The 52,929-nt window shown below is 61.6% G+C and carries 49 protein-coding genes, 2 tRNA genes and 3 pseudogenes; 45 read left to right on the plus strand and 9 right to left on the minus strand.

The features are described 5' to 3' along the window. Window positions 1–204: 204 nt before the first annotated feature. On the minus strand, window positions 205–669 hold the full coding sequence (locus tag NE850_RS37210) for a hypothetical protein (RefSeq protein ID WP_035516424.1): 465 nt from the start codon (window positions 667–669) through the stop codon (window positions 205–207). A 437-nt stretch (window positions 670–1,106) separates the two neighbouring features. Further along, window positions 1,107–1,952 (minus strand): FadR/GntR family transcriptional regulator, encoded by an 846-nt coding sequence (locus tag NE850_RS37215; RefSeq protein WP_007176155.1) that lies wholly within the window; start codon window positions 1,950–1,952, stop codon window positions 1,107–1,109. A gap of 274 nt (window positions 1,953–2,226) precedes the next feature. Here NE850_RS37215 and NE850_RS37220 point away from each other — a divergent pair, with 274 nt between their 5' ends. From NE850_RS37220 to dhaL, 9 genes are all read left to right on the plus strand, one after another. After that, window positions 2,227–3,435: an ABC transporter substrate-binding protein gene (locus NE850_RS37220; protein ID WP_007176156.1), complete on the plus strand. Its 1,209-nt coding sequence runs from the start codon at window positions 2,227–2,229 to the stop codon at window positions 3,433–3,435. Window positions 3,436–3,545: 110 nt separating this feature from the next. Further along, entirely contained in the window at window positions 3,546–4,406 is an 861-nt protein-coding gene (locus NE850_RS37225; RefSeq protein WP_007176157.1) for a branched-chain amino acid ABC transporter permease, read from the plus strand. Continuing rightward, a complete protein-coding gene (locus NE850_RS37230) occupies window positions 4,403–5,458 on the plus strand; it encodes a branched-chain amino acid ABC transporter permease (protein WP_165187787.1) in 1,056 nt (351 codons plus the stop codon). Before NE850_RS37225 ends, NE850_RS37230 begins: the two co-directional genes overlap by 4 nt. Beyond that, the gene (locus NE850_RS37235; RefSeq protein ID WP_011490798.1) at window positions 5,455–6,222 is read left to right on the plus strand and encodes an ABC transporter ATP-binding protein; all 768 of its coding nucleotides are present in this window, start codon (window positions 5,455–5,457) and stop codon (window positions 6,220–6,222) included. Before NE850_RS37230 ends, NE850_RS37235 begins: the two co-directional genes overlap by 4 nt. After that, window positions 6,219–6,920 carry an ABC transporter ATP-binding protein gene (locus NE850_RS37240; protein WP_165187789.1) on the plus strand — a complete coding sequence of 234 codons (702 nt, stop codon included), beginning with the start codon at window positions 6,219–6,221 and terminating at the stop codon, window positions 6,918–6,920. The genes NE850_RS37235 and NE850_RS37240 overlap by 4 nt, the downstream gene beginning before the upstream one ends. Before the next feature lie 33 nt (window positions 6,921–6,953). Further along, the gene (locus NE850_RS37245) at window positions 6,954–8,234 is read left to right on the plus strand and encodes a Zn-dependent hydrolase (RefSeq protein WP_310700236.1); all 1,281 of its coding nucleotides are present in this window, start codon (window positions 6,954–6,956) and stop codon (window positions 8,232–8,234) included. Next, window positions 8,231–9,721, plus strand: a complete 1,491-nt coding sequence (locus NE850_RS37250) for a M81 family metallopeptidase (RefSeq protein ID WP_165187793.1) — start codon at window positions 8,231–8,233, stop codon at window positions 9,719–9,721. Before NE850_RS37245 ends, NE850_RS37250 begins: the two co-directional genes overlap by 4 nt. 79 nt (window positions 9,722–9,800) lie before the next feature. Further along, window positions 9,801–9,877 (plus strand) — tRNA-Val (locus NE850_RS37255). Between the two features lie 305 nt (window positions 9,878–10,182). Continuing rightward, a complete protein-coding gene (dhaL, locus tag NE850_RS37260; protein ID WP_007176163.1) occupies window positions 10,183–11,886 on the plus strand; it encodes a dihydroxyacetone kinase subunit DhaL in 1,704 nt (567 codons plus the stop codon). 70 nt (window positions 11,887–11,956) lie between these two features. Here the strand turns inward: dhaL and NE850_RS37265 are convergent, their stop codons facing one another. The 4 genes from NE850_RS37265 to selD all read right to left on the minus strand — a co-directional run bounded on the left by NE850_RS37265 (window position 11,957) and on the right by selD (window position 15,437). Continuing rightward, on the minus strand, window positions 11,957–12,091 hold the full coding sequence (locus tag NE850_RS37265) for a hypothetical protein (RefSeq protein ID WP_011490803.1): 135 nt from the start codon (window positions 12,089–12,091) through the stop codon (window positions 11,957–11,959). A 3-nt stretch (window positions 12,092–12,094) separates the two neighbouring features. Then, window positions 12,095–13,150, minus strand: coding sequence for a permease (locus tag NE850_RS37270; protein WP_007176164.1), 1,056 nt, complete (start codon window positions 13,148–13,150; stop codon window positions 12,095–12,097). Window positions 13,151–13,174: 24 nt separating this feature from the next. Further along, window positions 13,175–14,242 (minus strand): tRNA 2-selenouridine(34) synthase MnmH, encoded by a 1,068-nt coding sequence (gene mnmH, locus NE850_RS37275; RefSeq protein ID WP_007176165.1) that lies wholly within the window; start codon window positions 14,240–14,242, stop codon window positions 13,175–13,177. A gap of 130 nt (window positions 14,243–14,372) precedes the next feature. Continuing rightward, window positions 14,373–15,437: a selenide, water dikinase SelD gene (selD, locus tag NE850_RS37280; protein WP_165187795.1), complete on the minus strand. Its 1,065-nt coding sequence runs from the start codon at window positions 15,435–15,437 to the stop codon at window positions 14,373–14,375. A 39-nt stretch (window positions 15,438–15,476) separates the two neighbouring features. On the opposite strand from selD, the gene NE850_RS37285 reads away from it, so the two are divergent. After that, a complete protein-coding gene (locus NE850_RS37285) occupies window positions 15,477–15,641 on the plus strand; it encodes a hypothetical protein (protein ID WP_232064299.1) in 165 nt (54 codons plus the stop codon). On the opposite strand, the gene NE850_RS37290 is transcribed toward NE850_RS37285, so the two are convergent. Then, a complete protein-coding gene (locus tag NE850_RS37290) occupies window positions 15,631–15,888 on the minus strand; it encodes a hypothetical protein (protein ID WP_007176167.1) in 258 nt (85 codons plus the stop codon). The genes NE850_RS37285 and NE850_RS37290 overlap by 11 nt on opposite strands. Window positions 15,889–16,183: 295 nt before the next feature. Here NE850_RS37290 and fdnG point away from each other — a divergent pair, with 295 nt between their 5' ends. The 18 genes and pseudogenes from fdnG (at window position 16,184) to NE850_RS37380 (ending at window position 36,091) form a co-directional block, all read left to right on the plus strand. Beyond that, window positions 16,184–19,252, plus strand: a complete 3,069-nt coding sequence (gene fdnG / locus NE850_RS37295; protein ID WP_007176168.1) for a formate dehydrogenase-N subunit alpha — start codon at window positions 16,184–16,186, stop codon at window positions 19,250–19,252. Window positions 19,253–19,261: 9 nt separating this feature from the next. Further along, entirely contained in the window at window positions 19,262–20,194 is a 933-nt protein-coding gene (fdxH, locus tag NE850_RS37300; RefSeq protein WP_007176169.1) for a formate dehydrogenase subunit beta, read from the plus strand. Then, window positions 20,181–20,837 carry a formate dehydrogenase subunit gamma gene (locus NE850_RS37305; RefSeq protein ID WP_165187798.1) on the plus strand — a complete coding sequence of 219 codons (657 nt, stop codon included), beginning with the start codon at window positions 20,181–20,183 and terminating at the stop codon, window positions 20,835–20,837. Before fdxH ends, NE850_RS37305 begins: the two co-directional genes overlap by 14 nt. A gap of 109 nt (window positions 20,838–20,946) precedes the next feature. Then, the gene (gene fdhE / locus NE850_RS37310) at window positions 20,947–21,942 is read left to right on the plus strand and encodes a formate dehydrogenase accessory protein FdhE (protein ID WP_310700237.1); all 996 of its coding nucleotides are present in this window, start codon (window positions 20,947–20,949) and stop codon (window positions 21,940–21,942) included. Window positions 21,943–21,985: 43 nt separating this feature from the next. Next, on the plus strand, window positions 21,986–23,416 hold the full coding sequence (gene selA / locus NE850_RS37315) for an L-seryl-tRNA(Sec) selenium transferase (RefSeq protein ID WP_007176172.1): 1,431 nt from the start codon (window positions 21,986–21,988) through the stop codon (window positions 23,414–23,416). Then, window positions 23,413–25,326, plus strand: coding sequence for a selenocysteine-specific translation elongation factor (gene selB / locus NE850_RS37320; protein WP_007176173.1), 1,914 nt, complete (start codon window positions 23,413–23,415; stop codon window positions 25,324–25,326). The genes selA and selB overlap by 4 nt, the downstream gene beginning before the upstream one ends. Window positions 25,327–25,353: 27 nt before the next feature. After that, a tRNA-Sec gene (locus NE850_RS37325) sits at window positions 25,354–25,449 on the plus strand. Between the two features lie 112 nt (window positions 25,450–25,561). Next, window positions 25,562–25,804 (plus strand): annotated as a pseudogene (locus NE850_RS37330) (Arm DNA-binding domain-containing protein); the annotation flags it as partial. Between the two features lie 359 nt (window positions 25,805–26,163). Beyond that, a complete protein-coding gene (locus NE850_RS37335) occupies window positions 26,164–27,399 on the plus strand; it encodes an urea ABC transporter substrate-binding protein (RefSeq protein WP_007176231.1) in 1,236 nt (411 codons plus the stop codon). A 66-nt stretch (window positions 27,400–27,465) separates the two neighbouring features. Continuing rightward, complete coding sequence (locus tag NE850_RS37340; protein WP_007176232.1) at window positions 27,466–28,335, plus strand: ABC transporter permease subunit; 870 nt, start codon at window positions 27,466–27,468, stop codon at window positions 28,333–28,335. Window positions 28,336–28,353: 18 nt separating this feature from the next. Continuing rightward, complete coding sequence (locus NE850_RS37345; RefSeq protein ID WP_063721752.1) at window positions 28,354–29,415, plus strand: ABC transporter permease subunit; 1,062 nt, start codon at window positions 28,354–28,356, stop codon at window positions 29,413–29,415. Next, the gene (locus NE850_RS37350; protein ID WP_007176234.1) at window positions 29,412–30,122 is read left to right on the plus strand and encodes an ATP-binding cassette domain-containing protein; all 711 of its coding nucleotides are present in this window, start codon (window positions 29,412–29,414) and stop codon (window positions 30,120–30,122) included. Before NE850_RS37345 ends, NE850_RS37350 begins: the two co-directional genes overlap by 4 nt. Beyond that, the gene (locus tag NE850_RS37355) at window positions 30,119–30,826 is read left to right on the plus strand and encodes an ABC transporter ATP-binding protein (RefSeq protein ID WP_007176235.1); all 708 of its coding nucleotides are present in this window, start codon (window positions 30,119–30,121) and stop codon (window positions 30,824–30,826) included. Before NE850_RS37350 ends, NE850_RS37355 begins: the two co-directional genes overlap by 4 nt. Before the next feature lie 13 nt (window positions 30,827–30,839). Continuing rightward, entirely contained in the window at window positions 30,840–31,826 is a 987-nt protein-coding gene (locus tag NE850_RS37360; protein ID WP_007176236.1) for an acetamidase/formamidase family protein, read from the plus strand. A gap of 80 nt (window positions 31,827–31,906) precedes the next feature. Beyond that, window positions 31,907–33,061 (plus strand): transporter substrate-binding domain-containing protein, encoded by a 1,155-nt coding sequence (locus tag NE850_RS37365; RefSeq protein ID WP_007176237.1) that lies wholly within the window; start codon window positions 31,907–31,909, stop codon window positions 33,059–33,061. Window position 33,062: 1 nt separating this feature from the next. After that, the gene (locus NE850_RS37370) at window positions 33,063–33,713 is read left to right on the plus strand and encodes an ANTAR domain-containing response regulator (protein ID WP_007176238.1); all 651 of its coding nucleotides are present in this window, start codon (window positions 33,063–33,065) and stop codon (window positions 33,711–33,713) included. 58 nt (window positions 33,714–33,771) lie between these two features. Continuing rightward, the gene (locus NE850_RS37375; protein ID WP_007176239.1) at window positions 33,772–34,536 is read left to right on the plus strand and encodes an SDR family NAD(P)-dependent oxidoreductase; all 765 of its coding nucleotides are present in this window, start codon (window positions 33,772–33,774) and stop codon (window positions 34,534–34,536) included. Window positions 34,537–34,564: 28 nt separating this feature from the next. Then, a complete protein-coding gene (locus NE850_RS37380) occupies window positions 34,565–36,091 on the plus strand; it encodes an amidase (RefSeq protein ID WP_007176240.1) in 1,527 nt (508 codons plus the stop codon). Here NE850_RS37380 and NE850_RS37385 read toward each other — a convergent pair. Further along, window positions 36,088–36,276, minus strand: a pseudogene (locus NE850_RS37385) (hypothetical protein); the annotation flags it as partial. The gene NE850_RS37380 and the pseudogene NE850_RS37385 overlap by 4 nt on opposite strands. Here NE850_RS37385 and NE850_RS37390 point away from each other — a divergent pair. The 3 genes and pseudogenes from NE850_RS37390 (at window position 36,218) to NE850_RS37400 (ending at window position 38,541) form a co-directional block, all read left to right on the plus strand. Beyond that, window positions 36,218–36,517: a methyl-accepting chemotaxis protein gene (locus tag NE850_RS37390; RefSeq protein WP_197740267.1), complete on the plus strand. Its 300-nt coding sequence runs from the start codon at window positions 36,218–36,220 to the stop codon at window positions 36,515–36,517. The pseudogene NE850_RS37385 and the gene NE850_RS37390 overlap by 59 nt on opposite strands. Before the next feature lie 553 nt (window positions 36,518–37,070). Further along, window positions 37,071–37,612: pseudogene (locus NE850_RS37395) on the plus strand (amino acid ABC transporter ATP-binding protein); the annotation flags it as partial. A 98-nt stretch (window positions 37,613–37,710) separates the two neighbouring features. Next, window positions 37,711–38,541 (plus strand): fumarylacetoacetate hydrolase family protein, encoded by an 831-nt coding sequence (locus tag NE850_RS37400; RefSeq protein WP_007176241.1) that lies wholly within the window; start codon window positions 37,711–37,713, stop codon window positions 38,539–38,541. A 199-nt stretch (window positions 38,542–38,740) separates the two neighbouring features. Here the strand turns inward: NE850_RS37400 and NE850_RS37405 are convergent, their stop codons facing one another. After that, window positions 38,741–39,634 (minus strand): SDR family oxidoreductase, encoded by an 894-nt coding sequence (locus NE850_RS37405; RefSeq protein WP_165187806.1) that lies wholly within the window; start codon window positions 39,632–39,634, stop codon window positions 38,741–38,743. Between the two features lie 80 nt (window positions 39,635–39,714). Between NE850_RS37405 and NE850_RS37410 the strand changes: the two genes are divergently transcribed. From NE850_RS37410 to NE850_RS37470, 14 genes are all read left to right on the plus strand, one after another. After that, complete coding sequence (locus NE850_RS37410) at window positions 39,715–40,281, plus strand: TetR family transcriptional regulator (RefSeq protein WP_007176242.1); 567 nt, start codon at window positions 39,715–39,717, stop codon at window positions 40,279–40,281. 35 nt (window positions 40,282–40,316) lie between these two features. Next, window positions 40,317–40,694, plus strand: coding sequence for a lipase family protein (locus NE850_RS37415; protein ID WP_165187808.1), 378 nt, complete (start codon window positions 40,317–40,319; stop codon window positions 40,692–40,694). Then, window positions 40,661–41,032, plus strand: coding sequence for an alpha/beta fold hydrolase (locus NE850_RS37420; protein WP_165187810.1), 372 nt, complete (start codon window positions 40,661–40,663; stop codon window positions 41,030–41,032). Before NE850_RS37415 ends, NE850_RS37420 begins: the two co-directional genes overlap by 34 nt. Before the next feature lie 54 nt (window positions 41,033–41,086). Next, complete coding sequence (locus tag NE850_RS39600; RefSeq protein ID WP_405044926.1) at window positions 41,087–41,248, plus strand: imidazolonepropionase-like domain-containing protein; 162 nt, start codon at window positions 41,087–41,089, stop codon at window positions 41,246–41,248. Continuing rightward, window positions 41,236–41,796, plus strand: coding sequence for an amidohydrolase family protein (locus NE850_RS37425; RefSeq protein WP_232064301.1), 561 nt, complete (start codon window positions 41,236–41,238; stop codon window positions 41,794–41,796). The genes NE850_RS39600 and NE850_RS37425 overlap by 13 nt, the downstream gene beginning before the upstream one ends. Then, window positions 41,793–42,122, plus strand: a complete 330-nt coding sequence (locus tag NE850_RS37430) for a DUF4387 domain-containing protein (RefSeq protein ID WP_007176268.1) — start codon at window positions 41,793–41,795, stop codon at window positions 42,120–42,122. Before NE850_RS37425 ends, NE850_RS37430 begins: the two co-directional genes overlap by 4 nt. 301 nt (window positions 42,123–42,423) lie before the next feature. Further along, entirely contained in the window at window positions 42,424–43,167 is a 744-nt protein-coding gene (locus NE850_RS37435) for a glycine zipper family protein (RefSeq protein WP_007176269.1), read from the plus strand. A 4-nt stretch (window positions 43,168–43,171) separates the two neighbouring features. Next, complete coding sequence (locus NE850_RS37440; RefSeq protein ID WP_165187812.1) at window positions 43,172–44,623, plus strand: caspase family protein; 1,452 nt, start codon at window positions 43,172–43,174, stop codon at window positions 44,621–44,623. 49 nt (window positions 44,624–44,672) lie between these two features. Beyond that, a complete protein-coding gene (locus tag NE850_RS37445; RefSeq protein WP_007176271.1) occupies window positions 44,673–45,602 on the plus strand; it encodes a DUF4384 domain-containing protein in 930 nt (309 codons plus the stop codon). A gap of 55 nt (window positions 45,603–45,657) precedes the next feature. Beyond that, window positions 45,658–48,666, plus strand: a complete 3,009-nt coding sequence (locus NE850_RS37450; protein WP_310700238.1) for a tubulin-like doman-containing protein — start codon at window positions 45,658–45,660, stop codon at window positions 48,664–48,666. A gap of 295 nt (window positions 48,667–48,961) precedes the next feature. Next, a complete protein-coding gene (locus tag NE850_RS37455) occupies window positions 48,962–49,456 on the plus strand; it encodes a M48 family metallopeptidase (RefSeq protein ID WP_232064302.1) in 495 nt (164 codons plus the stop codon). A gap of 20 nt (window positions 49,457–49,476) precedes the next feature. Continuing rightward, window positions 49,477–50,190, plus strand: a complete 714-nt coding sequence (locus NE850_RS37460; RefSeq protein ID WP_232064303.1) for a TPR end-of-group domain-containing protein — start codon at window positions 49,477–49,479, stop codon at window positions 50,188–50,190. A 177-nt stretch (window positions 50,191–50,367) separates the two neighbouring features. Then, window positions 50,368–50,805, plus strand: a complete 438-nt coding sequence (locus NE850_RS37465; RefSeq protein ID WP_405044925.1) for a sugar 3,4-ketoisomerase — start codon at window positions 50,368–50,370, stop codon at window positions 50,803–50,805. A gap of 4 nt (window positions 50,806–50,809) precedes the next feature. After that, window positions 50,810–52,384 carry a hypothetical protein gene (locus tag NE850_RS37470; RefSeq protein ID WP_310700239.1) on the plus strand — a complete coding sequence of 525 codons (1,575 nt, stop codon included), beginning with the start codon at window positions 50,810–50,812 and terminating at the stop codon, window positions 52,382–52,384. Window positions 52,385–52,929 lie beyond the last annotated feature (545 nt).

Here is a 52,929-nt window from a genome sequence, read left to right on the forward strand (position 1 = left end):
CGTCCAGCAACCGCTACGGCGCAATTCACCCGCGGCATTCCGCTCTCCGCCCACTCCGCGCCGCTGCCGTACTCACGCACAGCCAGCGGCGCCCAGCATCAGATCTGCCCCATGACTTACTGCGCCGCGATATCCGCGCGGCGCCTTCCCAGTACACCGCACCCGTCGACTGGCATGCATCGACAGATCCGCCCGCCGATCGGCCTAAGCCCGCTTGCGCACGGGAGTCTGATGCGACATGCCAGCGGTAAATCGATCAAGCCGCTCGCTCGCGTCTGTGACTGCCCAAAGGGGCGCACTATGCAACTGCTGATCGTAGTTCGTCGCGATCGTCGCAAAAAGCGAGAATCCCGCCTCGTCCAGACTCCACTTGCCGGTCTCACGGCCGATATCGAACACGGACGACACAGTGCATTCTGCCGTACTCAATTGTTCGGCGGTGGCTGAGCCGAAGCCCGACTCAGCCAAGAAGCCGGTCAACAGCATGATTTGTGTGAGTATTTGTGCGTCGGTCATGCTGCCGGCGCCGCGGCGCAAGGCGTCGAGCGCCAGATGGACCCGAAGCGCGAGGTCGTCGGCGGTCCGCCGGGCGATCGGCAACAGCATGGCCTTGGCATGCCGAGCACGTGCAATGCCTGTATTGCGAGATAACGGGATAGGTTGTGCCATGAAGGTCCAATGTTTGCGCCTGTGCAGATGCAATAACGGCGCGGCCCGAAAAAGATTGAGCCCTCGCTATGCATTCAATCGGCGGACCGATTGGACCTCCGTTTGATGGCTGCCTTCGCCACGGTTCTCCCTCGCGAGGACCGGTGCGCTCGTTCCCTCTGCTCGAGTGCGCGATGCCTTTCGCTATTTCCACATGCTGTCGTGCGTCTCATAGACCTGAACCTCGCGTTGTCTGTACGTCGCACCGATGCGGCGAGCAAGCCGCGCGCCCTAATACTGCACCTAAGGCTGTATGCCAGATGCATCGAACGATTCACACATCCATTCGGTAGAGAAAAAACCGCGATCCGCACAAGCAACATCCCAGCCATCCGACGGAACTGCCTCGACATGCAATGCGCAACCCACAACGCCTGCGGCCGCCATCAAATCCCGCCTCACTCGTCATCACCCTTCTCCGTTGGCGAGACGCTTCGCGCCCGCACCCGTCGACGAATCTCCGAATCCAGGATCAGGCGTCCACGCAGTTTTCCCTTCATCCGCTTCACATAGCGCGGCGCTTCGGTCATGTGGATCACCATCAACTCGCGCACTTTCTCCGCGTTGCGCTCACGCGCTGCTTTCGTAATCGCTTTGTGAATCTTGACGTTTGCCTGACCGAACCGCTCATGTTCGGCTTGCGGCGTATCGTTACGAAACTCGATGAGCTGCCGGATCATTTCGTTGATCAACTCGCAACTGAAGCGCAGGAACGGGTTCGGATTCGCTGCCGCGAGGATGTCGTGGAAATTCACGTCTTCCTGACGTTGCCGCACGATGTCCTGCCCGCCATGTGACGAAGCCGGCCGATCGCAACATGCAATGCTCGCGTCGAGCGCCTCGAAGTCCTGCTCCGTCAGATACGGTACGGCCCCGGCCGCGAGTTCCGGCTCCAGCAGTTTGCGCACGGTGTAGATGTCGTCGATCGATACGTCCTTGAAGAATAGATAGTTCTGCAGAAGTTGCAAGGTGCGATCGAGCGGCACCTCCACCACCATGCCGCCGCCGCTCGGGCCGGTGGTCACTTTGATGAGCCCTTGCACTTCGAGCGATTTCAGCGCCTCGCGGATCGTGCTTTTGCTCACCGAAAAGAGTTGCTGCAACTCCACCTCGCGCGGCAGGCGGTCGCCTGGCTTCAGGTCTTTCTCGGTGATGAGCCGCTTGATTTCCTCCGCGACCAGATCGCCGCGTTTCTGCTGCTTGATCTCAATCGCGGCGCCAGCCTTGGCGCGGTCCATGGCCATATTCGATGCTCCCAGTTTGTCCTGCACGATCTTCGTTTGATCCGCCGGCGCCTTCGCAGCACAGAAGGCCGCCTCATGCTGCCAGGAATTTTGCCTTATTGACACTCGAATTTATTGTACCTACGATCGAGTCCAACCTATTTATCATGATAAATAGAACAAAGCCTGTGAGGTGGAAAACTTCACGGCGGCCAGCAAGCTCGAGTACTCGTTCGCGCAGTGTGCGCAGTTTCGTAGTCGGTCAGTGCGTGTCTCTTTCCTAAGGAGCGTCATTTTGAATCGCCGAAATATGTTGAAGCTGGCCGCGTTGTCGGCCGTTCCGGGGGCGTTGGGTTCGCTGGTCGCGCGAAGCGCGTTCGCGCAGGCCGGCACCTTGCAGTTCGCCTGTCCGGTGCCGATGTCCGGTCCGTTCGCGGCAAACGGCAAATACGCCGACCTCGGCATGAAGCTCGCTATCGAGCAGTACGGCAAGGTGTTGGGTCAACCGCTCGCATACACGGTACTCGACACGGAAGGCAAGCCGGCAACCGCAGTGCGCCGTGTGCAGGAAATCGCGCAGCAGAAGAATGCACGCTTCTTTGCGGGCGGTATTCTGTCTTCCGAAGCATTGGCAATGGGCAAGGAAGTGCAGAAAGCCGGCGGCATTTTCATCACCACGGCAGGCGCGGATGAAATCACAGGCAAGGACTGCAACGACGCCACATTCCGCTGGTCGGTGCCGACCTACGGCGCGATCGAGCAGACGGTGCGTCCGCTGATCCAGACGCTGCCCAAGGCAAAGCGCTGGTACACCATCACACCGCAATACGTGTTCGGCGACGGCTTGTTGTCGGCCGCCAAGGCGATCTTCAAAGAGAAGGGTATCGAGCACGTGGGTAACAGCTACCACTCGCTCAATGAGAAAGAGTTCAGCGGCTATCTGACGAACGCAGTTGCCGCAAAGCCCGACGTTCTGCTGATTCTGAACTTTGGCTCGCAGTCGTCCGACACGTTGCGCCAGGCCGTGAGCTTCGGCATGAAGAACAACTGCACGATTCTGATGGCGTGGGCGTCCGGACTCGAGCAATTCGAATCGCTTGGCGCGGACCTTTGCGAAGGCGTGTATTTCGGCGCGCAGTATTGGCACGACATCGATTCGCCGCTCAACCGCGATCTTGTCAAACGCACGAACGCCGCATTCAAGGCGAATCCCAACTACAGCCTCGCGGGCTCCTATATTTGCACGAAGATCCTGCTGGACGGCATTGTGAAAGCGGGCAATGTCGATCCGAAGAAGGTGATCGCAGCACTTGAAGGCATGAAATACGACGGTTTGACTGGCCCGGAGGAGGTCCGCAAAGGGGACCACCAGGTACTGAAGAACTATTATCTGTTGAAGGGCAAGGCGAAGAACAAGATGAAAAACGCCGACGATTACGCGGATATCGTGAGTTCCGGCCAATCGTTCCTGCCGCTCGACAAGACCGGCTGCAAGATGGCTTGACGTCTGCATGCCGCACGCGAGCGCGGCCTGCACATCGCGCACGCACAACGCACACGCCCACGCGGCACTGCAGCGCGATGCTCCTTCGCACCACCCTTTAGACGGACGCCATGAACGTTTATCTTCTGCAGATCGTCAACGGCATCGGAGTGGGGATGCTGTATTTCCTGCTTGCGGTCGGGTTGTCGATCGTGTTCGGCTTGCTGCGCTTCGTGAATTTCGCGCACGGTGCGTTCTATCTGCTCGGCGCGTATTTCTGCTATCAGGCGATGCAATGGTCGATGAGTTTCTGGACCGCGCTCGTGGTAGTGCCGATTGTCGTGGGCGCGCTTGCGTGGGTTGTCGAGAAACTGATTCTGCGGCACGTCTACGCGCAGCAGCATGAGTTCCATATTCTCGTGACCGTCGGTCTCGCGCTTGTGGTGCAGGAATGCGCGATCCTGATCTGGGGGCCGCTAGGCGATAACGTAGCGGTGCCCGACATGCTGAACGGCGTGGTGATCTGGGGCAGCTTCGTGTATCCGAAGTATCGTCTCTTCGTGATCGGCTTCACGGCGGTATTGGCAGCGCTCTTGTGGTGGGTGCTGGAAGGCACGCGGCTAGGCAGCGCGGTGCGCGCGGGCAGTGAATCGACGGAGATGGTCTCGCTGCTCGGTATCAACGTATTGCGTGTTTTCAGCCTCGTATTCGCACTCGGCGCTGCAACGGCCGCGTTGGCGGGCGTGCTTGCCGCGCCGATTCGCGGTGTCGATCCTTTCATGGGCATCGAAGCGCTCAGCGTCGCATTCGTCGTGGTGGTGGTCGGTGGCATGGGTAATTTCCTCGGTGCACTGGTCGGCGGACTGCTGGTGGGGATCGTGCAAAGCGTAATGAGTACCTTGTGGCCGGAAGGCGCGCGACTCATGATCTACGTCGCGATGGCGGCTGTTCTGTTGCTGCGGCCGAACGGTTTGCTCGGGAGGGCGGCATGATCGACACCTCGAAGCCCATCGTGCAAAGCGCTTCTTCTGTAAGGGCCCAGCCGGGCCTGAAGCATTCGCTGCATCGCTATCGCTTCCTGCTGCTTGCGCTGCTAGTGGTGTGCGTATTGCCGCTGACGCTGCGCTCCGGATCGCTGGCCACGGAAGTGTTAGTGTTCGCGCTCGCCGCACTCGGCTGCAATCTGCTGCTCGGCTACACAGGGCTGCTTTCATTCGGGCAGGGCATTTTCTTCGGGCTAGGAAGCTATTGCGCGGGACTGGTTCTCACCAGGACGGCGCTGCCGGTGCCGGCGGCGTTGCTTGCAGCGGCCGTAATCGGCGCGGCGGCTGCGGCGCTCGTCGGCTGGTTTTCGATTCGTCAGCGTGGCACGTACTTCGTCATGCTGACACTCGCGTTCGGGCAACTGTTCTATTTCCTCGCATACACCACGCCCGATCTGACCGGCGGCGACAACGGTTTGCTCGACATTCCGCGCCCGGCGCTTGGACTGTTCGGCAAGACGATCGTGCCCTTGACCTCGCCGTGGCAATACTACGGCTTCGTCGCCGTGCTGTTTCTCGTGGTGTTCTGGCTGCTGATGCGCGTATCGCACTCCGTATTCGGCCGTACGTTGCTGGCGATTCGCGACAACGAGGCACGCGCGGCCGCGGTCGGCTACGACGTCAAACGCTTCAAACTGATGGCGTTCGTGATCTCCGGCGCGGTCACGGGGCTGGCGGGGGCGCTGCATGCGCTGATGACGGGCATCGCGCCGCTCTCCAACATCGACTATCACACGAGCGAGATGATCCTCGTGATGACCGTGATCGGCGGCACAGGCAATCTGTTCGCATCCGTACTGGGCGCCGCGTTCTACGTGCTGTTCGCCGACTGGCTCTCCACGTTGTGGCCGCGCTGGCTGTTGCTGCTCGGCATCGTGCTGATCGCCGTGAGCCTGTTCATGCAGCGCGGGCTGTGGGGATTGGGCGAACGCATCTGGCAATCGCTACGCCGCAGATCGTCTACCGATGCAGACAATGACGCAGACAAGGAGCCCGTATGAGCGAAGCGATTCTGCGAGCCAGTGGCGTTGTAAAGCGCTATGGAAAATTCACGGCACTTGCTGACGTCACGCTGAACATCATGCCGCGCACGGTGCATTCCGTCATCGGCCCCAACGGGGCGGGCAAAACCACGCTGTTTCACGTATTGACGGGCACGCTGCCGATCACCGAAGGCAAGATCGTTTTCGACGGCCACGACGTCACGCATGAGCCGGACCACAAGCGCGTACGACGCGGCGTTGCGCGTTCGTTCCAGGTAACCAGCCTGTTCGCCAACCTGAGCGTACGGGAAAATCTGCGGCTCGCCGCGCAAGGTGTCGACGCGGTGCGCGCGCTGAATGCGTGGGCGCCGCCGCACGGTGCGCTCACTCATTCGGATACCGTCGATAGCGTGCTCGAACGACTGGCTCTGCAGCGTTTCAGCGAAGTATCGGCGGGCGCGCTCTCGCACGGTCAGCAGCGGCGGCTCGAAGTCGGCATGGCACTGGCCGCGCGGCCCAAGGCCATCTTTCTGGACGAGCCGACCTCGGGCATGGGTATCGACGATCTCGACGATATGAAGCAATTGATTCGCGGCCTGCGCGACGATTACACAGTCGTGCTGATCGAACACAACATGGGCATCGTGATGGACATTTCCGACACGATCACCGTCATGCAGCAAGGGCGCGTGCTGGTGGAAGGCCGCCCCGACGACATTCGCGGCGACGAGCGCGTGCGCAGCGCCTATCTCGGCAACATGATCACCGGAGGCCGCGCATGATTCTCGACGTGCAGCAGATTCACGGCTTCTACGGCAAGAGCCACATCCTGCAAGGCGTGTCACTGCAAATCAACGACGGTGAAACAGTGACGCTGTTGGGCCGCAACGGCGCCGGCAAGTCGACCACGCTGAAAGCGATTGCTGGTGTCGTCGCGCCGCAGCGCGGCACGGTCACGTTCAACGGCGCCGCAATCGGCGGCCTGCCGCCGCACAAGATCGCGTCACGAGGTGTCTGTTTCGTGCCGGAGCATCGCGGCATCTTTCGTTTGCTCACGGTCGAAGAGAACTTGCGGCTCGGCGCGCGCAAAGATTCGCCGTGGCAACTCGACGACATCTACCGCATTTTTCCGCGTCTCAAGGAGCGGCGCACGAACGGGGGCGCACAGCTATCCGGCGGCGAACAGCAGATGCTTGCAATCGGCCGCGCGCTGATGAATCACCCGCGTTTGCTGATGCTCGACGAGCCGGTCGAAGGCCTTGCGCCGGTGATCGTCGAAGAGATCGTCGCGCAACTCAAGCTGATCCGCGAGGCGGGCGTGGCGATTCTGCTGGTCGAGCAGAACCTCGAAGTTTGCACGCAACTCGCGGACCGCCACTACATCATCGAACAGGGCGTGATCGTGTATTCCGGCGATAACGCGTCGTTTTCCGCGGACGACTCGATCAAGGACCGTTATCTCGGCGTCGGCGTGGTCTGACGCGTACTCAGTCTTCAATACGAGGAAGCATCGATGCAAGTTCACGAATCAACAACCGTCGCGACGTTTGCCGATCTGCGAGTCGACGGCGCGCGGCTTTGGGACAGTCTCATGCAACTCGCGCGGATCGGCGCTACCGATAAAGGCGGCGTATGCCGGCTCGCGCTCACGGAGTTGGACCGCGAGGCGCGTGACCTCTTTATCGCATGGGCGAAGAAAATCGGCTGCACCGTGCGGATCGACGCGATCGGCAACATCTTCGCGCGCCGCGCCGGGTTGCGCGATGATCTTGCGCCGGTGATGACCGGCAGCCACATCGATACGCAACCCACGGGCGGCAAGTTCGACGGCAATTACGGCGTGCTCGCGGGTCTCGAAGTACTGCGTACGCTTGCCGACGCCAATGTGCGGACGCTGGCGCCGCTGGAAGTCGCGGTGTGGACCAATGAAGAAGGCTCGCGCTTCGTGCCGGTGATGATGGGTTCCGGCGTGTTCGCCGGCGCGTTCACCCTGGAGCATGCGCTCGAACAACGCGACCGCGAAGGGGTATCGGTGCGCGACGCACTGTCCCGGATCGGATATGCGGGCGAGAACGAAAAGCCGCACACGGTCGGCGCCTATTTCGAAGCGCATATCGAACAGGGGCCGGTGCTGGAAGCACACGACAAAACAATCGGCGTGGTGCAAGGCGCGCTCGGCCAACGCTGGTACGACGTGACGGTGCAAGGCATGGAGGCGCACGCGGGCCCGACGCCGATGGAACTGCGCCGCGACGCGCTGCTCATCGCGGCGGATCTGATTCATGCCGTCAATCGCATCGCGCTCGATCACGCGCCTCATGGGCGCGGCACGGTGGGCTGGCTCGACGTGCATCCGAATTCCCGCAACGTGATTCCGGGCCGCGTGACGCTCACCGTCGATCTGCGTGCCGCCGACGATATCACGCTCACGGCAATGGACAGTGCATTGCGCGCCGCATGCTCGCTGGCGGGCGAGAAAGCCGGCATTACCGTGGACGTCGAGCAGGTCGTGTATTTCCCGCCGCAGCCGTTCGCCGCGGAACTGGTCGGCGCCGTGAAGCAGGGCGCCGACACGCTCGGTTTTGCGTCGATGGATGTGATCAGCGGCGCCGGCCACGACGCTGTTTACCTCGCGAGAGTCGCGCCCGCCGCGATGATCTTCGTGCCGTGCAAAGACGGCATCAGCCACAACGAAATCGAAGACGCGCGGGCGGATCATCTTGAAGCCGGTTGCAACGTGCTGCTGCAGGCCATGTTGAACGCCGCGCAGAAAGCGGGGAGTGCGAACGCATGAAAATCCTCATCGCGCGAATGAATCACGAGACCAACACGTTTTCGCCGGTGGCCACGCCGTTGGCCGCGTTCGGGCGCAACGGACCGAGCTATGGAGAAGACGCGTTCGCCGAGAACCAAGGCATGCAGACGGCGATGGCCGCATTCATCGACGCCGCCGAGAAGGAGCATGCCGAAATCGTGACGCCCGTATCGGCGTCGGCAAATCCGAGCGGACCGGTCGAGGCCGCAGCCTACGACGCGATCTGCGAGGCGATCGTGTCGGCCGCGGCAGGTTGCGACGCGGTTATGCTCGATCTGCACGGCGCAATGGTCGCCGAAAATTCAAACGATGGTGAAGGCGACCTGCTCGAACGCGTGCGCGCGTTGTTGCCCGATGCACCGATCGCGGTTGCACTCGATCTGCACGGCAACGTCACGCAAAAGATGATCGACAACGCCGACGTGATCGTCAGCTTCAAGACCTATCCGCACGTGGATATGTACGAGACCGGCGCGCATGCGGCGCGTTTGATGTTCGATCTGGTCCACGGCAAGGCGAAGCCCGTGATCGCGTGGCGCCAGCCGCCGCTGCTCACGCATACGCTGCGCAGCGCGACCGCTGAAGGCGCGATGAAACGCGCCGTGAATGCCGCGCGCGCCGCCGAAGCCGACGGCATGCTCGCGGTGTCGGTGTTGTCCGGTTTTTCGCTGGCCGATATCGCGGCGCCGTGCATCAGCGTGGTGGTGGTCGGCAGCGGCGAGCGCGCCGAGGCCGAAGCGGTGGCGGAGCGCATCGCGCGGCAGATCTGGAATGAGCGCGAAGATTTTGTGTATCGCAGCGCGCCTCTCGCTGACTCCGTTGCGCAGGCCGCGACGCTCGCAGTGAACGCCGAGAAGCCCGTGCTCCTGCTCGATCACGGCGACAACTGCATGTCGGGCGGCACATGCGACACGATGGATCTGCTCGAAGAGGCATTGAAGCAGAAGCTCGATGGCATCGTGAGCGGGCCGTTGTGCGATCCGCAAGCGGTCGCGGCATTGATGGCGGCCGGCGTCGGCAGTACGGTGACGGTGACTATCGGCAACAAGGTTGCGAGCGATGCGCTCAAGCCGCGTCCGCCGCTTGCCGTGACCGGCGTGGTGCGCGCGCTGACCGATGGCGAGTACGTGATCAGCGGGCCGACTTACACCGGCCAGCGTGCCTTCATGGGACGCGCCGCGGTACTCGATACCGGCGCCTTCACGCTGGTGATCACCGAGCGCACGCATGAACCGTGGGATCTCGGCGTGTTCGAGAGCGTCGGTATCGATCCGCGTCGCGCGCGTTTCCTGTTGCTCAAATCGCGCATGTACTGCCGGCCGGTTTTCGTGCCGATCGCCGCGGCGCTGGTGGAATGCGATAGCCGTGGTGTGACGAGTTCCGATTACGGTCTGTTCGCTTTCGCGCACGTGAAGCGGCCGGTTTATCCGCTTGATACGCAGACCGAATGGGCAGTCACGAACTGAATGCCGCGCGCTGCGCTGGCAGAAGTGCCGTTAGGGGCTTGTGCAGAGCCTGCGGGTTCTCTATAATTCGCGCCTCTAAAGGCTCGTAGCTCAGTTGGTTAGAGCACCACCTTGACATGGTGGGGGTCGTTGGTTCGAATCCAATCGAGCCTACCAACGCATCCGTGACGTAGACGAAAGTGGCTCCGCTTTCGTCTACGGTCAGGTTCCCGCATCATCCGGCGCACAGTTTGTCGTGCCGCTGTCCTGTCAGTTTCTCCCCTTCGTATTACCTAGAACCAGACGCAGCGTGACCTGTTTGCCGCGAATGCCTGCGTGCGTCCAACGGTCCCGCGTGTTCCCGCGTCATGTCGTCATTCGCCAATGCGCGGTACAGTTAATCCTTCCGCTTTTGCCACTGAATAGACTGCCGTCCAGCGCGTAACGAAAGCGCCGGCAGCTTGAAAAAGGAAGCTGACGCAATGAAGAAGCTCATCAACGAGGTTTCCGCGGTTGTTCCGGATATGCTCGACGGACTCGCGGCGCTCAATCCCCATCTCTCGCTGTTGCAAGGCAGCACGATCGTCGTGCGCGCGGATGCCGAGGCCGCCGTCGCGCGCGGAGAAGTCGCGCTGATCTCGGGCGGCGGCTCGGGCCACGAACCCGCGCACGGCGGCTATGTCGGCCCCGGCATGCTGAGCGCGGCGGTCGCCGGTGAAGTCTTCACGTCGCCGTCTACCGACGCCGTACTCGACGCGATCCGCGCGGTGGCCGGCGCGGCCGGTGCGCTGCTGATCGTGAAGAACTACACGGGCGACCGCTTCAACTTTGGCCTGGCGGCTGAGATTGCGCGCGCCGAAGGCATACCGACGGAAATGGTGATCGTCGCCGACGACGTCGCACTGACGGCGAGCGGCGATCACGCGGGCCGTCGCGGGCTTGCGGGGACCGTGCTGGTTCACAAGATCGCGGGCGCGGCTGCGGCATCGGGCCGCCCGCTGGCGGAGGTCGCGCAGATCGCACGTGACGTGGCGGCCTCGCTCGGCACGATGGGCGTAGCACTTACCGCATGCACGGTGCCGGCCGCGGGCAAACCGGGTTTCGAACTGGCCGATGGCGAGGTCGAATGGGGTCTCGGCATTCACGGCGAACCCGGTGTGGAGCGTGGCGCGCTGGAGCCCGCCGCCGCGGTCGTCGACAGGCTGCTGGAGAAGATTGTCGGCGACCTGTCGTTGCAGGCCGGCGAGCGGGTGGCGTTGCTGGTGAACAATCTGGGCGGCACGCCGTCGAGCGAATTGAACATTGTGGCCGGCTCCGCGCTGCGTTATCTGGCGGAGCGCGGCATCAAGACAGAGCGCGCGTGGGCCGGCACATTCCTGAGCGCGCTGGAAATGGCGGGCATTTCGCTGTCGCTGCTGCGAGTGGACGATCAACGTCTCGGTTGGCTCGATGCCGCCGCGCAGACCAGTGCGTGGCCGGCGCTTGGCGGACGCATCGCGCCGGCCTCCGTGCGGCCCGCGCCGGCCGAACCGGATCGCGCAAGCGGTGCGACGCTGTCGCATGAAGCGACGCTGCGCCGCGTCATCGAAGCGGTCTGCGCGTGCTTGCTGAAAGCCGAGCCGACGCTGACCGACATGGATCAGCGCGTCGGCGACGGCGATCTCGGCATCAGCCTGTCGCGCGGTGCGCGCGCGATCATTCAGGAGCTCGACGGCTATCCGGCTGAAACGACGCCGGGCGGCGTTTTGCGCAGCATGTCGGCGACGCTGCGGCGCGTGGTCGGCGGCACCTCCGGCCCGCTTTACGCGGTCATGCTGCTGCGCGCCGCGCTCGCGCTCGAACAATCGGGCGGAGCGACGCCGAAGGACTGGGCGGCGGCATTCAGTGCGGGCGTCGAAGGCTTGATGGCGCTAGGCGGTGCGCAACCTGGCGATCGCACGATGGTCGATGCGCTGAAGCCGGCTGCCGATGCATTGCAAGCCGCTCTCGCACGTTCCGATACGCTCGACGCCGCATTGAACGCGGCCGTCGACGCGGCAACCGAAGGCGCCGCGCAAACGGCGTCGATGCATCCGCGGCGCGGGCGTTCGAGTTACGTCGGCGAGCGTGCGCTCGGTCACGCGGATCCGGGCGCGCACGCGGCGGTGCTGTGGCTCGCGGCGATTCGCGAGGCGCTGGCGGAGTAAGCGAGCCGTCGAAAGACGGCTCGCTTCAGCGATCAGGCTCCGCGCGCTTCAGTTCGGATACGGCGCGCTGTTACGGACGAAGCAGATCGAAGCCGGCCAGCGCGACGACCCCGCTCACCACGATCAGCGCTACCGAATGCTGTCCGAAGTAAAGCAGGCCGGCGGCAGACCAGCTCGTCAAAGAAAAAGCGGCGATACGTTTCATGCTTTAAAACCCCAAGGCGACAGCCAGCAATCCGCTGACCACGCCACAGACCGCCACGGCCAGTGCCACCGCCGTCAGCACGCGGCGCGGAAACGAGCGGGAGAGCATGGCCATGGACGGCACGCTAATGAGCGGCAGCGTCATCAGCAAGGCGCCCGCCGGACCGGCGGCCATGCCGAACGAGAGCATGGCCTGGATGATCGGCACTTCGCCCGCGGTCGGAATCACGAACAGCGTGCCGGCGATGGACAGCGCGACGATCCACAGCAGGCTGTTGTCGATATCCGGTCCGACATGCGGAAACAGCCACGTGCGCGCCGCGCCGAGAATCAGCACCAGCACGATGTATTCGGGAATGAGCCGCAGCGTCATCGTGCCGAGAATTTTCACCCAGCGTGTGAACGCAGTGCCGGGCACATCGCTGGTGATCAGTTGCGCCATTGCTTCGCGCGACGCTTCGGCTTCTTTCGGCGTGACCATGCGATTCACCAGATAACCGAGGCCGAATACCATCACGATGCCCAAGGCGAGCCGCAGGCCCATCCACTGCCAGCCGAGCACGAAGCCCATGAAGATCAACGTGGCCGGATTCAAGGCGGTATTGCCGAGCCAGAACGCGATCGCCGCACCCGGCGCCGCCTGACGCGCGCGCAAGCCCGCCACGACCGGCGCGGCGCAGCACGTGCACATCATGCCCGGCAGCGACATCAGGCCGCCTTTCACCACGCTGCTGAAATCGCTCCGGCCGAGCGCACGCGCGACCCATTGCGGCGGAATCAGCGCCTGCACCGCCGAGCCGAGCAGCAGCCCCAGCACCATGGCTTGCCAGATCGCCTTGCCGTAGGCGAGGGCGTAGTCGATGGCGGCCTGCCACGATGCCGCCGGCGCGCTCGCCGACGTCCCCATCAGAATGGATTTGCCGATGGAGTGCTGGCTCGCGGCGACGAATGCGCGGTTGTAGTACGGGAACCATTTCACATAGAAGAGGCCGACGACGGCAATCAGCAGGAACACGATCCAGCCGAGAGCGACACGCGGTTGTCGAAGGGTTGATTGCATGATGGTCTTGAACGTTGGATTTGATCAGATGACAGCGAGCGCGTTGCCGTCGACCTGTGCAAGCAGCGCGCTTGCCTGGTCGACGACATCGGCGCCGTTGGGGCGAAAATTGAACTGCAATGCGCGCGGCAACTGGACGAAATGCTCATGGCTGCTGCGCGCGTACGCCGGATCGTAGTGGCGCTCGATCAATTCGCGCGCGAGTTCGGCGCGCCGGTTGTCGTCGACGAGCTGTTGCCAGCCCGTGACACGTTCCCGGCTGTGCAAACCGATCAGCCTTTGCAGTTGAGCCTTCAGCGACTCCGGATCGTCGAACAGATGCGCGTAGTCGTGCAGCAGGAATGCTGCGCGATCTTCACGGCTCGACAGCACCTCCACGCAGCGGCCCCGATGAAACGTGTCGAGCAGCGCGAGCGGCAACGCAACGGAGCCAATGCGCCGGCTTTCCGCTTCCACGAACACCGGCCGGGCCGGGTTGAAGGTGCGCAGCGCGGTGACGAGCAGCGTGTCGAACCGTTTCTGCGACGGCTGCGGCACGCCGGCCCATGCGCCGAGCAGCGAGCCGCGGTGCGAGGCCAGCGCTTCGAGATCCAGCGTCTGCGCGCCCGCCGCGTTCAACGCCGCGAGCAGGCGTGTCTTGCCGCTGCCGGTCGGACCCACCAGCGCGATGTATGAAAACGTTGCCGGCAAGCTGTCCAGCGTATCGAGCGTGGCCCGCCGATAAGTCTTGTAGCCGCCTTCCAGTTGACGCGCCTGCCAGCCGATCATATTGAACAGCGTGGTCACCGAGCCCGAGCGCTTGCCGCCGCGCCAGCAGTAGATCAGCGGCCGCCAGTTGCGCGGCCGGTCGGCGAAGGTCGTTTCCAGATGGTGCGCGATATTGCGTGCGACGAGCGCCGCGCCGATCCGCGTGGCTTCGAACGGAGACACCTGCTTGTATGTGGTGCCGACCAGCACACGCTCCTCGTTGCTTAGCACGGGCGCATTGAGGGCGCCCGGAATATGGTCTTCCGCGAATTCGAGGGGTGTGCGCACGTCGATGATTTCATCGAAATCACCTGCTTTTTCGAGGCTGACGAGTAGGTTTTTCAAGGAGTTAGGGACGAAACGGGCCGGCGGGGAGGACGAAATTATCTCATGCGCGGTAAATACCGGCTGGCAGAGCGTTCAAGACAGCTTGCGAGACACGCGCCCTGCCGTGTTGCTTTCGCCGTCCGGCTTCCTAGATGACGTCGACGTGGCCTTCCCCGCTAACCATTTCACCGATCACGCACGCCTCGCCGAACCCGTCGGCGCGGAACAGCGCGAGAACCTCGTCGACGGCTTGCGGCGCGCACGAGACCAGCAAGCCACCGGAGGTTTGCGGATCGGTGAGCAAGGTGCGCGCCGTCGCCGGCAATGAGGCGGGCAAACCGATGCTCTTGCCGTAGGCGTCCCAGTTGCGTCCCGACGCGCCGGTGAAAATGCCGGCTTCCGCCAGGTCGACCACATCCGGCAGCCATGGCAGATCCGCATAGCGCACGCGCGCGGTCAGGTGCGAGCCACGCGCCAGTTCCAGCGTGTGGCCGAGCAGGCCGAAGCCGGTGATGTCGGTGAGCGCATGCACGCCGTCGAGCTTCGACAGCTCCGCGCCCGGACGGTTGAGCTTGGTCGTCGCGGCGATCATGGCTGCGTAGCCGGCGGCATCCAGCCGGTCTTTCTTCAGCGCGGCCGAGAGGATGCCGACGCCCAGCGGCTTACCGAGAATCAGCACGTCGCCCGCCTGCGCGCCCGCGTTGCGCTTGACGCGCTTCGGGTCGACCACGCCGATGGCGACGAGGCCGTAGATCGGCTCGACCGAATCGATCGAATGACCGCCGGCGAGCGGAATGCCGGCCTCGGCGCATACGGATTCGCCGCCCTTCAGCACGGCTGCGATCACGTCGTGCGGCAGCACATTGATCGGCATGCCGACAATGGCCAGCGCCATCAGCGGCTTGCCGCCCATCGCGTAGACGTCGGACAGCGCATTGGTCGCGGCGATGCGGCCGAAGTCGAACGGGTCGTCGACGATCGGCATGAAGAAGTCGGTGGTGGCGACGATCGCCTGCTCGTCGTTGAGTCTGTAGACGGCGGCGTCGTCGGCTGTGTCGTTGCCGACCAGCAGATCGGGAAAGAACGGCAATGGTGCACTGCGTTTGAGCAGGTCGGCGAGCAGGCCGGGCGCGATCTTGCAGCCGCAGCCGCCACCGTGCGACAGACTGGTCAGACGGGGCGACGTGCTTGCGGGGACGGAGGTATCTGTCATTGTGGCGGGCATTCCTGGCTACGAATGCACACATTATGAATGCTGTTCGTTCCCGGCGCAGAGCGACCGCGCAGCGAGGTGCTTCGCCAGGCGGCCGCAACCGCCCACGCATTTCCGCGCATGCTGCCCATAAGCGGCAGCCTTGGGGACGAGCATGCCGACGCCGACACGATGACGCAGATCGATTCGCTATTTATTTGTTAGTGCCCGCGCCCGTGCCGTAGAGGCCGTTATCGAAGCCGCCCGCGCCTTGGGCCTTGTGTCCTTGGCCTGCCGTCTTGCCGCGCGACTTCGCCGAACCGCCATCCTTCGTCTGCGGCTTGTTCGATTCGTGAACCATCGACGCGGACGAATCAGGCGCCGATCCCATCGAGGACGTGCGACGTTCCTGCTGTGACGAGCCGCTGCCCTGGGTGATCTGAGCAAAGCTGCCCTGAGTCGACGCGAGCATCGCAACGCCGAATGCAAGTGAGGCGAGACCCGCCGGCGCCCGCCGCTTTACTGCGGTGCAAAAACGGCCTGAGGGTGAAGAATCGAGCAGTGGAGGGGTCATGGTTGCGTGAAGATCCGAAGTAAGGGTTGGTCCATGACTCACCAGCTCAGCAAAAACGATGCCGCGGCTTTTGAAACCGGCTGTGATACTTCATATTTGATCGCATTCGAGCAGGTAGAAGTTCTCGCTGCAGGACTTTATGCCGGCCTCTATAATCATGATCAGTACCCCCAAAAAGAGCCGAGGCCATTCAATGCCCCATATGTCCCGGCGACAATTTCTGAAGGTCTCCGCCACCACGCTAGCCGGATCGAGTCTCGCCCTCATGGGCTTCTCACCGACGCCCGCGTTAGCGGAAGTCCGTCAGTACAAGTTGTCGCGCACAACCGAAACCCGCAATACCTGCCCGTACTGTTCGGTAGGCTGCGGCATCCTGATGTATGGACTTGGCGACAACGCCAAGAACGCGAAGTCCAGCATCATCCACATCGAAGGCGATCCCGACCACCCGGTCAATCGCGGCACGCTGTGCCCGAAGGGCGCGAGCCTGATCGACTTCATTCATAGCCCGAGCCGTCTGAAGTATCCGGAGTACCGCGCGGCCGGCTCGAATGAATGGAAGCGCATTTCGTGGGAAGACGCGCTCGATCGCATCGCGAAATTGATGAAGGAGGACCGCGACGCCAACTTCGTCGAGACAACGCAAGACGGCAAGAAGGTCAACCGCTGGCTGACCACCGGCATGCTCGCGGCATCGGCCGGTAGCAATGAAGTCGGTTATTTGACGCACAAGACTGTCCGCAGTCTTGGCATGCTCGCATTCGACAATCAAGCACGTGTCTGACACGGCCCGACGGTGGCAGGTCTTGCCCCGACGTTTGGCCGTGGAGCGATGACGAACCATTGGGTCGACATCAAGAACGCGGATGTGATTCTCGTAATGGGCGGCAATGCGGCCGAGGCACACCCATGCGGTTTCAAGTGGGTCACTGAAGCCAAAGCGCATCGCAAGGCAAGATTGATCGTGGTCGATCCGCGCTTTACGCGTACGGCATCGGTCGCGGATTATTACGCGCAGATTCGGACCGGCTCGGACATCGTGTTCCTGGGCGGGGTGATCAACTATTTGCTCACCAACGACAAGATCCAGCACGAGTATGTAAAGAACTACACGGACATGCCGTTCATCGTTCGTGAGGACTTCTCGTTTACCGACGGCCTGTATTCCGGCTACAACGCCGACAAGCGAAAGTACGACCAGAGTTCGTGGGACTACGAACGCGGCGACGACGGCTTTGCCAAAATCGATCCGACGTTGCAGCACCCGCGCTGCGTCTATCAGCTGATGAAGCAGCACTACTCGCGCTATACGCCCGAGCAGGTCGAGAAAGCGTGCGGCACGCCGAAGGAAAAATTCCTCAAGGTGTGCGAGATGCTGGCATCCACGGCAGTTCCGGGGCGCGCCGGCACGATCCTGTACGCGCTCGGCTGGACGCATCATTCGATCGGCGCGCAGATCATCCGCACCGGCGCGATGGTGCAATTGCTGCTGGGCAATATCGGCATTGCCGGCGGCGGCATGAACGCGCTGCGCGGTCACTCGAACATTCAGGGTTTGACCGACCTCGGCCTGATGTCGAACCTGTTGCCGGGTTACATGACGCTGCCGCTGGAAGCCGAGCAGGACTTCGACGCCTTCATCAAGAAGCGCGCGAGCCAGCCGCTGCGGCCGAATCAGCTGAGCTACTGGCGCAACTATCGGGCGTTCCATGTCAGCTTCATGAAGTCGTGGTGGGGCGATAACGCGACCGCCGAGAACAACTTCGGTTTCGACTATCTGCCGAAGCTCGACAAGTCGTACGACATGCTGCAGGTCTTCGAGCTGATGAATCAAGGCAAGATGACCGGCTACATCGCGCAAGGCTTCAATCCGCTCGCCGCAGCGCCGAACAAGGCGAAGATCGGCGCGGGTCTGGCCAAGCTGAAGTGGCTCGTCATCATGGATCCGCTCGCCACGGAAACATCCGAGTTCTGGAAGAATTTCGGCGAGTTCAACGACGTCGATCCGGCTTCGATCCAGACCGAGGTGTTCCGTTTGCCGACCACCTGTTTCGCGGAAGAGCGCGGTTCGCTGGTCAGCTCCAGCCGCGTGCTGCAGTGGCACTGGCAGGGCGCGGACGGTCCCGGAGAATCGAGGAGCGATCTGGAGATCATGTCGGGGCTGTGGCTGCGCATTCGCGAGGCTTACAGGAAGAACGGCGGCAAGTATCCCGATCCGATTCTGAACATGAGCTGGCCGTACGCCAACCCGGAGAGCCCCACGCCCGAAGAAATCGCGATGGAGTTCAACGGCAAGGCGCTCGCCGACGTCACCGACGCGACCGACAAAACCAAGGTGCTCGCGAAGAAGGGCGAGCAACTGGCGAGCTTCGCCCAGTTGCGCGACGACGGCAGCACCGCGAGCGGTTGCTGGATTTTCTGTGGCTCGTGGACCCAGGCGGGCAACCAGATGGGCCGCCGCGACAACTCCGACCCGACCGGCATCGGCAACACGCTGAACTGGGCATGGGCGTGGCCCGCGAACCGGCGGATTCTGTACAACCGCGCTTCGTGCGACGTCAGCGGCAAGCCGTTCGATCCGACGCGCAAGCTGATCGCGTGGAACGGCAAGGCGTGGGCGGGAGCGGACGTTCCCGACTTCAAGGTGGACGAACCGCCGGAAAACGGCATGAATCCGTTCATCATGAATCCGGAGGGTGTGGCGCGCTTCTTCTCGCGTGACGGTCTGGTGGAAGGGCCATTCCCCGAGCACTACGAACCGTTTGAGACGCCGATCGGCTACAACCCGCTGCATCCGGACAACAAGCTGGTGGTCAGCAGTCCGGCGGCACGTGTGTTCCCCGACGACCGGGCTGCGTTCGGCACGCACGAGAACTTCCCGCATACCGCGACCACGTATCGTCTGACCGAACACTTTCACTACTGGACCAAGCACGCGCGTCTGAACGCGATCGTGCAGCCGCAACAGTTCGTGGAGATCGGCGAGGATCTGGCGAAGGAAGTGGGCGTGGTGGCCGGCGATCGCGTCAAGGTGTCGTCCAATCGCGGCCACATCATTGCGGTCGCGCTCGTCACCAAGCGGATCAAACCGCTGATGATCGAAGGAAAGAAAGTCCAGACCGTTGGCTTGCCGTTGCATTGGGGCTTCAAGGGACTCACGAAGCCGGGCTATCTCGTCAATACGCTGACCCCCTCCGTGGGCGATGGGAATTCGCAAACACCGGAATTCAAGTCGTTCCTCGTCAAGGTCGAAAAGGCATAAGGAAAAGAGATGGCACTGCAATCACTGGACATCAAACGCCTCTCGGCCACGACCTTGCCTGAACCGCAAGTGCGTGAGCCGGTCACGGGCACGGTCGCCAAGCTCATCGACGTCTCGAAGTGCATTGGCTGCAAGGCGTGTCAGACCGCCTGCATGGAGTGGAACGATCTGCGCGACGAAGTCGGTACCACGACCGGCATTTACGACAACCCGCGCGATCTGAGCGAGCATTCGTGGACCGTCATGCGGTTCTCGGAATACGAGAACACCGAAGGCGATCTCGAGTGGCTGATCCGCAAGGACGGCTGCATGCACTGCGAGGATCCGGGCTGTCTGAAGGCCTGTCCGTCACCGGGCGCGATCGTGCAGTACACGAACGGCATCGTGGATTTCCACGAGGAGAACTGCATTGGCTGCGGCTATTGCGTGACGGGTTGCCCGTTCAACGTGCCGCGCATTTCGAAGAAGGACAATCGCGCGTACAAGTGCACGCTGTGTTCGGACCGCGTGGCGGTGGGCCAGGAACCGGCTTGCGTGAAGACGTGCCCGACCGGCGCGATCATGTTCGGCACCAAGGAGGACATGAAGCAGCAGGCCGCCGACCGGGTGGAAGATCTGAAGGAACGCGGTTTCCAGAATGCCGGCTTGTACGATCCTGCCGGCGTGGGCGGCACGCACGTCATGTACGTGCTGCATCACGCCGACAAGGCCAACCTGTATCACGGTTTGCCGCAGAATCCGAAGATCAGCGCGATGGTCGGGCTGTGGAAAGGGCTGGCCAAGCCGCTGGCGCTCGCGGGTATCGCGTTCGCGGCCGTGGCCGGGTTCTTCCACTACACGCGCGTGGGTCCGAACGAGGTGAGCGAGGCGGAAGAAGCCGAAGCCCAGCACGAAGCCGACGAAGCACGCCGTTCGCGGGAGGCATCCAATGAAGCACCCTGAGCATACCGAGTTGAAGGACGTGAAGGGCAACAGCCTGATCGTGCGCTACACGCCGAATGAGCGCACGAATCACTGGATCACCGCCATCACGTTCGTGCTGCTGGCGCTCTCCGGCCTTGCCATGTTTCATCCGGCAATGTCGTGGCTTTACGCGATCTTCGGCGGCGGGCAATGGACGCGGATTCTGCATCCGTTCGTGGGCTGCGTGATGTTTCTGTCGTTCCTGATTCTTGCGTTGCGCTTCTGGCACCACAACTATCTGGACAAGGCCGACATTCAGTGGATGAAGCAGATCGACGACGTGCTCAACAATCGCGAGGAAAAGCTTCCCGCGATCGGCAAGTACAACGCCGGTCAAAAGCTGCTATTTTTCACGATGGTGATCTGCCTGCTGCTGTTGCTGGCAAGCGGCATCGTGATCTGGCGGCGCTACTTCTCGTTCTATTTTCCGATCGAGATCGTCCGGCTCGCGGCGCTGGTGCATGCGGCAGCGGCGTTCGTGCTGATCGTCGGCATCGTCGTGCATATTTATGCGGCGTTGTGGATCAAGGGATCGATCGGTGCCATGATGCGCGGCACGGTGACCTACGGCTGGGCGAGAAAGCATCATCCGAACTGGTTCAAGGAAATCATCGGTAAATAGCGGGCCACGCCTAGGCACCCAGGCAGCGCAACCAAAGCGCGCTGCACCCCGAGCCGCCGCCCTTGTTCGATGAACGGCGGCGGCTCTTCAGTTTTCAGAGGTCGATACTGTGGTTCAACGTATTCTCGAAGTCGGCGATATCGAGTCGCTCGACCATTCGGCGATTCCGCGCATTCGCACGCCGGAGCGGCTTGCGGTGTTCTCCGCGCGCGCCGCGCGCCTGCGCCAGCTCGCGGCGCTCAACAATCCGATCGCCGGCTATTTGCACCTGATGGCCGTGCTCGCCGACGCGCAGCAAGCCGTGATGACAGGCTTCAAGGCGCGACCGCCGAGCCCCGAGTTGATCGCGAGCGCGCAGCAACATTCCATGCCGCTGATTCCGGCGCTTTCCGGTGTGCGCGATCCGGCGTGGCGCGATGTGCTGCGCCAACTGCTCGACAAGGTGGCCGCCGCGGGCCCGCTCACGCCGCCGCTCGAAGCGCTGATCGACCATTTGCGCACGCTCGATACCGCTGCGCTCGAATTCCAGGCCGACGCGATCTTCGCGCAGCGCTTCGAAGAGGTCGACCCGGCGAGCGCGCCGTTCATCGTGGCCGCGCTGCAAGTGGTGTGGACCGACCTCGCCGCCGATATCGACAAGCGCGAAGTGCCGTACATCGAAACCCTCGGCCTGTGTCCCGTGTGCGGATCGCATCCGGTGGCGAGCATCGTGCGCGTGGGCGGCGCGTATGATAACTACCGCTACCTGCAATGCGGGTTGTGCTCGACCGAATGGCACATGGTTCGAGCGAAGTGCTCGAACTGCGATTCGACCAAGGGTATTGCCTATCACACGGTCGGTTCGCCGGATGCCGACGAGGCCACGCGCGAAACCGAATCGAAGAACGCCGCGCTGAAAGCGGAATCGTGCGACGAATGCCATACTTATCGAAAGATCGGCATTCAGTCGAAGGACTACAATTTCGAACCGTTCGCGGACGATCTCGCCAGTCTCACGCTGGATCTCTTGATGGGGGCGGAAGGTTATCGGCGGGCTTCGCCGCATCCGTGGCTGTGGCCCGAACAGGCCGCCGGTGCGGACGAGTCTTCCGGCGAGTCCGACTAGCACTAGCGCTTGGACACCAGTAGATCAGAAAAGGGATTGCCTCGTGAGCGATGTAAGCGGCTCTGAATTGCGGGCGCTGATGGCGCGCGTGCCGTCGGTGGAAAAAGTGATGGCGTCGGCCGAGTTCACGCCGCTGATCGGCGAGTACGGCCGCACGCAGGTGTTGGGCGCGGTGCGCGAGGCGCTCGACAACTGGCGCGCGAGCGCGCAGTCGGGCGCTGCATCCGTGAACGCGCTCGACGCCGTGCAACTGAAGAGCTCAGTAGAAGCCACGCTGCGCCAACGCAACCAGTCGCGCCTGCGTAGCGTTTTCAATCTGACCGGCACCGTGCTGCATACCAACCTCGGCCGTGCATTGCTGCCCGACGAGGCCGTGCAGTCCGTCATGAAGGCGCTCACGCAACCCGCCAACCTCGAATTCGATCTCGACACCGGCAAGCGCGGCGATCGCGACGATCTGATCGACGAGCTCATCTGCGAATTGACCGGAGCTGAAGCGGCCACCGTGGTCAACAACAATGCGGCCGCGGTGCTACTTGCGCTGTCCGCGCTGGCGTCGAAGAAAGAAGTGATCGTGTCGCGGGGCGAACTGGTCGAGATTGGCGGCGCGTTTCGCATTCCGGACATCATGAGCCGCGCGGGCGCGAAGCTGCGCGAAGTCGGCACCACGAACCGCACGCATCTGAAAGACTACGAGGAAGCCATCGGCCCGCAAACCGCGCTGCTGATGAAAGTCCACGCGAGCAACTACGCGATCAACGGTTTCACCAAAGAAGTCGGTCTGGATGAAATCGCGCCGCTCGCCCACGCGCGTGGCCTTGCGGTTGCTGTCGACCTTGGCAGCGGCACGCTGGTCGATCTGGGCCAATGGGGTTTGCCGCGCGAGCCAACCGTGCGCGAAACCGTCAAGGCCGGTGCCGACCTCGTCACGTTCAGTGGCGACAAACTGCTCGGTGGTCCGCAAGCCGGGTTGATCGTCGGGCGTCGCGATCTGATCGCGAAGATCAAGAAGCATCCGCTCAAGCGCGCGTTGCGCGTCGGCAAACTGACGCTCGCCGCGCTGGAGCCTGTGTTGCAGCTTTATCGCGCGCCCGAAAAGCTCTCGGAGCGGCTCACCACGCTGCGCTTGCTGACCCGTCCCGCCGACGACATCCGGCTCGCCGCCGAGCGCGTACGGCCCGCTTTGCAGCGTGCGCTCGGCGAACGCTATGCGGTCGCGGCGGAGCCGATGTTCAGTCAGATCGGCAGCGGAGCCTTACCTGTCGATGTGCTGCCGAGCTACGGCCTTGTCGTCAGAACGGCGGACGGCAAGCGCGGTGGCCGCCAATTGCTCGCGCTCGAAAAGCTGCTGCGCGAGATGGCGCGGCCCGTGATCGGCCGTATCGCGGACGACGCATTGCGCCTCGACCTGCGCTGTCTCGAAGCCGCCGACGAAGCGCAACTGATCGGGCAGCTAAAAGGCGTGCGCGCATGATCGTCGGTACGGCGGGACATATCGACCACGGCAAGACGAGCCTGGTGAAAGCGCTGTCGGGTGTCGATACGGATCGTCTCAAGGAAGAGAAAGCGCGCGGCATTTCGATCGAATTGGGCTATGCGTACGTGCCGCTCGAAAACGGCGACGTGCTCGGCCTGATCGATGTGCCGGGCCACGAGAAGCTCGTGCATACCATGACCGCGGGCGCCAGCGGCATTGATTTCGCGCTCCTCGTGATTGCCGCCGACGACGGCGTGATGCCGCAAACGCGCGAGCATCTGGCCATTATTGAGTTGCTCGGCATCCGCCGCGGCGCCGTCGCGCTGACCAAGGTGGACCGCGTGGACGCGCAGCGTTTGCGGGAAGTGCACGACGAAGTGAGCGCGTTTCTGAGCGGCAGCGTGCTGCAGGACGCGCCCGTCTTCGAGACATGCGCGACGCGTTCCGACGACCCCGGCGTGGCCGCGCTGAAGGCGCATCTGTTTGCGGCGGCCACGGCGTGGCGCATGAAGCGCGACGACGGCCTGTTCCGTCTCGCCGTCGATCGTGTTTTTACGCTCGCGGGCCAGGGCACGATCGTGACCGGCACCGTGGTATCGGGCCGCGTGACGGTTGGCGACACGATGCTGCTTGCGCCAAAGAATTTACCGGTGCGCGTGCGCAGCATTCATGCGCAGAATCGTGCGGCGCAGACGGGGCGAGCCGGCGAGCGCTGCGCATTGAACCTCGCGGGCATCGAGAAGAGTGCGATCGAGCGCGGCGATTGGATCGTCGATCCGCGGCTTTCGCAGGCTTCGGAGCGAGTCGACGTCATGCTGACGCTGCTTGCCGATGCATCGCTTACGTTGGAGCATTGGGCGCCGCTGCATGTGCATCTGGGCACGCAGCACCAGGTCGCGCATGTTGCCTTGCTGGATGGCGAAGCACTCCACGCCGGTCAGCGTGCCCGCGTTCAACTGGTATTCGAGCGCCCTGTCTGTGCAGTGCCGGGCGATCGCTTCGTGGTGCGCAATGCGCAGGCCACTCGCACGATTGGCGGCGGCCATGTGCTCGATCCGTTCGCGCCGTCGCGCAAGCGTCGTTCGGTTGAGCGGCTGGTGTGGCTCGACGCGCTTCAGGTCATGCTCGACACCGGCACGCTCGACGCCCTCTTCGCAAGAGCGCCGCATGGTTTGTCGCGCTCGCTGCTGGAACGCTTGACAGGCATGCCGGCAGCCGCGTTGGCGTTGCCGCCCGGCACGCGCGTAGTCGAACTGCCTCACGAGGATGCATTACTGGTTGCCGATGCGCGTTGGCGAGCGCTCAACACGCGATTGACGACGACGCTCGCCGAATACCACGAACGCTCGCCGGATGAGCTGGGCCCGGACGTCTCGCGCTTGCGGCGGATCGCGGCGCCGCTGGTGGACGACGCGCTGTGGCGCGCGCTTGTGGACGATGCCGCGCTGCGTGGCGAGATCGTCAAACGCGGGCCCTGGTTGCATCTGCCAGGCCACACGGTGACGCTCGACGATGCAGATCGCTCGCTCGCGGCAACGTTGATTCCCGCGGTGAAAGCGGGACGTTTCGATCCGCCGTGGGTGCGCGATCTGGCCACCGCACACGGCGTATCCGAAGAGCGCGTGCGTCAGTTGATGCGCAAGCTCGCGCGGCAGGGCGAGCTGTTTCAGGTCGTGCGCGATCTCTTTTATCACCAGGAGGTGATTCGGGAACTGGCTTCGATTGCGGCGGCCGAGGCGCAAAAGAATGCCGGCACGGTTGCGGCCGCACCGTTTCGCGATGTGACGGGACTGGGCCGCAAACGCGCGATCCAGCTTTTGGAATTCTTCGACCGGGTTGGGTATACTCGCTTCCACCGTGGGCTGCATCTGCTGCGCACGGATAGTCGTTGGCTCGATCTGCTTTGATCGGGCACATGTAGTTCAATCACCGTAGGAAGGCATTCGTATCCGGTGGTGCGGCTGGGCTTCAAACCCAGTTGAGGGCGTCAGACGCTCTCAGGTCGGTTCGACTCCGGCTGCCTTCCGCCACATGGGCCTTCCGGGCTATTCCGACCTGTTCCGTAAACGTCCGATAGATCGCTGATTTCAAAGCGGTTTATGGGTGGCGACATGGGTTTTGTGGGTAGGAGTGGAGGGCAATATGGCAGGACGACAGTTGCACTGCCTTAGCGCGCTGCGGCTCGCCAAAGAGGTCGTGCCAGGCCATTACGCCGACGGCGGTGGCCTCTATATGCAGATCGCCGACAGTGGCGCTCGCTCATGGGTATTTCGCTTCAGGCTTGACGGGCGCGTGCGGGAGATGGGCCTCGGTCCGCTTTCGCGAGTCTCGCTTGGCGAGGCGCGGAAACTGGCCACCGGATACCGTGACATGGTCAGAGATCTGACGAATGGCTGATTAAAAAAGCAGGCGGCGCCATCCGTAACAGCATCATGTAATGTCGGTCAGTTTGAGAACACTGCGGACTCCCCACGCTTTACCAATCGGAGAACCCGGTATCGACTTCAACCTCCCGTCCAGCCCACCCTCGCGAAGCACCCCGAAATTTTTGTCAGCAGTTGACAAACAAAAATATGGCGCTTTAGACTCAAGTCACTCCTTCGAGGCCTGACAAAGATGTCCGCCCGAGGATCCGGCACAGAAGCCCCCTGACGAACTCGCCGTTCGTCAGGGGGCTTTTTTTGTGCACGTTTTTTCCCCCTGTTCTAGCGCTCACGTCTGGCGCCCCTCTCTGGAGAACCCGCATGTTGCTGAAGCCGTCGGGCTGGATGCGTCTCGCCCTTACCGCAGGACTCGCACTGACTTCGCTCGCTTCGAGCGCCGCTGATCCCGTGAAGGTCGGCTTGCTCGAAGACGCCTCGGGGAATTTCGCACTGGCTACGATTCCCAAGATTCACGCCACGGAACTCGCCGTCGACGAGATCAACGCGAAGGGCGGCATTCTCGGCCGCCCGGTGAAGCTGATCGCCTACGACACCCAGTCGGACAACACCAAGTTTCAGGAACTGGCCCGGCGGCTCGTGCAGACCGACAAGCCGGATGTGATTTTCGGCGCGTTCTCCAGCGCATCGCGCGAGGCAATCCGCCCGATCATGGACCGCGCGCATCAACTCTACTGGTACGACAATCAGTATGAGGGCGGCGTTTGCGACTCGAACACCTTCGTTACCGGCGCGGTGCCCGAGCAGCAATTTTCGACGCTCATTCCGTGGATGATGCAAAAGTACGGCAAGAAGGTGTACACCATCGCGGCCGACTACAACTTCGGGCAGATTTCGGCGGAGTGGGTACGCAACATCGTCAAGGAAAACGGCGGCACGATGGTCGGCGAGGAATTCATTCCGCTGTCGGTATCGCAGTTCGGCCAGACCATTCAGAACATCCAGAAGGCGAAGCCCGACTTCGTCGTCACGCTGCTGGTCGGTGCGAATCAGTCTTCGTACTACGAGCAGCAGGCGTCGGCGCATCTGAATCTGCCGATGGCGAGTTCGGTGAACGTCGGTCAGGCCTATGAGCACAAGCGCTTCAAACCGCCTGCGCTGAAGGACATGTACGTGACGGCGAACTACGTCGAGGAGGTCGATTCGCCCGCCAGCAACGACTTCAAGAAGCGCTTCCACGCGAAGTTCCCGAATGAGCCGTACATCAACCAGGAAGCCGCCAACGCCTACGACGCCCTCTATCTCTACAAGGCCGCGGTCGAAAAAGCGAAGTCGACGAATCAGGACGCGGTGCGCAAAGCGCTCGAAAGCGGCGACATCTGCACGACCGGCGCGCAAGGCAAGGTGTGCATGGATCCGAAGAGCCATCACGCGAGTCACACGATTTATCTCGTGCACGTGAAGGAGGATCACTCGGTCGAGATTCCGAAGGTCTGGGACGACGTGCAGCCTTACTGGCTCGGCAAGGTCGGCTGCGATCTGCCGAACCGGCCGGATCATCGCCAATACACGCCGTCGAACCTGCCCAAGAAGTCCTGATCCGAAGCCGGCGCGCGGGAAATGCAGCATGCTCGCGCGCGCCGGCCTCCTGAACGTGGAGCACGTATGGCCACTCTATCGGTTCTCTATTCGCTCATCTATCAGTTCGGCGACAACTTCGCGTATCTGGTGCTCGCGGCGCTCGGTCTCGCGGTGATTTTCGGCATGATGGGCGTCATCAATCTCGCGCATGGCGAGTTCATCATGTGCGGCGCGTACGTGACCATCATCACGGCGAAGCACGGTGCGCCGCTGCCGCTCGCGATGCTGCTCGGCGCGCTCGCGGCGGCGCTTGCGGGCGTCATCATCGAACGGTTGGTGATTCGCCATCTCTATGACCGTCTGTTCGACTCCGTCGTGGCAACGTGGGCAATCAGCCTGATCGTGCAGCAGACCATGCTGCTCGTCGCCGGTCCGTCGATCGAAGGGATCAGCACACCGTTCGGCTCGTTTTCGCTCGGCGAGTATTCGTTCTCGACGTATCGCGCCGTGCTGCCCGGTATCGCGCTCGCCATCCTGTTCAGCCTCTACCTGCTGTTCTTCAAAACCAATTACGGCGTCTGCGCGCGCGCCACGATCCAGAACGCGAATATCGCGCAATGCCTCGGCCTGCGCACCGACCGGCTCTATACGCTGACCTTCGCGCTGGGCGCGGGACTCGCGGGCCTCACCGGCGCGCTCTACGCGCCGACCATGACGGCGGTGCCGACCATGGGCAGCAACTTCATCGTGCAGGCCTTCGTGTCGGTAGTGGTCGGCGGCGCCAACGTGATCGCCGGCACGACACCGGCGGCCGGTGTGCTCGCGATCATCCAGACCGCGCTGACGGCGTCCTATGGGCAGCTGTTCGGACAGATCGGTCTGCTGGTCACCGTCATCGTCGTGATCCGGTTGATGCCGCAAGGCCTCGGCAATCTCTTCACCCGCTTGCGCTAGGAGGCAGACGTGAAGCAAATGAAAGGGCCTTCGACCAGTGCCGCAACTCGCGCGTTGCATACGGTGCCGTGGCTCCTGGCGCTATGTCTGCCGCTGGTGGTCGATGCGAACACCAGCGGCAATCTCGCCTACTGTCTGTTGTGGGCGTTCAGCGCGCTCGGGCTCGCCGCGATGTGGGGCTACGGCGGCATCCTGTCGTTCGGGCAGACCGCGTTCTTCGGGCTGTCGGGCTACACCTACGGTATCTTCACGCTCAACTATGGCGACACGTGGTTCGAGTCGTGGCTCGGGCTCGGCGCGGGCATCGTGGTGAGCATCGTCGTCGCGGCGCTGATCGGCTACATGATTTTTTATGGGCGCATCAAGGGCGTGTTCATCGGTATCGTCACGTTGTCGGTGACGCTCGTGCTCGAAACCTTCATGTCGCAGACGGCAGGGCCGCAGTGGGCGATCGGCGAGGCACGGCTGAACGGCTACAACGGTATGGGCGGCATGCCGCAATTGACCATTCCGTGGCCGGGCGGCCCGCTCACGCTGGAGAACGTGAGCTTTTACTACCTCGTGCTGCTTCTGCTGATCGCGGTCTACGCGATCATGCGCAAGCTGCTCGACGGCACCTTCGGTTTGACCCTCATCGCTATCCGGGAGAATCCGCAGCGGGCGGAGATGCTAGGCGTCGACATCCGCCGTCATCAACTGATGGTGTTCGTGCTCGGCTGCACGTTGGGCGGATTGTCGGGTGCGTTGTACACGATCTGGGGCTCCTACATCACGCCGTCGACTATGGGCCTCACCGCTGCCGCGATGCCGGTGATCTGGGTCGCGACGTCGGGAAGAAAGAGCATCGGCGGAACGATCATCGGCACCGCCTTGCTCGTGTGGCTCTCGCAGAATCTCGCGGTATACGGCAGCCAGTACGCGCTGATCCTGCTCGGTGCGATTCTGCTGATTGTCGTGCTGGCCGCGCCCGAAGGTCTGCTTCCGTTCGTCGCGCGGCATCTGCGGCGTCTGTCGAGCCGCACGGGCGGCCGTTCACACCACACCGGCGCATGTCTGAAGCGAGAGGAGGGCAAGTCATGACCACGCTGCTCGAAACGCGCGGGCTCAAGAAGCATTTTGGCGGCGCGCATGTGATCAACGGCATCGACTTCAGTATCGAGGCGAACGAGATTCGCTGCGTGATCGGGCCGAACGGTGCGGGCAAAAGCACGTTCTTCAAGCTCATCACGGGCGAGCATCGCCCTTCCGAAGGCAGCGTGCTGTTTCTCGGCAAGGACATGAGCCATGTGCTTCCGCACGAGCGCATCCGTATGGGCATGAGTATCAAGTTCCAGATTCCCGGTGTGTTTCCCGATCTGAGCGTGCGTCAGCATTTGCATCTGTCGCTGCACCGCGCGAAGGATGACCGGCCCGAAAGTCTCGACGAACTGCTGCGGCGCTTCATGCTGGAGAACGAAGAGCACGTGCTCGCGCGCCATCTGTCGCACGGCAAGAAGCAATGGCTCGAAATCGCGATGGCCGTTTCGTTGCGCCCGAAGTTGCTGTTTCTCGATGAACCGGTGGCCGGCATGTCGGTGGAGGAGACGCATGCGACTGGCGAACTCATCAAGCGACTGTCGGCAGACGGCCTCACGATGATGGTGGTCGAGCACGACATGACCTTTGTCAAGCAGATCGCCTCGCGCGTCACGGTACTGCACGGCGGCAGTCTGCTCGCCGACGGGCCACTCGACGAGATTCTCGCGCGCGACGACGTCGCGGAAGTCTATCTGGGGAAGAAGAAATGAGCGCGTTGCTGGAGGTGTCGAACGTTGAAGCGGGATATGGCGGCGGCCGCGTGCTGAACGGCGTGTCGTTCGGCGTCGGACACGGCGAGGTGCTGGCGCTCATCGGGCGCAACGGGGTCGGCAAGACGACGTTGATGCGCGCGCTGATCGGTCTTGTCAGGCTCGATGCCGGCGAAATCAGCCTCGAAGGCAATGCGATCGGCCAGGACAAGCCGTATGCCCGGGCGCAGAGCGGTATGGGCTATGTGCCGCAAGGGCGCGAGATCTTCGGCGCGCTGACCGTTGCCGAGAATCTGCAGGTCGGCGCGCAGGCGAATCGGGCGCGCGCCGCGGACATGAAAGAGAAAGTCGTCGGCTATTTTCCGATTCTGAAGAAACGCTATACGCAGAAGGCGGGAACCATGAGCGGGGGCGAACAGCAGCAACTGGCGATTGCCCGCGCACTGATCAGCGCGCCGAAGGTGCTGTTGCTCGACGAGCCTTCCGAAGGCATTCAACCGTCTATCGTCGATCTGATCGGCGACACGCTGCAGCATATCGCGCACGACACGGGTATCGGCGTGGTGCTGGTCGAGCAGGATATGGGCATGGTCGAGCGCATCGCGAATCGCTGCTGCGTGATGGACAAGGGCCGTATCGTCGAGACATTGAGCCCTGAGCAACTCGGCGACGAACAATTGATTCGCCAGTATCTGGCACTGTGACGGAGAGCGGAACATGAAATGGCTTGAAGAATCGATCATGATGAAGCGCGGTGTCGGCGCCGATCGAGAGCCGGTGGAACACCATCTCACCGAGGAGATGCAGAAGACCTATCACTACACGATCGGCCCATATTCGCAGCCTGTTCTGCACGTCAAGCCGGGGGATCGCGTGGTGGTGGAAACGCGCGACGCCTTCGAAGGCAAGATCAGGGAAGAAACCGACAAGCCGTCGCAGGTGCTGCAGGTGCCTTTTCTCAATCCGCAGAACGGGCCGATCATGATCGAAGGCGCCGAGAAAGGCGACGTGGTCGCGGTATATATCGAGAAGATGGCGCCGCGCGGCGACGATCCGCACGGCTTCTGCTGCATGATTCCGAACTTCGGCGGGCTGACCGGCACGGATTACACCGCGCTGCTCAACGAGCCGTTGCCGGAAATCGTACGGAAGATCAAGATCGACGAAGAGAACGTGTACTGGAGCAAACGCAATACGCTGCCGTACAAACCGCATATCGGGACGCTGAGTCTTTCTCCCGAAATCGATTCGATCAATTCGCTCACACCCGACAATCACGGTGGCAATATGGACGTCCCCGACATGGGGCCGGGCAGCATCACGTATCTGCCGGTGCGTTCTCCGGGCGGGCGGCTTTTCATCGGCGATGCGCACGCCTGTCAGGGTGACGGCGAAGTGTGCGGCACGGCCGTCGAGTATCAGAGCACGACGACCGTGCGCGTCGATCTCATCAAGAAATGGCAGATCGACTGGCCGCGTCTGGAGAACGAGGACGCGCTGATGAGCATCGGCAGCGCGCGGCCGCTGGAGGACGCGACGCGCATCGCCTATCGCGAACTCGTGCTGTGGATGGCTGCGGAGTATGGCTTTGACAAGTGGGATGCGTACATGATGCTGAGCCAGGTCGGCAAGGTACGTCTCGGTAATTTTGTCGACCCAAAATATACGGTGGGCGCGATGGTCGCCAAGCACTACCTGAAGTAAAGCATCAGCCGGGAGAATCGAAGTAACACGACCAAAGCGCGGAGCCTATGCTCCGCGCGCATCCGAGAGCACGTCAAGAAATGGCATTATCCGATCCCATCCGTGTGGGCCTGCTTAGCTCGACGACCGGTTCTACCGCGTTGCTCGAACAATCTCAATGGCGCGGCGCATGCCTCGCCGTCGAGGAGATCAACGCGCGCGGCGGCATAGGCGGGCGCGAACTCGTCGCGCTTCAATACGATCCCGGCTCTGATCCGGCCGCGTTTCGCGAGCTGGCGGAGCGGCTTATCGTGAAGGACGGCGTCAATACCATTTTCGGCGGTTATACGTCGACCAGCCGCAAGGCGATGCTGCCCGTCGTCGAGAAGCACAACCGGCTGCTGATCTATGCGCAGATGTACGAGGGCTTCGAGTATTCGGACAACATCATCTATAGCGGCGCGTCGCCTAACCAGAACGGTGTGCAACTCGCCGACTTCATGACGGAGACGTTCGGCGCGCGCGTGTACTTTGTCGGTTCGAGCTATGTCTATCCGTACGAATGCAACCGGACGATGCAGGAGCTACTGCTTCAGCATCCCGAAGGCGCGATCCTCGGCGAGCGCTATTTGTCGCTCGATGCCACGCGCGACCAGTTCGACCAGGTGGTCGCGGATATCGGGCGCAAGTCGCCGGACTGGATCTTCTGCACAGTGATCGGAGAGACGGTGCCTTATCTTTACGAGGCCTATGCGCGCGCGGACCTCGATCCGGCCAGCATGCCGATCGGCAGCCTCAACACGTCCGAGACCGAGATTCACGCGATGGAACGCGGCATCGCGACAGGACATTTCACGGCTGCGCCTTATTTTCAGAGCATCGATACGCCGGAGAATCATCGCGCGGTGCGACATCATCAGGCGCGCTTCGGCGCGCACACGCCAACCGACATGAACTGGGAAGCCGCCTACTATCAGATGCATATGTTCGCCGAAGCGTTCGCGCGTGCCGGCTCGGATGAACTCGGCACCATCATGCCGCATCTGCTCGGCTCGGAGTTCACCGCGCCGCAAGGCCGGGTGCGCATCGATCCGGTCAACCATCACATGGCCCTCTATCCGCGCATTGGCCGCGCCAATGCCGACGGCCAGTTCACTATCCTGCGCGAATCGAAGTTCGCCGTCGGGCCAGATCCCTACATGACGCGTCAGACGCTCGGGGACTGGGTCACGAAATTGAGCACGCGGGACTACTGACGTGAGCGCGCGCCCGGACAGAGGCCAACGCAGCCTCACGAGTTCGATCCTCGAGCGCAATGCGCACGTGGTCGTTTTCCATCCCGACGACGACGACGGGGTGACGCTCACGAACCACCTTCGGCGCATGGGTTTTCAGGTCGAACGATGCTGGCCGCCCGTGGAGACGTTGCCGGAGCGTGTCGACCTGGTGTTCCGCGCGTTGCGGCCTGACGAGCGCGCGCCGAAGGGCGAATGGTCGGGACCGGATGCGCCGCCCGTCATCTGCGTGGTGGCCTACGAGAATCCGACCTTCATCGATCAGGCGATCAAGCTCGGAGCGGACGGCATCGTGACGACGCCGGTGCGCGCATCGGGGTTGCTGTCGACCGTGGTGATGGCGCTGTATCACGCAAAGCGTTCGCGCCAGCACGCGCAGCGTATCGCCAAGTTGGAACAGAAGCTGCTCGACAGCCGGCATTTGCAGGAAGCGAAAAAAATTCTGATGACCATGCATCGCGTGAGCGAACGCGAGGCGTACGACATGCTGCGCGCGCAGGCGATGGAGAAGCGCATAACTATCGACGACATCTGCCACTCCGTCATTCAGGCAGGCGAAGTGCTGCAGATTTCTCGCGGCATGACGTCAGGCGAGGGACGCGATATAGAGTGAGCGCGCCGTCGCTCGATCGATTAACAGACATGCAAACATCTGCACCGGAGCTTCGAACATGGATCTGCAATTGAAGGGTTTGAAGGCGATCGTGACCGGCGGTACCAAGGGCATTGGACTCGCCATTGCGCGGACGCTCGCAGCGGAAGGTGCTGAGGTCGCCATATGCGCACGCGATCAGGCTGCTGTCGACGTGACCGTAAGCGCGCTCGCCGAACTGAGCGGCGCGCGGGCCTCGGGCGCGGCAGTCGATGTATCGGATGGCGCCGCGCTGAAAGCGTGGGTCGAGCGTATCGGCTCGGAGTGGAGCGGCCTCGATATCGTGGTGGCGAATGTGAGCGCGCTCGCAATCGGCAACGACATTCAATCGTGGCGCAAGGAGTTCGAGACCGATCTGCTCGGCACCGTCAATCTCGTCGAAGCGGCGATGCCGTATCTCGAAGCGAGCCGGGCCGCGTCGATCGTCGCGATATCGAGCGTCTCGGGACGCGAGATCGATTTCGCAGCGGGTCCTTATGGCGTGTTCAAGGCCGCGCTCGTTCATTACATGCAGGGGCTCGCGAATCAGCTCGCGTCGAAAGGCATTCGCGCAAACACGGTGTCGCCCGGCAATGTCTATTTCGAGGGCGGCGTGTGGGACTGGATCGAGCATAACGATGCGGCACTATTCGAACGCGCACTCGCATTGAATCCGACCGGGCGCATGGGACGCCCGCAGGAAATCGCCAACGCGGTGGCGTTCATCGCGAGTCCGGCGGCGAGCTTTGTGAGCGGCACGAACTTCGTCGTCGACGGAGCACTCACGCGCGGCGTGCAGCTCTGACACGCGGTCAACTCAAGAGGAGCATGGAATGGAACGAGGCAGTGCGATGGATATCGATCTGGACGCCCTGACGGTCGAGGCCGTACAGGCGGGTTTCAAGGCCGGCACATTCACGGCCGAGCAGCTGGCGCGCGCCTGTTTCGCCAGGATCGAGCGCGACAACGGGAAGTACAACGCGGTGATCTTCCTGAACCCGGCGGCAATCGACGACGCGCGCCGGATCGACGAACGGCGCGCTGCCGGTGAACCGCTGGGTCCGCTTGCGGGGGTGCCGGTCGTCATCAAGGATCCTATGGACATGGTCGGCTTTCCGACTACCGCGGGATGGGCGAAGTTGTACAGCAAGAAAGGCGGCGTCGACCTCATGCCCGAGCGTGATGCGCCGGTCGTCGCGCGGATGCGCCGCGCGGGTGCGATTCTGCTCGGCAAGACGAACGTGCCGATCCTGAGCCATACCGGCTCGCATGCGAACGATAGCTGGGCCGGCCCCACGATCAATGTAGTGATGCCCGATCGGGTGCCAGGCGGCAGCAGTGCGGGGACGGCATCGGCGGTTGCGTCGTGCATGGCTGTACTCGGCCTCGCGGAAGAGACCGGCGGATCGATTCAGAACCCCGCGTCGGCGCAGAACCTCGTTGGAATCAAACCGACTATCGGGCTGGTGCCGAATGCGGGCGTGGTGCCGCTGTCGGGTAATCGCGATGTGGTGGGGCCCATTGCACGAAACGTGAGGGATGCCGCGCTGTGCCTCGACGTGCTCGCGGGCTATTCGAGCGAAGATCCGAAGACGCTCGCGAGCGTCGGCCGGCAACCGGAAGGTGGTTATACCGCGGCGCTAGACCCGAAGGCGTTGAACGGCAAGCGCATCGGTCTGTATGGCCCGGGCTGGCGCAATCAACCGTTGTCCGATGAAGCTGCCGTGCTGTATGAGCGGGTCAAGGGCGAACTGGTTGGTCTGGGTGCGATTCTCGTCGACGATCCGTTCGCGGGCTCCGGGTTCGCCGAACTGAGGAAGCCGACTCCGCCGCTGGCGCATTTCGATGCGCGCGGTCTCGAGTCGATTCCGTATGATCTGGAGAAGTATCTTCAGCGACTCGGCAAGCATGCGTCGCTGAAGACCTTCGCGGAATTCGCTGCGGCGACGAAGGGCGACGATGTTTTTGGGGCGCAGGGGATACTGCGGTATATGCATAGTCTCGCGGATTTCAAGGCCGCGCTGGCTGATCCGTCGGTGCCGCCGGAGATGCCTGAATTCGTCGAAGTGAAGGCGCGTTATCTGCGGATTTTCAATGCGGTGATGGATGCGCAACGGCTCGATGCACTGGTGTTTCCGCAGATGCGAGGTGAGCTTCCTGCGCTTCATGGTAAGGATGTCATTCAGGAGACGACGGTAGGTGAGATCAATATTGCGGGTTTGCCGGGGATTGCGGTGCCTGCGGGGTTTTACGCGTCGGGGGCGCCGTTTGGGGTGATTTTTGTGGGGCGGCAATGGGACGAGGGGGCGTTGTTAGGGTTTGCTTATGCTTATGAGTTGGGGGTGGGGAGGGGACGCTAGGGGCGGCAGTTGTCGCGGGACTGTCTGAATTTTCGTGTGCAAGACAGATAAAGGTCCGCCTGCTGGCAGGCCGATCGGTTCATTGCCGCTTTCCAGTCGTGCGCGGCGCGACTCCAGTCTGCGGTGATGTTGTTCAGCGCCAGCCAGAGGAGTTTGGTCGCAGCGTCGTCACTTGGGACGTGGCCGGGCAGGGGCTTTGCCGTCGTTGCCGGCGAAGTACGCACGCTTGCGCAAAGCTGTGCGCAGGCGACGAAGGAAATCAAGCAACTGATCGACGATTCGGCTAGCAAGGTTGGCTCGGGCGCGCAACTGGCATCGAGCGCCGGGGATGCGATGCATGAAGTCGTCGGCAGCGCCCAGCGCGTCGGCGCCATCGTAGCGGCAATGGCGCTTGCATCGGACGAGCAAGGCGTCGGCATCGCGTAGGTCAACCAGGCGGTGTCCCAACTCGACGAGCTGACCCAGCAGAATGCGGCCCTTGTCGAGGAGTCATCGGCGATCGCTGACTTTCTCAAGGAACAGTCGCGAAAACTCTCGGAAGCGGTCGGATGGTTTCAACTGACCGAGACATAATCAAGGTGCGACGGTTGCGACGTCAAGACGACAAGACGTCAAGCTTTGCCGGAATTGTGGGCGGACCGGGTCGGCGCCAGTTCGCGCATGGGTCGCGCGGCTGTCACATTAGTCCAGGCTATTGCACCTAGAAGTGGAGCGTGTCGGATTTGCCAGGCGTTTGCTGCACCTCGCCTTCCCCCTGTGTTGTCCGCCGATACTGACCGGGGGCAACAGCCATTACACGCTTGAATGCGCTGCTGAAGGCACTCTCGGATGAGTACCCGACCGCAATGCTACTGAGCACAATGGCTAACCGTTGGTCGCCAAAGCCTTTCAACCACCCCTCGTCGCCGTTCGGCGCATGAGCCAAATAGGCCCGCAATGTCTGAATGAATAACAATTGCGCCAGCCCCGATATTACGATCCCCATCGGACCATCGTCGATAACGTGATGCTCTCGCGCCGCGTTATCACGGCCGCCGTAATCTGGCCGAGGCGCGTGTGCAGGCGCTTCGTTTGCTGGACAAGGTCGGCTTGCTCGCTCACGCGGACAAGTATCCGCATCAGTTGTCGGGCGGCCAGCAGCAACGCGTGGCCATTGCGCGGGCGCTGGCGATGGAACCGGCCGTCATGCTGTTCGACGAGCCGACTTCCGCGCTGGACCCGGAACTCGTCGGCGATGTGCTGAAGGTGATTTCCACGCTCGCCGACGAGGGGATGACGATGCTGATCGTCACGCACGAAATGGACTTCGCGATGTCGATCTCCGATCGCATCGTGTTCATGGAGGACGGCGTCGTCAAGATGGCGGCGTCGCCCGACGAGATCCGCCACCGTGCGGATGCCGAACGCGTCCGGCGCTTCATGGGCACGGACGACGTGCGCGAAGCGCCGCACTCGGTGCAGTCCGCGCGCGCGCCATATCGCCAGTCCCGTTTCACTCGTCAATCAGGGCGCGCTCGGTAGCGCCTGACCTTAAACCGTATATCTCCGGGCCGGTCTCCGCCGTTCGCATCGCGCGATATGGTCGGCGGGCGGCGCGCCGGAGCAGGAGCCTCGTTCCAATGAAACTCGTCAGCTTTCTCCACGCGGGGCGTTCGTCATATGGGGTCGTCGTCGATGGCGGAATCGTCGATGCCGCACCGTTTGCCACGCGCCTCGGCGCCACGTTGAAAGAAGCGCTGGAGCGCGAATCGCTCGGTGCGCTCGCCGACCACGCAGCGCGGGCGGACGTCACGCTTGCATTCGCCGACGTCGAACTGCTGCCCGTGATTCCCGATCCACAGAAAATCCTCTGCGTTGGCATCAATTACCTTTCGCACGTCAAGGAGACCGGACGCGAGGTGCCCGACAAACCGATGATCTTCGCGCGCTTTGCCGACTCGCAGACGGCGCACGACGCGCCGATCGTTCGTCCGTCGGTATCGGAGCGGCTCGATTTCGAGGGCGAGCTTGCCGTCGTGATCGGCAGGCGCGCGTCACGTGAGGGCGGCGGATGCATTCGACGTGATCGCCGGCTATGCCTGCTACAACGACGGCAGCGTGCGTCGCAGTTCACGCCGGGCAAGAACTTTCCGCAGACGGGCGGCTTCGGGCCGTGGCTGGTTACGCGCGACGAAGTCGGCGATCCGTCGCGGCTTTCGCTGACCACGCGCCTGAACGGTGAGGTCATGCCGCGGGCCACCACCGACGACCTGATTTTCCCGATACCGCAACTGATCGAATATTGCTCGACGTTCTGCACGCTGCTGCCGGGCGACGGGATCATCACCGGCACGACGGGCGGCGTGGGCGCGTTCCGCGATCCGCCGCTATGGATGAAAGCCGGCGACGTGGTCGAAGTGGAGATTTCGCGGATCGGGACGCTGCGGAATCAGGTCGCGGATGAGATGTAGGTGGTTTGCGGGTGGCCTTGACTGACCGAGATCGGCGCGCTCACGACGCATCCGTTCAAGTGCCTGTCCGAGGTACGCGATGCCAAGGTCGCTTCGGGTTCACAGGTCGCATCGAACTCTGGCGATACGACCAACGATGAATCGCGAGAGGAGCAAAACCAGGCTTCCCGTCTACTGGCGTCCCGCCATATCAGAGCACTCAGTTCCCGGGGTAGTGTCCGGCCGCAATATCCTCCAACAGCGTCCCGTGCGTCGGCGCCCAACCCAGCAGCGAACGCGTGCGTGCGCTGGAGGCCGGGGCGTCGGCACCGAAGAACATGCCCAGCCAGTCAAAGTGAGCCTGTGCGCGGTCGACGGGAATCGATTCCACCGGCACGTCCAGGAACTGACCGAGCGCCGTCGCGATGTCGCGCGTAGCGACGCCCTCTTCGGCGACGGCGTGCAGCACGCTGCCCGGCGTCGCCTTGTCGATCGCGAGTTGCACGAGCTTGCCGGCATCGAGCCGGTTCACCGCCGGCCAGCGGTTCTGGCCCTCGCCGATGTAGCCTGAAACGCGCTTTTCGCGAGCGATGCGCGCCAGCACCGCGACGAATCCGTGGTCGCCGCCCGCGCCGTGCACCGTCGGCGCAAAGCGCACGACCATCGACCGGATATCGCGCTCGGCGAGGCCCAGTGTGTAGGCCGCGTTGGCGATGCGCGGGTGGACCCCGGCGCCCGGCATGTCCTCCTCGGTGCCCACGCGGCCCGGGGCTAGCCCCAGCGTGCCCGAGGCGATCAGCAGCGGGCCGCCAGTGCCTTGCAACACGTCGGCGAACGTGTCGATGGCCGCGCGATCGGTCTGTGCCGCAGCCGCCATCTGCGAGAAGTCGTGGTTGTAGCCGAGGTGCACGACGCCCTCGGCTAGCGTGGCTGCGCCGCGCAGGCTGGCGAGGTCGTCCAGGCTGCCGCGCACCACTTCGGCACCAAGCCTGGCGATCTTGGCTGCGGATTCGTCGTTGCGGGCGAGGCCGAGAACGTGGTGTCCCGCCGAGATGAGTTCTTTGACGCTGGCCGAGCCGATCCAGCCCGAGGCGCCGGTGACGAGAATTCGCATGAGATACATCCACGATGTCATTGAGTGACATCAGTATAGGCTTACGATGTCACTCTGTGTCAACACAAGAGAGAAAAAATATGGGTCGCTGGGAGCCCGATGCCGAGAGCCGTTTCCGTGCGGCGGCCATCGAACTGTTCGGAGAGATCGGTTACGAACAGACGACCGTGGCAGCCATCGCGGAGCGCGCGGGGCTGACTGCGCGAACGTTCTTTCGCTACTTCGCGGATAAGCGCGAAGTGCTGTTCAACGGTTCCGAACGTCTTCAGCAGACGATGGTCGATGCGTTGGCCCAGGCGCCGGCCGAGGCATCGGCGGTAGACGCGCTCGCCGCCGCCTTGACGAAGGCCGGAGATTTCTTCGATGACGACCGGCGCCCGTTCGCGCGCATGCGCAGCACGGTGATCGCGGCCAACACGGACCTGCGCGAGCGTGAGCTGATCAAACTGGCGACGCTGTCCGCGGCACTCGCGCAGGCGCTGCGCGAGCGCGGTGTCGGCGAGCCGGACGCGAGCCTCGCGGCCGAGGCCGGCATCGCCGTCTTTCGGGTCGCGTTCGCACAATGGGTAGGCGAATCCGAGCGACGCAGCTACGGCGAGATCGTGAAGGAATCGCTTGCGCGACTGAGAGCGCTCGTGGCCAGTTGAAGCGACGTTGGTTGAATCGCGATGCTCAAGGAGAATTGCGTCCTTCTTCGAGCAGCCAATCGCGAAAGAGCGAAACCACTTCACGTGCCGACGCAGCCGGACTGCTGACGACGCAATACGTGTCGCTGAGCGGTACGCGCAGCGGAAACGGTTCGATGAGCTGTCCGCTGCTCAACGCGGCGGTCGCGAGCGCAGGCGTGGTCGCGACGATGCCGCGTCCCGCGATCGCGCAGATGCCGGGCGAGCGGATCGGGCTGATCGGCCATTCGCTCGGCGGCGCGTTGGCACTGAAGCTCGCGGCGAGCGAAGCACGCGTGTCGAAAGTGATGACGACCGCGACGCTCGGTGCGCCGTTTCCGATGAAGAAGCCGTGCGGCGCGTGTGGACCTTTCCCGCCGACCGCGCCGCGCTGATCGATGAAGCGTATCTATCCGCCCGCGAAAAGATTCTCTTCGACGGCGATTACCGGCGCTATTTCTCGGCGATGTTCGAGGGCGAAAAGCAGCGCTATATCGACCGGCTCGTGCTGGACGACGAACTCGCGCGCATTCACGCCGACGTGTTGATGCTGCACGGGCGCGACGATCCGGGCTTTCCGCCCGATTCACTTACCCTGGCGCTCAGCCGCTCATTACCGCACGCCGACGTCGCGTTGCTTGCGCACTGCTCGCATTCGATCGCGTATGAGCAGCCCAGCAAGTTTCTGCTGCTGGCCAATGCATTTTTTGGCGGCGAACCAGGAAGTCACTGACATGGCAAAGCAAAGCAAAGCAAAGCGAAACACGGCTACGTTCTAGTGGGCAAAGTGATTGACGGACCGTTAAACGCACCACGCTTGCACGGCGCGGTTGCGATCGAAGGTGAGCGCATTGCATGGGTCGGCGAAAAAACCGCGCTGCCCGAGCGCTTTTGTACCGATGCGTTCGAACGAATCGCGTTGCCGGGCGCAGCATCATGCCCGGGCTGATCGACGCGCGCACTCACATCTCCTTCGGCGAGGCGCGTTCGGAAGAGGAGCTTGCGCTCTACACGCCGGTCGAGTTTCGCGCGCTCAAGGCGATCTGGCATGCGAAGAAGGTGCTGCAGGCCGGCGTGACGAGCGCGTTCGACGCGGCAACAACGTACAACGTCGCGCAATCGGTGCGCGATGCAATCGATAGTGGCATGTTCGACGGGCCGCGTTTTGCGGTGAGCGGGCGGCAGCTCACCTCGCATCAGGGTCTCGAGGATTCGTTTCCGAATAGCATGGAATTTCCGCCGGGCCACGTGGGCGTGCTGATCCGCGACGCGAGCGATCTGATCGAGCAGATCCGTTATCAGGTGAAAGACGGCGTCGATGCGATCAAGGTGTCCGGTTCCAATGATTCGCTGATCACACCCGACTCGCTCGACGGCGCCGCATACATGGATGAAGAGTTCGCGACGATCGCGAAGGAAGCGCATCGCCTCGGCCGCATGTGCACGGTGCATGCACGCTCGCGCGATGCGGGGATCGGTGCGGCGCTTTCATCATGACGACCGTTCCGCTTTCGTCGCTCGCAACGGTGATTCGCAGCAAGAATGCCGGACCGTTTCTGCTTACGTTCGATGTAATGTTCGAGGACGCCGCTCATTTCACCACAGTGTGGGAATCGCGCCGTTTTACGAAGGCCGCGATGGCAGAGTTGTTCGGCGTGCGGGAAAGCGCGATCACGTCGATATTTGCGGTTCCGCGCGGCCAGGCGATCAAGGTGACAATGCGCCGCCAGTTGCCGCAAGGGCGACTCGGCGAATCAGACATGTACGGCTGCCAGCAGCACGCGCCGCTGCTCGATTTCCCGATACCGCTTCGGAACGAATAGAACTCGGGGGAGAGGGAGACCAAATCGATAAACGAAAACGTTTTGCTCTTCCAGTTTTTTCAGGCCTTTTTCCAGGAGCAAACCTTCATGGTCTGTTGAGTCCTCTGTCAAACAGCGCAACCAACCGTATCATTTTCGAGCTGAAACGCTAAAGTTTTGTCAGGATCGGCCGACAATCAATTCGTGCGTGTGCTCCAAGGGCAGAGCGCTCGCACAAGTACAGGATGTCGTGGCGAACTGCCAAGCCACATCTGTCGCAGGCCGGCGACGCTGCGGTGTGTCGTTAAAAATACAATCGAAAATGATGACCAGAAAAAAACATTTGAAGACGGCGGTCTGCATGACAGTCGCCACGGGGCTGCTGTTTGTCGGATTTAGCGCCAATGCGCAGGAGTCCGCCAACGACGATCTGAATTCCTGCGTGAAGCACGAACAGATTGTCTCGACAGCCAAGGGCGTCGGTATTGGAGCATTGACCGGCTTGACCGCGATGCTCGTCTCTCACAAAAAGGACGATGCTGTCAAAGGCGCACTCATCGGCGCGGCCGTGGGCGGCGTGGCCGGATTTGCGACGGCGTACTACACGGCCGTCAACACCTGCTTCAAGAAGAATCCGGCGTGGCTGCCAGAGTCCGATATCCAGCGGACGAAGGACTACGATAACGTCAAGCGGGCTATCAAATACAAGCCGGCTCAGGGAATCATCACTCGCGCGGAATCCGTGGAAGTCGGCGGCACGGTTAAAGCCGACGGCCAGGCGAATGTCAGCAGTTCGTTCATTCTGATGACTCCAGACGGTGCGGAAGCACCGGTGACTATCGAGCGCAAGTTATACAGCGTATCGGATGACAAGGAGACCGAGGTTCCGTTCCCTGGGCGGACGTCAGAGCAGCATACCTTCGAACCTGGCGAGCAGAAGGACACCGTGCATATTCCGATTCCGCACGATGCCAAGGCAGGTAGCGTGTACCGGGTGCAGTTCAGCGTGGCCGCAGCGGACCGTCCGCCGTCAGTCGCGTCGCAGACATTCACCGTCAAGGAATAATTGAATGGCCGACCGGTTACGACCGGCCGGCCATGGCTGTTCGACGCCTTTTCCCGAAAACCTGTGGCGTTGTCCGTCTGCATGCATGTTTCCGGTTGCTCGGGCGGGTGCCGCTGTGCTCTATCTGTACGTGATGAACCTATCTCTTGCGCGCGTCGCCATAGTGTGCGGATCGCTGTTGCTGACCGCGTGTGCCGCCAGTAGCCTGCCGGGCTATCAGAACGCCTATCGCGCCTATAACGTTCCTCAGCCTCTGTTTGACCGGATCAAGGTCAAATTTCGTGAGCACGGCCTTGAGTACGCGGATATATCCCGTGACGCTACCGGGCGCGTCCAGCTGACCGGCAACTACCGGAACGAGGACGAGGTCGATCAGGCCTTCACGATTGTGCAGTCCATTGTCGGCATGAAGTCCACCTCGCCCTTCTACCCGCAGAACATCAAGGAAAAGCGCTGGGAAGTCGCGGCGGGCAAGGCGCTCAACTCATATGCCCACGACGGCCCACCGAGGTCGAGCGTTGCCGTCAAGCGGGCCCTGGTTGTGGGTTTGAACCATTTCGCCGATTCGCGCAATCTGAAAGAAATTCAGGGCAGGGACGACGCCATTGTCGTACAGGGGTATCTGAAGCGGGCCGGCTACTCGGTAACGACGTTGCTGGATGAGCGAGCGACCCAGGCAAATATCGAGGCGGCGCTGAACAACCTTGATCGGAATATCGGTCCGAACGACGACGTCTTCATTTATATCTCCAGTCACGGCACGCCGCCAGTGCCCACGCCCGGTGGTCAGGACTATCGAAAAATGTCGATTGTCGCTTACGACTCGGGTGACAGAAACACGATGCGGATGAATGATGCGACGGAGTTCTATCTCTACATTCAAAAGCATTCGGTTCCTGACACATTGGTGCAGAACGTCGCGCGCAGGCCGAGCCATTCGACGCGTGTGTTGATCGACACCTGCTACAGCGGCGACATGCTCGACGATATCCGGGATGAAAGTACCGCCTACATTCTGCAAACTAATGGTGGTGAGAAAGAGCGTGCGGGAATTTCACTGGCTTCGTGGACGACAGCGGATTTCACGTCAAAGGGCATCCGTTTTGCCGCCGACCCGGGGGACAAAGTCGGCACCGCAAAGGCACCCGCGACCATCGATCGCACCCGCAATGGCTACACCATTATCACGGCGACGAGCGTCAACGAAAAGTCATGGGGGCCTTCGGGAGGAAACACCTTCGAGAGTCCGATTGCCGGTGAGGGGCAAATCAAGGGGTCGTTTTTCACACAGTCTCTGTTCGCCTATCTGGATCGCAACAATGGCCAACTCGGTCCCGCGTTCCGGGATGCGCGTGCTTTCACGTCCATCAAGGCAGTCGAGGCGAGCCACGGCAAGGAGCATCAGACGCCTCGCCAATACTCGACGATTCCAGACGACCAGAACGCAATCAATTAACTACCAGTGGCGCCTGCTCGTCGAGCGCCTGAAAAACCAGAGGATAAATATGCGATATTCAATCGTGGCACTCTCTCTTGCCGCTCTGACGACGCACGCGATCGCGCAGGAGGCCTATTCCGCGAAGTCCCTCTTTTTCTCGGCGAACGATTCCGTTGTTGCGGTTGGTACCGGGCAAAAGCAGGGCGCGGATGCAAACAATGCAGTGGCAGCGGTGCAAAGCCCGGAAAGCCAGGTGCCGATGCCGGTAAAAGTTTCGCAGAAGAAAAAGCGTGCTCCGCAGATTGGCGCGAGCTACTTCGTCCGTCTCAAAGACGACGACGGCACGACGCACGACGTACTGACGCGTCGCATCTTCAGGAGCGGCGAGAAGTTCCAGCTTGGTGTCAAGGTCAACCGCCCGTCGTACGTGTACATCCTGAATGAGGCACCGGACGGGAGCATCACGCAAATTTATCCGCAGCCGTCGCAGGATAATTTTGTCGATGCAATGGGTATTGTTTTCTTCCCGGCGAAGGGCTCTTTCCAGTTCGACGACAAGCCCGGAATGGAAAAGCTCATGGTGTATCTGTCGCCGGAACGCGCGCATGGGGACATCACGCGCCGCCTGCGTACCGCGGCGCCTGACCTCGTTTCCAGCCCGGCAAATCTGCAGACCGCGGAAGCCGGCTCGTGTCCGGCCGCGAGCACGACAGTGATTGCAGCTGCCACTGCCGCTTCAGACGCTACGGCTCCTCTCCAGCTTGCGAGCGCGTCGCCTGATTACGCTGCCAAGGGTATCGCGTTTGCGCCGGATCAGACCGCCGGCTGCGCCGCGCAGGTCGCGCAAGCGGACGCCGCCGGATATAGCGCCAAGGGCATCGTTTTCAGCGACGATCAGACACCGGCTGCGGGCGGCCAGGTTGCATCTTACGTCGTGAAACATACGACCAGGAGCGACCAGAACCTGTACCTCAAGATCAACCTCGCGCACGAATAATCGTGCGGACCGCCCGCAAGCGGTTCGCGACGCACGTAACAGAGACCTGGAAGACATGGAACATAACCATCTGATCATCGGACTCGGCGGGTCCGGCGGCAAGATCATCCGCAATCTGAGAAAGACAATTGAACGAAACAAGGATGCACAGGGAAACAGTGCGTCGGAAGCGCGGTTCGAGTATCTGTATGTCGACACATCCACCGACGAAGTCGACAAACACGACGAGTGGAAGGTTCTCGGCAAGGAGATCGATCTCGCCCGCAGCCAGTACATGATCAATACGGCGAGCAGTGTTCGTCCGGTTCTTGACGACCCGAATTCGTTCCCGGGGCTGCGTGACTGGGTTGAACCCAAGAGTGTCTTTGACTTTGTGAAACCCGGTATCGCCGGCGCGGCACAGCGTCGCAAGTTGGGCCGACTTGTGTTTGCACAGAATGCATCGCAATTCGTCAAGGCTGTAGAAGACCGGATGCGGGTGCTCCAGGAAGGCCCCGGGCGGGCTGGGGCAGTGATTCACGTGGTTTGCGGCCTCGCCGGCGGAACTGGCAGCGGCTCGGTCGTCGATGCGGTTGCACTGATTCGAAACAAGTATCCGGACCAGGACCGCTACAGGATCATCATCTACGCGCTGCTTCCAGAGAAGGATTCCCGCCGTGTACGCGATGTGGCCGGTTCATCGAATTACTACGCGAACGGCTACGCCGCGCTCGCGGAGCTGAACGCGATGGCGGTCGGCAAATATCACCCTGCGAATGTGCTTGACGGCTCCGCTATGGAGCACGATGTCTATTTCAACGGTTGTTATCTCGTGAGTAACCTCAACGAGCACAACATCCAGTTCGATATCGACTCGGAAATCCCTCGGATCGTTGCGGAGTTCATCTATCAGAAGACTCTGAACAAGGAGTGGGAAGGCCTCGGCCGCGCGGAGAAGGGCGAAAACGACATCAAGAACTTTGAAAGCGAAGATGGAATCGGCAAGGCGCGCGCCAAGCTGTTCCTGTCGTTCGGGGTCGAACGCATTGTCGTTCCAGAGCAGGAAATCAAGGAATATCTCGCGTACGGGTTTGCCGAGCAGGCAACCCGGCAGTTGATGTTCAACAATTTCCGTCAGGGGGAGGGTTACGCAGACGAGCCTGTTCAGAAGGACTGGGGTAGCGAAGCGCGCAAGCCGGATACGCTGCAGGGCATGTTGCTCAGCGGCCAGCATCTGATGCTGGAAGTGGGGATCCTCGAGGATGATGCAAAGAGCGGCGGCTGGAAGCCGGCCAATGAATTCTGGAAGCAGGTCGTTGGCGTCGTGGCGCCGGACATTCGAAATGACTCCACGCTCGAGCAAACGACCTGGACGCATGCGCTTAACACTCGCCTCGCGAAAGTCTTCGACGAAACCTACAGAAAGCTTGGCGGCGTTCGCAAGTTTTACGAAATCAAGGGAAATGCTCGACTCGAAATGGCGCGGCATATTGGGCGTCAGATCGAAAAGGAGCTGTTCGGTCGCTGGAAGATCGGTACGCACTCCCTGATCCAGTTGCGCCAGTTCACAGATGCCTTGATTGCACTGCTTGGCGAGCGTCAGGCCGTATTTGCCGACGAGATCACCAAGGCTCCGGCTTCGCAGGCAGCCGTCCAGCAGAGCATCGACGAGTTGTCCACGCAGTTCAACAAGGTCGGCTTTTTCGGTCAGCATCTGACTGATAAGCGCGGCGCACTGTTCGCCGAGATCACCGCCCGCTATCAGGATCTGTACGCAATGCGTACTTTGCAGGAAGGGCACAAGTTCGCCGGCAGTCTCGTTCCTTTCATCAAGGACGAACTCACCTCGCTGCGTGGCCACATCGACGATTTGCACCAGCTTCTTGCCGCTGCGACAGAGAAGGTGCATCAGGAGCAGGCGGCGCGGCTCGCCGGTGCGGATGCAATCTATCAGCAGCGAATTTTCGACCGCAACGCAATCAGCAACATCATGAAGGCGGTCGTGGTCGACGAACCGAGCCAGATTGCCCGCACGCAGAAGGTGCGTCAGTCCGTCATTGATCTGGCAGGCGCCGAGGTCGATTCGTTCGATAAGCTCGTGCGAAACGTATCGCTGGGATCCATCATTTCCACGATTTCGCAAACGTCCGCCACGATCGTCGAAATGGCACACGCGGAGATTTCGAAAACTTTGCCGCCGGTGCTGCAGGTCAACATCGTGGAGCGTCTGCAAAAGCAGTATGACGCCAACCAGAATGGCCTGAAGGCTTTTGTGTCGGGGCTGTATGAAAAGTCCGGCACGATGATTCAGTACAACAAGACGGAAGTCGACCGCTCGGTGTCGAACAACGCTGGCGGTTCACGCGGTACGGCGAACACGGTGGCGGTGTTCCTGCCGGAGTGCGAAAGCCAGAAGGATTTCCACGCGGGGCTCGCAACGCTGTTCGAACAGCAGAAGGATCCCGCTTCGGATACGGTTGTTGCGCCAGGCAAGCTCTCGAACGAGATCGTCATTCTGAAAATTGCATCGCTCATGCCGGTGCGTTTCATCGACACGCTGTCGATGCTAAAGCGCCACTACGACGGACTGCTCGGCGACTTCAACGAGTCGCATCTGCTGCACAGCGACGGAGACGGCAAAAAGCTGCCGCCGCTATACGCACGGTCGTCGGCTGAAGTGGCGGCGCAGGCGAAGCGCAAACCATACCTGCTTGTCGCTCGACTCATGGAAATGATCAGGCAGCGCGAGAACAAAACTACGGGCGAGCAGGAGTGGGCTTTCATTTACAAGGCAAATGGCTTGCCGGCGTCGAAGGTGTTGCGCGGCGGCACGTGGCAAACCGTCATTGACGATGAGCTTCCCGCCGACATCCAGACTTTGATCGAGCGGGAAGTGAGCAAGCGCGTTGACGCCGAGCTCAAGCACAAGGACGAGAAGCAGAAATTGTTCGACCGTTACATCGACTTTGCTACCGCGCGTTTCGCCGAGGCTGGCGACGACGACCAGGATCCCCAATATCTGGCCTTGAGCGCGATGCAGCAATCCATCCGGGACATCATCGGCCTTCAGGCCGTCGCCGAATAATAGTCATCCAACACTCAAGACTGAAAACTGGAACATGCCAACTTACAAGTGTCCCACCATCGGAGATTGCGAAAGGGCGAACGCCGGCGAAATCTTCGTTCGTTCGCCGGGCGAGGATCTCCATTGCCCGGACTGTTCGACGTTGCTTGAGCTGCAGACGTCCGCGATCGCGAAAGGTCCAAACAGGAAGTTGATCGGAGCAGCGGTTGCCGTAGCTGTCGTCGTGGTCATCGGCGCCGGAGGCGGTCTCTTTTATAAGCGTTCGCACTCGGCCTCAGAGGCAACTGCGCAGATCGTGGCTGCTCCGCTCAACGGCGCCGCATCGACTTCGGCCGCAGTAGTCGCTATTGCGTCCGCCAGTTCACCGGTCGCAGCCGCGAACGTCGGAATTTCTCCGTCCGAGGCGGACATCACCGCCCAGCGCAAGGATAGCGATACGAAGCTCTCACAAGGCGACGCATCGGGAGCCGAGTCGGCCAGCAATCAGGTCGCCGCGAAGGAAATGGTGAAGGTCGCCATCGCCCAGATGTCGCAGGGCAAACTCGACGATGCGGAAAAAGAATTGAACGATGCCGCCATTCGCGATCCCAAGCAGTCGCTGGTCTACTACAACATGGCTGTTCTGCGACTCAAGCAGGGGCGTACCGACGACGCGCTCAAACAGTTCGAAGCGAGCTTTCTGAACGGATTTGCGTATTTCGACGAGATGCAGAAGGATCCGGACCTGGACGGCATTCGCAATGACCCGCGCTTCACTGCTCTGGTGAAGAAGTACCGCACGACTACGTGATGAGACCGGGGCTGAGAACAATGCTGGCTTTGAGCACGCTCGCCTTCGCGGCAGCGTGTTCAAAATCCGGTCCGCCGACGATCATTGGGCATTGGCGTGCGGAGCGCGTCCAGGTGTTTAGTGCGCAATTACCTGTCGGGCCCGAGATCGTGGTCAGCGAAAAGGAAATCTCGAGCCCGGGCACGGACGTCGATATGTCGGTGCATGGGTTTGAGGCAAAGTCTGGACAGGTAACGATCGACCTTGCCTACGGCGTCGGCCTGACCTTTTACTTTGATGGGCCGGACCGGGTCTTTCTCAAGGTTCCTCTGGTCGGCAAGGTTTACTACCGCCGGGTAGTGGATAACGCTGCGCTGGCCAGTGCAGCGTCGTCGGTTCCAATTGTTGCTCAGCCGCAGTCGGTCTCGCAAGCAGCGCCGGTTGCCGGGGCGCAGTCTGGCGGCAATCACTCTGGTCCGACGGCAGTTGGTGAGCAAACCGCATTGGCGACGCAAAGCGTTCGAGGTGGGTCGCAACCGGCAAGCGAACCAGCGGAAGCAGATGGACAATCGGCCGCCGAATATCAGCTGGCGTCCGCAGCCGCAAAGCAGGGACAGTCAGATGCAGCCATTGACCATCTGAATAGTGCGTTCAAGGCAGGGTTCCGGGATGTTGCCCGGCTGGACTCGTCGCCTGAGTTTGGCTCACTTGCCAATGACGTCCGATATCAGGCGCTGGTCGCACGTTACCGCTAACGATACGGGCAGGCCAGGACATGTCGTTCGTGTTCGGCTACGCGATTGGAATAGGTATATTGAAACTTTGCGTACGTGTGCTGCACGTTCCGACGCAGGTCGCACCACTCATCGTCGTTTGTGTGACCGTTCCCGCGATGTTCATTCTCACCCGCGCAATCTTTCGTGAATAGGCCCATGAACAAGATGCCCACCATTGCCGACTGCAAGCTATACGATCTGCCGAAGATCACGGATCCACGAGGCAACCTCACATTTATCGAAGGCGATAGACATGTTCCATTCGCGATCCAGCGTGTTTTCTACCTGTACGACGTTCCCACTGGAGAAAGCCGCGGCGCACATGCGCACCATGCGCTGAATCAGTTGGTTATCTGCCTCTCGGGCAGTTTCGACGTCGAGGTCGACGACGGCCAGAACCGCACGCGTATCCATTTGAATCGACCGTGGAAGGGTTTGCATGTGCCCCCGTTGATCTGGGCAGCAGAGGTCAACTTCGACCCCGGGTCGGTCGCGCTGGTTCTCGCGTCGGATGTCTACAACGAAGCGGACTATATCCGGGACTACGATGACTATCTGGCGTTGATGAAAGACCTGACGCAAAAGCAGGTTTGACTGAATGGACCGTGTCGTAAGTCCGGCACCAGAGCCAACGTCTGAGGCGCACCGCCAGCGCAGGGGGCCGATCGCCGCCGCTTTGTTCGTGGTGCTCGTTATTGTCGTGCTGCGGCTGGCGGTAATCGGTGGCTATCCATCCACGGATGAAGGCATCTACGAATACTACGCGCTGATTATCCATGACCGGCTATCGCAAGACCTGCGTCTTCCGAATGACGGCATGTTGATGCTCTATCCGTTAATAACGTCTTTCGTTTACTCGCTCAAGGTCAATCCAATTTTTGCCTTGCGACTGATTGATGTCGTTCCGGACGCGTTGGCGGCTGTCTTGATGCTACGAATATCAGTACGCCTGAGTGGAAGCCTGATAGCGAGCGCGCTCATTACCGCGCTGTTTTTTGTGCTGCTGAACCACCCGACATTCATTCAGTATGGATTCAAGAACAGCTTTTTCATAGCGCTCTGTCCGTTGCTATACGCGGTGATCCTGTTCTTGTCCGGGCAGCATGCCGGTACGGGCAGATTCTTTGCAATGGGAGTACTCGTCGCACTCGGCGTACTTCTGCGAGAAACGCTGCTTCTTTTCGCAGTGTTAGGGGCGGTCTCCATCTTCGTGGTGCGGGGTACTCGCGAGCTGAAGTACTTTGTGGCAGGTGGGTTGGCGGCTGGATCTCTGATACTTACAGTGGCAATCGCCTTGCGAGGCGCCGGCGGCGTATCCAGCTTGATATCCGGCTATGTCGATACCGGCGTCGGATATGGAGCGTTTGGTGATTTGCGATGGAAGCTCTTCAAGTCGAGCGGGCAACTCGCCGCGCAGGCAGCGGTCGCAGGGTTGGTCATGAGCTTGGCGGCAACGGCATGCATCGTCATCGCGTCGATTCGCGGAAGAACGACGGAATATCTTAAACCTTTTGTTTTTTGGGCCACTGTTACCGTGATTCCGTTCGTTGAGCCGCTCTCGAAACTGGGTCTGCCTTACCACTTCTCATGGTCGCTAATCGGTCTGTGCGGCATCACAAGCCTGGGTTGGAGCGCCTGCCATTTCACTGGCCGCGCGCAAAAGCTTATTTGCAGCTGCGTGTGCGTTGGCGTCTCCTTACTGCTCGTATGGCCCCAGCTTCAATTCCAGCGCAACCTTTTTTGGGGACTCACTTATCCCGCTTTCAAGGAGACGCACGGGAAATATTGGGCCGACGAGTCGATTCAGCGTAGCAATTATCTGCTCATGGCCGATCAGATCAAACGCATTGCTCCCGCTAACGCCACGCTGAGTTCGAGTGCCGCAATGCTGATACTGTATCCGCTCACGGGTCTTCGTCCACCGTGTTACGGCGTCAGTAATCTGACCGTCACGGCTGTCACGCTGCATTTCAACGTCGAAGCCATGAGACGAGCCATCGAAAGTTGTCCGGCAGACGTGGTCGTAGTGACCCAGAGAGACTTGCCCGGTAGCTCGACCGTCGTGCAAGCGATCCGCGAGCTCCCGCAGTATCGACGCGCCGGCACAGTTGATGTTTCGACTGAACGAGATTACGGAAACTCCAGCGCCGAGTTGTTCGTGCTCCAGCGTTGACGCGAGTGAATGTGCCAAGGAGCACGCAACGGCACGCTGGCATTTCAGCCTAAGCCAATATCGCGTTCCGACCGTTGGCACGTCGTCGCGCTTGTTGCATCGACTGGCTCGGACGGAGCAGCGAATGCAACACCAACGTCCGTGTAGCGAGCCGGAATACCTGAAGATCAAACCCCCGGAGAGCTGTCCCCTAAAGATAGATGCCGACGTGCAATAGCTGAAACCGCGACGCAAACTGGCGGATAACGGTTGCGATCACAACCGTCAGATAAATCGATATCCTCACAGCAATTAGGTGTATAAGAGATCCATTGATCCCTCACGGGAGATGCAGCGGCACCCCGGGAGAGTAAAGCGCAAGATGTCCTCTCGGTATTTTTTCCCTTCTGGCCGCGCAAGCATTACCAATATGTAGTTCTCTTGTCGCGCGCAGTTGTAAATTGATACAGCAACGCAGTTAGGAATTGATACACCTCGTTGTAGGGTTGCTCCTTTTGGGCGGCCCGTGATCAGCTACGAGGAGTACATGGAAATCGAGATTCTGC

Origin of the sequence: Paraburkholderia sp. USG1, assembly GCF_031570135.1 — a bacterium.
Lineage (GTDB): Bacteria > Pseudomonadota > Gammaproteobacteria > Burkholderiales > Burkholderiaceae > Paraburkholderia > Paraburkholderia dioscoreae.

Bases quoted from the DNA above. Each gene is read 5' to 3' on its own strand.
- NE850_RS37210 (WP_035516424.1), bottom strand. From the start codon at position 669: ATGGCACAACCTATCCCGTTATCTCGCAATACAGGCATTGCACGTGCT.
- NE850_RS37215 (WP_007176155.1), bottom strand. From the start codon at position 1,952: ATGGCCATGGACCGCGCCAAGGCTGGCGCCGCGATTGAGATCAAGCAG.
- NE850_RS37225 (WP_007176157.1), top strand. From the start codon at position 3,546: ATGAACGTTTATCTTCTGCAGATCGTCAACGGCATCGGAGTGGGGATG.
- NE850_RS37230 (WP_165187787.1), top strand. From the start codon at position 4,403: ATGATCGACACCTCGAAGCCCATCGTGCAAAGCGCTTCTTCTGTAAGG.
- NE850_RS37235 (WP_011490798.1), top strand. From the start codon at position 5,455: ATGAGCGAAGCGATTCTGCGAGCCAGTGGCGTTGTAAAGCGCTATGGA.
- NE850_RS37240 (WP_165187789.1), top strand. From the start codon at position 6,219: ATGATTCTCGACGTGCAGCAGATTCACGGCTTCTACGGCAAGAGCCAC.
- NE850_RS37245 (WP_310700236.1), top strand. From the start codon at position 6,954: ATGCAAGTTCACGAATCAACAACCGTCGCGACGTTTGCCGATCTGCGA.
- NE850_RS37250 (WP_165187793.1), top strand. From the start codon at position 8,231: ATGAAAATCCTCATCGCGCGAATGAATCACGAGACCAACACGTTTTCG.
- dhaL (WP_007176163.1), top strand. From the start codon at position 10,183: ATGAAGAAGCTCATCAACGAGGTTTCCGCGGTTGTTCCGGATATGCTC.
- NE850_RS37265 (WP_011490803.1), bottom strand. From the start codon at position 12,091: ATGAAACGTATCGCCGCTTTTTCTTTGACGAGCTGGTCTGCCGCCGGC.
- NE850_RS37270 (WP_007176164.1), bottom strand. From the start codon at position 13,150: ATGCAATCAACCCTTCGACAACCGCGTGTCGCTCTCGGCTGGATCGTG.
- selD (WP_165187795.1), bottom strand. From the start codon at position 15,437: ATGACAGATACCTCCGTCCCCGCAAGCACGTCGCCCCGTCTGACCAGT.
- NE850_RS37285 (WP_232064299.1), top strand. From the start codon at position 15,477: ATGCTGTTCGTTCCCGGCGCAGAGCGACCGCGCAGCGAGGTGCTTCGC.
- NE850_RS37290 (WP_007176167.1), bottom strand. From the start codon at position 15,888: ATGCTCGCGTCGACTCAGGGCAGCTTTGCTCAGATCACCCAGGGCAGC.
- fdxH (WP_007176169.1), top strand. From the start codon at position 19,262: ATGGCACTGCAATCACTGGACATCAAACGCCTCTCGGCCACGACCTTG.
- NE850_RS37305 (WP_165187798.1), top strand. From the start codon at position 20,181: ATGAAGCACCCTGAGCATACCGAGTTGAAGGACGTGAAGGGCAACAGC.
- selB (WP_007176173.1), top strand. From the start codon at position 23,413: ATGATCGTCGGTACGGCGGGACATATCGACCACGGCAAGACGAGCCTG.
- NE850_RS37335 (WP_007176231.1), top strand. From the start codon at position 26,164: ATGTTGCTGAAGCCGTCGGGCTGGATGCGTCTCGCCCTTACCGCAGGA.
- NE850_RS37340 (WP_007176232.1), top strand. From the start codon at position 27,466: ATGGCCACTCTATCGGTTCTCTATTCGCTCATCTATCAGTTCGGCGAC.
- NE850_RS37345 (WP_063721752.1), top strand. From the start codon at position 28,354: ATGAAAGGGCCTTCGACCAGTGCCGCAACTCGCGCGTTGCATACGGTG.
- NE850_RS37350 (WP_007176234.1), top strand. From the start codon at position 29,412: ATGACCACGCTGCTCGAAACGCGCGGGCTCAAGAAGCATTTTGGCGGC.
- NE850_RS37355 (WP_007176235.1), top strand. From the start codon at position 30,119: ATGAGCGCGTTGCTGGAGGTGTCGAACGTTGAAGCGGGATATGGCGGC.
- NE850_RS37360 (WP_007176236.1), top strand. From the start codon at position 30,840: ATGAAATGGCTTGAAGAATCGATCATGATGAAGCGCGGTGTCGGCGCC.
- NE850_RS37365 (WP_007176237.1), top strand. From the start codon at position 31,907: ATGGCATTATCCGATCCCATCCGTGTGGGCCTGCTTAGCTCGACGACC.
- NE850_RS37375 (WP_007176239.1), top strand. From the start codon at position 33,772: ATGGATCTGCAATTGAAGGGTTTGAAGGCGATCGTGACCGGCGGTACC.
- NE850_RS37380 (WP_007176240.1), top strand. From the start codon at position 34,565: ATGGAACGAGGCAGTGCGATGGATATCGATCTGGACGCCCTGACGGTC.
- NE850_RS37390 (WP_197740267.1), top strand. From the start codon at position 36,218: ATGTTGTTCAGCGCCAGCCAGAGGAGTTTGGTCGCAGCGTCGTCACTT.
- NE850_RS37400 (WP_007176241.1), top strand. From the start codon at position 37,711: ATGAAACTCGTCAGCTTTCTCCACGCGGGGCGTTCGTCATATGGGGTC.
- NE850_RS37405 (WP_165187806.1), bottom strand. From the start codon at position 39,634: ATGCGAATTCTCGTCACCGGCGCCTCGGGCTGGATCGGCTCGGCCAGC.
- NE850_RS37410 (WP_007176242.1), top strand. From the start codon at position 39,715: ATGGGTCGCTGGGAGCCCGATGCCGAGAGCCGTTTCCGTGCGGCGGCC.
- NE850_RS37425 (WP_232064301.1), top strand. From the start codon at position 41,236: ATGCCCGGGCTGATCGACGCGCGCACTCACATCTCCTTCGGCGAGGCG.
- NE850_RS37430 (WP_007176268.1), top strand. From the start codon at position 41,793: ATGACGACCGTTCCGCTTTCGTCGCTCGCAACGGTGATTCGCAGCAAG.
- NE850_RS37435 (WP_007176269.1), top strand. From the start codon at position 42,424: ATGATGACCAGAAAAAAACATTTGAAGACGGCGGTCTGCATGACAGTC.
- NE850_RS37440 (WP_165187812.1), top strand. From the start codon at position 43,172: ATGGCCGACCGGTTACGACCGGCCGGCCATGGCTGTTCGACGCCTTTT.
- NE850_RS37445 (WP_007176271.1), top strand. From the start codon at position 44,673: ATGCGATATTCAATCGTGGCACTCTCTCTTGCCGCTCTGACGACGCAC.
- NE850_RS37450 (WP_310700238.1), top strand. From the start codon at position 45,658: ATGGAACATAACCATCTGATCATCGGACTCGGCGGGTCCGGCGGCAAG.
- NE850_RS37460 (WP_232064303.1), top strand. From the start codon at position 49,477: ATGCTGGCTTTGAGCACGCTCGCCTTCGCGGCAGCGTGTTCAAAATCC.
- NE850_RS37465 (WP_405044925.1), top strand. From the start codon at position 50,368: ATGAACAAGATGCCCACCATTGCCGACTGCAAGCTATACGATCTGCCG.
- NE850_RS37470 (WP_310700239.1), top strand. From the start codon at position 50,810: ATGGACCGTGTCGTAAGTCCGGCACCAGAGCCAACGTCTGAGGCGCAC.